General features: G+C 69.1%; 57 protein-coding genes and 2 pseudogenes. 29 read left to right on the top strand and 30 right to left on the bottom strand.

Features of this window, described 5'->3' with window-relative positions; translation table 11 throughout:
- On the top strand, positions 1–377 hold a 377-nt coding region (locus A8G15_RS23600), incomplete at its 5' end, for a MarR family winged helix-turn-helix transcriptional regulator (protein ID WP_169833932.1).
- 41 nt (positions 378–418) lie between these two features.
- Here A8G15_RS23600 and A8G15_RS31500 read toward each other — a convergent pair.
- Positions 419–709, bottom strand: a complete 291-nt coding sequence (locus A8G15_RS31500; RefSeq protein ID WP_281180750.1) for a nitroreductase family protein — start codon at positions 707–709, stop codon at positions 419–421.
- Positions 710–864: 155 nt separating this feature from the next.
- Between A8G15_RS31500 and A8G15_RS23585 the strand changes: the two genes are divergently transcribed.
- Positions 865–1,671, top strand: coding sequence for a TrmH family RNA methyltransferase (locus tag A8G15_RS23585; RefSeq protein WP_068165262.1), 807 nt, complete (start codon positions 865–867; stop codon positions 1,669–1,671).
- Positions 1,668–1,946, top strand: coding sequence for a DUF2537 domain-containing protein (locus A8G15_RS23580; RefSeq protein ID WP_068165261.1), 279 nt, complete (start codon positions 1,668–1,670; stop codon positions 1,944–1,946). Before A8G15_RS23585 ends, A8G15_RS23580 begins: the two co-directional genes overlap by 4 nt.
- Positions 1,947–1,962: 16 nt before the next feature.
- Here the strand turns inward: A8G15_RS23580 and A8G15_RS23575 are convergent, their stop codons facing one another.
- The 4 genes from A8G15_RS23575 to A8G15_RS23560 form a co-directional block, all read right to left on the bottom strand.
- Positions 1,963–2,670 carry a DUF6928 family protein gene (locus A8G15_RS23575; protein WP_156665531.1) on the bottom strand — a complete coding sequence of 236 codons (708 nt, stop codon included), beginning with the start codon at positions 2,668–2,670 and terminating at the stop codon, positions 1,963–1,965.
- Between the two features lie 12 nt (positions 2,671–2,682).
- Entirely contained in the window at positions 2,683–3,594 is a 912-nt protein-coding gene (gene sepH, locus A8G15_RS23570; RefSeq protein WP_211270228.1) for a septation protein SepH, read from the bottom strand.
- Positions 3,595–3,830: 236 nt separating this feature from the next.
- The gene (gene serC, locus A8G15_RS23565) at positions 3,831–4,952 is read right to left on the bottom strand and encodes a phosphoserine transaminase (RefSeq protein WP_068165259.1); all 1,122 of its coding nucleotides are present in this window, start codon (positions 4,950–4,952) and stop codon (positions 3,831–3,833) included.
- A gap of 139 nt (positions 4,953–5,091) precedes the next feature.
- Positions 5,092–6,219: a citrate synthase 2 gene (locus A8G15_RS23560; protein WP_068165258.1), complete on the bottom strand. Its 1,128-nt coding sequence runs from the start codon at positions 6,217–6,219 to the stop codon at positions 5,092–5,094.
- A 214-nt stretch (positions 6,220–6,433) separates the two neighbouring features.
- Here A8G15_RS23560 and pdxH point away from each other — a divergent pair, with 214 nt between their 5' ends.
- From pdxH to A8G15_RS31985, 6 genes and pseudogenes are all read left to right on the top strand, one after another.
- Positions 6,434–7,087 (top strand): pyridoxamine 5'-phosphate oxidase, encoded by a 654-nt coding sequence (gene pdxH, locus A8G15_RS23555; protein ID WP_068165257.1) that lies wholly within the window; start codon positions 6,434–6,436, stop codon positions 7,085–7,087.
- The gene (locus A8G15_RS23550; RefSeq protein WP_068165256.1) at positions 7,084–8,343 is read left to right on the top strand and encodes an MFS transporter; all 1,260 of its coding nucleotides are present in this window, start codon (positions 7,084–7,086) and stop codon (positions 8,341–8,343) included. Before pdxH ends, A8G15_RS23550 begins: the two co-directional genes overlap by 4 nt.
- Positions 8,344–8,445: 102 nt before the next feature.
- Complete coding sequence (locus tag A8G15_RS23545) at positions 8,446–9,372, top strand: aldose 1-epimerase family protein (protein WP_068165274.1); 927 nt, start codon at positions 8,446–8,448, stop codon at positions 9,370–9,372.
- 292 nt (positions 9,373–9,664) lie between these two features.
- A complete protein-coding gene (locus A8G15_RS23540; protein ID WP_082900116.1) occupies positions 9,665–10,963 on the top strand; it encodes a citrate synthase in 1,299 nt (432 codons plus the stop codon).
- A 36-nt stretch (positions 10,964–10,999) separates the two neighbouring features.
- A pseudogene (locus A8G15_RS31990) lies at positions 11,000–11,347 on the top strand (FKBP-type peptidyl-prolyl cis-trans isomerase); the annotation flags it as partial.
- 9 nt (positions 11,348–11,356) lie between these two features.
- Positions 11,357–11,722 carry an FKBP-type peptidyl-prolyl cis-trans isomerase gene (locus A8G15_RS31985; RefSeq protein ID WP_245687970.1) on the top strand — a complete coding sequence of 122 codons (366 nt, stop codon included), beginning with the start codon at positions 11,357–11,359 and terminating at the stop codon, positions 11,720–11,722.
- Positions 11,723–11,776: 54 nt separating this feature from the next.
- Here A8G15_RS31985 and A8G15_RS23530 read toward each other — a convergent pair whose 3' ends face one another.
- The 4 genes from A8G15_RS23530 to A8G15_RS23515 form a co-directional block, all read right to left on the bottom strand.
- Complete coding sequence (locus A8G15_RS23530) at positions 11,777–12,061, bottom strand: hypothetical protein (RefSeq protein ID WP_068165254.1); 285 nt, start codon at positions 12,059–12,061, stop codon at positions 11,777–11,779.
- A 90-nt stretch (positions 12,062–12,151) separates the two neighbouring features.
- Complete coding sequence (locus tag A8G15_RS23525) at positions 12,152–13,468, bottom strand: sensor histidine kinase (RefSeq protein ID WP_068165253.1); 1,317 nt, start codon at positions 13,466–13,468, stop codon at positions 12,152–12,154.
- Positions 13,468–14,154 carry a response regulator transcription factor gene (locus A8G15_RS23520; protein WP_068165252.1) on the bottom strand — a complete coding sequence of 229 codons (687 nt, stop codon included), beginning with the start codon at positions 14,152–14,154 and terminating at the stop codon, positions 13,468–13,470. The genes A8G15_RS23525 and A8G15_RS23520 overlap by 1 nt, the downstream gene beginning before the upstream one ends.
- A complete protein-coding gene (locus A8G15_RS23515; protein WP_245687969.1) occupies positions 14,151–14,834 on the bottom strand; it encodes a TetR/AcrR family transcriptional regulator in 684 nt (227 codons plus the stop codon). The genes A8G15_RS23520 and A8G15_RS23515 overlap by 4 nt, the downstream gene beginning before the upstream one ends.
- Before the next feature lie 91 nt (positions 14,835–14,925).
- On the opposite strand from A8G15_RS23515, the gene A8G15_RS23510 reads away from it, so the two are divergent.
- A complete protein-coding gene (locus tag A8G15_RS23510) occupies positions 14,926–16,725 on the top strand; it encodes an acyl-CoA dehydrogenase (RefSeq protein WP_068165248.1) in 1,800 nt (599 codons plus the stop codon).
- Positions 16,726–16,729: 4 nt separating this feature from the next.
- On the opposite strand, the gene A8G15_RS23505 is transcribed toward A8G15_RS23510, so the two are convergent.
- The 4 genes from A8G15_RS23505 to A8G15_RS23490 all read right to left on the bottom strand — a co-directional run bounded on the left by A8G15_RS23505 (position 16,730) and on the right by A8G15_RS23490 (position 19,140).
- Positions 16,730–17,218, bottom strand: coding sequence for a hypothetical protein (locus A8G15_RS23505; RefSeq protein ID WP_068165245.1), 489 nt, complete (start codon positions 17,216–17,218; stop codon positions 16,730–16,732).
- A 58-nt stretch (positions 17,219–17,276) separates the two neighbouring features.
- Positions 17,277–17,762 carry a CinA family protein gene (locus A8G15_RS23500; RefSeq protein WP_068165244.1) on the bottom strand — a complete coding sequence of 162 codons (486 nt, stop codon included), beginning with the start codon at positions 17,760–17,762 and terminating at the stop codon, positions 17,277–17,279.
- Positions 17,755–18,531, bottom strand: a complete 777-nt coding sequence (locus A8G15_RS23495; protein WP_068165242.1) for a pyrimidine reductase family protein — start codon at positions 18,529–18,531, stop codon at positions 17,755–17,757. Before A8G15_RS23495 ends, A8G15_RS23500 begins: the two co-directional genes overlap by 8 nt.
- Before the next feature lie 102 nt (positions 18,532–18,633).
- Positions 18,634–19,140, bottom strand: coding sequence for a flavin reductase family protein (locus A8G15_RS23490; RefSeq protein WP_281180749.1), 507 nt, complete (start codon positions 19,138–19,140; stop codon positions 18,634–18,636).
- 74 nt (positions 19,141–19,214) lie between these two features.
- On the opposite strand from A8G15_RS23490, the gene A8G15_RS23485 reads away from it, so the two are divergent.
- The 3 genes from A8G15_RS23485 to A8G15_RS23475 are packed head-to-tail and all read left to right on the top strand — an operon-like array spanning position 19,215 to position 20,907.
- Complete coding sequence (locus A8G15_RS23485) at positions 19,215–20,285, top strand: YihY/virulence factor BrkB family protein (RefSeq protein WP_068165240.1); 1,071 nt, start codon at positions 19,215–19,217, stop codon at positions 20,283–20,285.
- On the top strand, positions 20,282–20,701 hold the full coding sequence (locus A8G15_RS23480; protein WP_068165238.1) for a phage holin family protein: 420 nt from the start codon (positions 20,282–20,284) through the stop codon (positions 20,699–20,701). The genes A8G15_RS23485 and A8G15_RS23480 overlap by 4 nt, the downstream gene beginning before the upstream one ends.
- Positions 20,698–20,907 (top strand): DUF3618 domain-containing protein, encoded by a 210-nt coding sequence (locus A8G15_RS23475; protein WP_068165236.1) that lies wholly within the window; start codon positions 20,698–20,700, stop codon positions 20,905–20,907. Before A8G15_RS23480 ends, A8G15_RS23475 begins: the two co-directional genes overlap by 4 nt.
- Positions 20,908–20,913: 6 nt before the next feature.
- Here A8G15_RS23475 and A8G15_RS23470 read toward each other — a convergent pair whose 3' ends face one another.
- Positions 20,914–22,854, bottom strand: a complete 1,941-nt coding sequence (locus A8G15_RS23470; RefSeq protein ID WP_082900120.1) for a propionyl-CoA synthetase — start codon at positions 22,852–22,854, stop codon at positions 20,914–20,916.
- Positions 22,855–22,960: 106 nt separating this feature from the next.
- Here A8G15_RS23470 and A8G15_RS23465 point away from each other — a divergent pair, with 106 nt between their 5' ends.
- Entirely contained in the window at positions 22,961–23,635 is a 675-nt protein-coding gene (locus A8G15_RS23465; protein ID WP_068165233.1) for a GOLPH3/VPS74 family protein, read from the top strand.
- A 19-nt stretch (positions 23,636–23,654) separates the two neighbouring features.
- Here A8G15_RS23465 and A8G15_RS23460 read toward each other — a convergent pair whose 3' ends face one another.
- A complete protein-coding gene (locus A8G15_RS23460; protein ID WP_068165231.1) occupies positions 23,655–25,178 on the bottom strand; it encodes a carboxyl transferase domain-containing protein in 1,524 nt (507 codons plus the stop codon).
- A gap of 29 nt (positions 25,179–25,207) precedes the next feature.
- Complete coding sequence (locus tag A8G15_RS23455) at positions 25,208–26,269, bottom strand: AraC family transcriptional regulator (protein WP_082900114.1); 1,062 nt, start codon at positions 26,267–26,269, stop codon at positions 25,208–25,210.
- A gap of 300 nt (positions 26,270–26,569) precedes the next feature.
- Here A8G15_RS23455 and A8G15_RS23450 point away from each other — a divergent pair, with 300 nt between their 5' ends.
- From A8G15_RS23450 to A8G15_RS23430, 5 genes are read left to right on the top strand one after another with little or no spacing between them, the layout of a single operon-like run.
- Positions 26,570–27,544 (top strand): quinone oxidoreductase family protein, encoded by a 975-nt coding sequence (locus tag A8G15_RS23450; RefSeq protein ID WP_068165271.1) that lies wholly within the window; start codon positions 26,570–26,572, stop codon positions 27,542–27,544.
- Positions 27,545–27,572: 28 nt separating this feature from the next.
- Positions 27,573–28,463 carry a TauD/TfdA dioxygenase family protein gene (locus A8G15_RS23445; RefSeq protein WP_068165230.1) on the top strand — a complete coding sequence of 297 codons (891 nt, stop codon included), beginning with the start codon at positions 27,573–27,575 and terminating at the stop codon, positions 28,461–28,463.
- A gap of 49 nt (positions 28,464–28,512) precedes the next feature.
- Positions 28,513–29,565 (top strand): beta-keto acid cleavage family enzyme, encoded by a 1,053-nt coding sequence (locus A8G15_RS23440; protein ID WP_068165228.1) that lies wholly within the window; start codon positions 28,513–28,515, stop codon positions 29,563–29,565.
- A gap of 52 nt (positions 29,566–29,617) precedes the next feature.
- Complete coding sequence (locus A8G15_RS23435; protein ID WP_068165227.1) at positions 29,618–30,949, top strand: MFS transporter; 1,332 nt, start codon at positions 29,618–29,620, stop codon at positions 30,947–30,949.
- Positions 30,950–30,982: 33 nt separating this feature from the next.
- Positions 30,983–31,576, top strand: coding sequence for an RBBP9/YdeN family alpha/beta hydrolase (locus A8G15_RS23430; RefSeq protein ID WP_068165225.1), 594 nt, complete (start codon positions 30,983–30,985; stop codon positions 31,574–31,576).
- 14 nt (positions 31,577–31,590) lie between these two features.
- Here A8G15_RS23430 and A8G15_RS23425 read toward each other — a convergent pair whose 3' ends face one another.
- From A8G15_RS23425 to A8G15_RS23405, 5 genes are all read right to left on the bottom strand, one after another.
- On the bottom strand, positions 31,591–32,784 hold the full coding sequence (locus A8G15_RS23425; protein ID WP_068165224.1) for an ABC transporter permease: 1,194 nt from the start codon (positions 32,782–32,784) through the stop codon (positions 31,591–31,593).
- Complete coding sequence (locus A8G15_RS23420) at positions 32,781–33,671, bottom strand: ABC transporter ATP-binding protein (protein ID WP_068165222.1); 891 nt, start codon at positions 33,669–33,671, stop codon at positions 32,781–32,783. Before A8G15_RS23420 ends, A8G15_RS23425 begins: the two co-directional genes overlap by 4 nt.
- Positions 33,668–34,204: a hypothetical protein gene (locus A8G15_RS23415; RefSeq protein ID WP_068165220.1), complete on the bottom strand. Its 537-nt coding sequence runs from the start codon at positions 34,202–34,204 to the stop codon at positions 33,668–33,670. The genes A8G15_RS23420 and A8G15_RS23415 overlap by 4 nt, the downstream gene beginning before the upstream one ends.
- Before the next feature lies 1 nt (position 34,205).
- The gene (locus A8G15_RS23410; protein ID WP_068165218.1) at positions 34,206–34,481 is read right to left on the bottom strand and encodes a helix-turn-helix transcriptional regulator; all 276 of its coding nucleotides are present in this window, start codon (positions 34,479–34,481) and stop codon (positions 34,206–34,208) included.
- A gap of 158 nt (positions 34,482–34,639) precedes the next feature.
- A complete protein-coding gene (locus tag A8G15_RS23405) occupies positions 34,640–36,331 on the bottom strand; it encodes a SulP family inorganic anion transporter (RefSeq protein WP_068165216.1) in 1,692 nt (563 codons plus the stop codon).
- 227 nt (positions 36,332–36,558) lie between these two features.
- Here A8G15_RS23405 and A8G15_RS23400 point away from each other — a divergent pair, with 227 nt between their 5' ends.
- The gene (locus A8G15_RS23400; RefSeq protein WP_068165215.1) at positions 36,559–37,134 is read left to right on the top strand and encodes a TetR/AcrR family transcriptional regulator; all 576 of its coding nucleotides are present in this window, start codon (positions 36,559–36,561) and stop codon (positions 37,132–37,134) included.
- Between the two features lie 7 nt (positions 37,135–37,141).
- Here A8G15_RS23400 and A8G15_RS23395 read toward each other — a convergent pair whose 3' ends face one another.
- Together A8G15_RS23395 and A8G15_RS23390 are read right to left on the bottom strand one after the other, a co-directional pair.
- Positions 37,142–37,516: an RNA-binding S4 domain-containing protein gene (locus tag A8G15_RS23395; protein ID WP_068165212.1), complete on the bottom strand. Its 375-nt coding sequence runs from the start codon at positions 37,514–37,516 to the stop codon at positions 37,142–37,144.
- Entirely contained in the window at positions 37,513–39,150 is a 1,638-nt protein-coding gene (locus tag A8G15_RS23390) for an ABC-F family ATP-binding cassette domain-containing protein (protein ID WP_068165210.1), read from the bottom strand. Before A8G15_RS23390 ends, A8G15_RS23395 begins: the two co-directional genes overlap by 4 nt.
- 139 nt (positions 39,151–39,289) lie before the next feature.
- Between A8G15_RS23390 and A8G15_RS23385 the strand changes: the two genes are divergently transcribed.
- A complete protein-coding gene (locus A8G15_RS23385) occupies positions 39,290–39,793 on the top strand; it encodes a pyridoxamine 5'-phosphate oxidase family protein (RefSeq protein ID WP_068165208.1) in 504 nt (167 codons plus the stop codon).
- A gap of 105 nt (positions 39,794–39,898) precedes the next feature.
- Here A8G15_RS23385 and A8G15_RS23380 read toward each other — a convergent pair whose 3' ends face one another.
- Together A8G15_RS23380 and A8G15_RS23375 are read right to left on the bottom strand one after the other, a co-directional pair.
- On the bottom strand, positions 39,899–40,963 hold the full coding sequence (locus A8G15_RS23380) for a S1C family serine protease (protein ID WP_068165206.1): 1,065 nt from the start codon (positions 40,961–40,963) through the stop codon (positions 39,899–39,901).
- Positions 40,960–42,060 (bottom strand): NAD(P)-binding domain-containing protein, encoded by a 1,101-nt coding sequence (locus tag A8G15_RS23375; protein ID WP_068165270.1) that lies wholly within the window; start codon positions 42,058–42,060, stop codon positions 40,960–40,962. The genes A8G15_RS23380 and A8G15_RS23375 overlap by 4 nt, the downstream gene beginning before the upstream one ends.
- 145 nt (positions 42,061–42,205) lie before the next feature.
- Between A8G15_RS23375 and A8G15_RS23370 the strand changes: the two genes are divergently transcribed.
- Together A8G15_RS23370 and A8G15_RS23365 are read left to right on the top strand one after the other, a co-directional pair.
- Complete coding sequence (locus tag A8G15_RS23370) at positions 42,206–43,093, top strand: SPFH domain-containing protein (RefSeq protein ID WP_068165205.1); 888 nt, start codon at positions 42,206–42,208, stop codon at positions 43,091–43,093.
- Positions 43,094–43,108: 15 nt separating this feature from the next.
- Positions 43,109–43,318: a type II toxin-antitoxin system antitoxin gene (locus A8G15_RS23365; RefSeq protein ID WP_068165203.1), complete on the top strand. Its 210-nt coding sequence runs from the start codon at positions 43,109–43,111 to the stop codon at positions 43,316–43,318.
- 29 nt (positions 43,319–43,347) lie between these two features.
- On the opposite strand, the pseudogene A8G15_RS23360 reads toward A8G15_RS23365, so the two are convergent.
- Positions 43,348–45,732: pseudogene (locus tag A8G15_RS23360) on the bottom strand (glycoside hydrolase family 65 protein); the annotation flags it as partial.
- Positions 45,733–45,831: 99 nt separating this feature from the next.
- Positions 45,832–46,821, bottom strand: a complete 990-nt coding sequence (locus A8G15_RS23355; protein ID WP_068165202.1) for an Acg family FMN-binding oxidoreductase — start codon at positions 46,819–46,821, stop codon at positions 45,832–45,834.
- A 172-nt stretch (positions 46,822–46,993) separates the two neighbouring features.
- On the opposite strand from A8G15_RS23355, the gene A8G15_RS23350 reads away from it, so the two are divergent.
- The 3 genes from A8G15_RS23350 to A8G15_RS23340 all read left to right on the top strand — a co-directional run bounded on the left by A8G15_RS23350 (position 46,994) and on the right by A8G15_RS23340 (position 49,521).
- Positions 46,994–47,725 carry an enoyl-CoA hydratase gene (locus A8G15_RS23350; RefSeq protein ID WP_068165269.1) on the top strand — a complete coding sequence of 244 codons (732 nt, stop codon included), beginning with the start codon at positions 46,994–46,996 and terminating at the stop codon, positions 47,723–47,725.
- Between the two features lie 23 nt (positions 47,726–47,748).
- Complete coding sequence (locus A8G15_RS23345) at positions 47,749–48,867, top strand: MBL fold metallo-hydrolase (RefSeq protein WP_068165268.1); 1,119 nt, start codon at positions 47,749–47,751, stop codon at positions 48,865–48,867.
- A 153-nt stretch (positions 48,868–49,020) separates the two neighbouring features.
- Complete coding sequence (locus A8G15_RS23340) at positions 49,021–49,521, top strand: hemerythrin domain-containing protein (RefSeq protein ID WP_068165267.1); 501 nt, start codon at positions 49,021–49,023, stop codon at positions 49,519–49,521.
- Positions 49,522–49,553: 32 nt separating this feature from the next.
- Here the strand turns inward: A8G15_RS23340 and A8G15_RS23335 are convergent, their stop codons facing one another.
- Positions 49,554–50,057, bottom strand: a complete 504-nt coding sequence (locus A8G15_RS23335; RefSeq protein ID WP_068165200.1) for a DUF2029 domain-containing protein — start codon at positions 50,055–50,057, stop codon at positions 49,554–49,556.
- The gene (locus tag A8G15_RS23330; protein ID WP_068165198.1) at positions 50,054–50,275 is read right to left on the bottom strand and encodes a helix-turn-helix transcriptional regulator; all 222 of its coding nucleotides are present in this window, start codon (positions 50,273–50,275) and stop codon (positions 50,054–50,056) included. The genes A8G15_RS23335 and A8G15_RS23330 overlap by 4 nt, the downstream gene beginning before the upstream one ends.
- 99 nt (positions 50,276–50,374) lie before the next feature.
- Between A8G15_RS23330 and A8G15_RS23325 the strand changes: the two genes are divergently transcribed.
- The gene (locus A8G15_RS23325) at positions 50,375–51,760 is read left to right on the top strand and encodes a cytochrome P450 (RefSeq protein WP_068165196.1); all 1,386 of its coding nucleotides are present in this window, start codon (positions 50,375–50,377) and stop codon (positions 51,758–51,760) included.
- Positions 51,761–51,770: 10 nt separating this feature from the next.
- A complete protein-coding gene (locus tag A8G15_RS23320; RefSeq protein ID WP_068165195.1) occupies positions 51,771–51,968 on the top strand; it encodes a hypothetical protein in 198 nt (65 codons plus the stop codon).
- A 24-nt stretch (positions 51,969–51,992) separates the two neighbouring features.
- Here the strand turns inward: A8G15_RS23320 and A8G15_RS23315 are convergent, their stop codons facing one another.
- The gene (locus A8G15_RS23315; protein ID WP_068165192.1) at positions 51,993–52,604 is read right to left on the bottom strand and encodes a flavodoxin family protein; all 612 of its coding nucleotides are present in this window, start codon (positions 52,602–52,604) and stop codon (positions 51,993–51,995) included.
- Between the two features lie 95 nt (positions 52,605–52,699).
- On the opposite strand from A8G15_RS23315, the gene A8G15_RS23310 reads away from it, so the two are divergent.
- Positions 52,700–55,177 (top strand): cation-translocating P-type ATPase, encoded by a 2,478-nt coding sequence (locus A8G15_RS23310; protein ID WP_068165266.1) that lies wholly within the window; start codon positions 52,700–52,702, stop codon positions 55,175–55,177.
- The last annotated feature ends 66 nt before the right edge of the window (positions 55,178–55,243 follow it).

Here is a 55,243-nt window from a genome sequence, read left to right as displayed (position 1 = left end):
CCTGCGGCGGCATGTGCGGGGGGAGACGCACCGATTCGCGCAACGTGTCCAGACTGTGCTGTCGAGCTGTGTCAGGCGATCGGAAAGCGATGACCCCCGGGGCACTTGCAGCGCGTGAGAAGGTCCAGCCACCGTCGATGACGCGCGTCATCGCATCGCTCAACGATCTCGGTCTGGTGGAGCGGACACCGCATCCGACCGACGGCAGGCAGATCATCGTCGACCTGTCCGAGCCGGGACGGGATCTGCTGCGCGACGAGGCGCAGGCGCGGGAGGCATGGCTGACCGAACGCCTGAAACAGCTCGATCAGAACAGTCTCGACACGTTGCGCGATGCGGTGGTCATCCTCACCGCGCTGGTCACCGACGACAAGTGACGAGTCGCCCGGCGGGATCTCGCTCTCCGTGAAGGCGTGCGTCACCTCTCATTGGCCGGTTCGGACGCCGAGCACGAACGCGACCAGGGCGATGCCGATGTCGTCGAGAGCGAGCACCCGGCCAGACCGGTCGTCTCCGCCGTGAGGTAGAGGTTCTGCAGGACCGCGCCCGCCTCGACGTGCACGGTCCGGTAGTGCCGCAGCGCGTACCGGCCGAACGCGACATCCGTCCTGGCGGTCGGCACGATCACGACCGGGAACCGGTGGGCGAACTCGGGTGCAGGAACGTCGCCGCGACGTGCCCGGTGTGCACGGCCCCGAGGCGATCGCAGCCGCCCGCGCGCGGGACCGTGGCCGTCGCGTGGTGCAGAACCGTCGCGAGGGCGGCCCCGTCCGGGGCCGGCGCCGCGTACTCTTCCGTTGCCGCACGGAACGCTCGTCCGACACCCGGGTCCGGACGAAATTCTGTCCTGGCAGAATTGTCGTCGTGGTTCACGTCATCGACATCGACGATCCCGCCGATCCGCGGCTGGACGACTTCCGCGATCTCAACTCGTCGGATCGCCGCCCCGACCTGCCGGACGGCAAGGGACTGGTCGTCGCCGAGGGCGTGCTCGTCGTGCAGCGCATGCTCGACTCGCGGTTCACGCCGGACAATCTCCTCGGCGTCGATCGCCGGCTCGGGGAATTGGCCGACGACCTGCGCGATGTCGACGTGCCGTTCTACCGCGCCTCCGCCGAGGTGATGGCGGAGGTCGTCGGGTTCCATCTGAACCGGGGTGTCCTGGCCACCGCGTCGCGGCCCGAACCGCTCGATCTGGGCGACGTGCTCGAGAAGGCGATGACCGTCGCCGTGCTCGAGGGCGTCAACGACCACGAGAACATCGGCTCGATGTTCCGCAACGCCGCCGGGCTCGGCGTCGACGCGGTGCTCTTCGGGAAGGGTTGCGCCGATCCGTTGTACCGCCGCGCCGTGCGCGTGTCCATGGGACACGTGCTGCGCGTGCCGTTCGCGCACGTGCCGAACTGGCCGTACGACCTCGATCAGCTGCGCGGCCGGGGTTTCCAGCTGATCTCGCTCACCCCGAACCCGGACGCCGTCACACTGGCCGAGGCGATGACGGGGGAGAAGGTCGCCCTGCTGCTCGGCGCGGAAGGACCGGGGCTGACCGAGCACGCGATGCGTGCCACCGACGTGCGGGCGCGAATCCCGATGGCGCCGGGCACCGATTCGCTCAACGTTGCGACCGCCGCCGCGATGGCGTTCTACGAACGGGTGCGGATCCCGCGATGACCCGTCCGTCCGCTCCTTCCGCGACACCGTGGGCAACCGGTCTGGCACTCACCGCGTTCGCGCTCGTCGCCACCGTCGTGACGGTCGTCGCGTTCGGTTCGGTGCTGACGCGCGTCAGCCCCGCGCTCGCTCTCGGCGTCAACGTCGTCGCCGGGGCCGGCGTCGCCCCGACACTGTGGGTGTGGAGCCGGGTTCCCCTGTGGCGGTGGGTGGCCGTCGGTGTCGCCGCAGGCGTTCCGGTCGGATGGCTGATGCTGCTGGTGGCGTTGCTCTGACGTCCGGGGCGCGGTGTCACCGCAGCCGGTGCCACCACCGACGTCGTTGTTCCCCGGGTGTCACGGAATCCGGTGTGGCCGGCGGTGTCTCGCCGTCGCGGTAGAGCCCGAACCGCCACACCTCGATGCCGGCCGGATCCAGCCCGCCGGTGCCGGCGCCGATGTACCGGAATCCGAGCCAGGAGTCGTTGGCGGTTTCGACCAGCCGGCGGGGATGGAACGGCAGGGCCTGCGGTGGAGCGGGGAGATGGACGGGCCACCGCACGGGATGGTCACCCGCCCAGAACGGGCGCTCCCACACGAACGGCACACCGTGGTCCTCGAAGATGTCGACGGTCGTCGCGCTGAACGCCCGCCGCAGCTCCCCGTGGTGCCACTGGGCGAACGCGCCCCATGCCCGCGGTGGATCCGACCGGATCAGGTAGGTGTGTTCCGAACCCAGTGTGTGCGTCCAGGTTTCGGGGGTTTCCGACGGCTGTCGCTGGGGCAGGTCGGGACTGCACACGACCGTGACACCCGGATAGCTACCCACGTACACCCGGTCCGGCTCGGCGCACGCGGCGGCCTCCACCAGCGGAACGCGTTGCATCGGAACCGAATTCAGATTCGGGTAGAGACGTCCGACGAGTGCATGTGCGGAATCGCGGTCCGGATGCCCGGAACGCAGCACCATCGCCGGTTCGGGGGCGTCGACATACCAGAGGGTCGAGACGGACGCCGCCACCGGGGCCGTCCCTCAGGCGCGTCCGTTGCTGCGCACGCCGAGGAGCACGTCGTCCCAGGACGGGAGGGCGGGCTTGCCGCGCTTGTCCTTGCCCGGCGTGTGCTGCGGTGCCAGCTTCGGCTGCGGATCGTCGTCGTACGCCTCCTCGGCGTCCTCGACGGGCTGATCGAATGATCGGGTGTCGGCCTCGGCGGTGACCGCCTGCTCGACCCGGTCCGGCTCGGCCCGATCCAGGATGATCGGCTCCGCCGCGGCCGGAACTCGATCGCTCACGGTGTCGGTGTCGAGGGTGTCGTCGACATCCCGGGCCGAGTACACCGGCGTCAGGTACCGCAGCGGGCGTGCGCAGTCCGGGTCGACGAGCTCGCTCGCGATGTCGTCGAGGGCCACGATCGTGCCGCCGTGCGCGTCGGGCTGGTACCGCCAGTGCGCGCTGTTCGTGGAACGTCCTGCGTGCCACTGCAACTGGGCAACCCAGTGACCGTCGTCGTCGCGCCATGCGTCCCACGTGGCTACGTCGATGTTGTGTCCGCGGGCGCGGAAGGCCTGCGAGACGACCTCGAGCAGCGTTTCGACCGCGGGACCGTCGGGGCGGACGGGGTGCCCGTTCTGCGCCATCTCCGCCGCCCGGGACCGCTCGAGCAGTACGGGGTAGGCGAAACGCTCGACCTTCGCCATCGGGATGCCGGCTTCCTCGGCGACCTGCTCGACGGATGCGCCGCCGCGGATCCGTGCCTGGATCTCGCGGGGGCGGAGCTGGCTGGTGGTCTCGATCTGAATCTGGCCGAGACGTGCGAGGTCGCCGCGGGATGCGGCGCGCAGGGTGTCGTCGACCGGGATGCGGAACTTGTCGCCGGTTGCGGGATCCGCGAGCACGACGTGGGATCCGTCGGGCTCGAGGCCGACCACTCGAAGCTCTCGCACCTTGACCTCCTCGCGCCGGTTCGCGATTGACCCGCCCGACTGTAACGGAACGGCGGGGCCGGGGTGGCCGGGACACGCCGCGCCGCGCCGTGCGGATTGTCGTGCAACCTCGCTCGGGACGCGCTATGGTGCTGAGTTCGCCGAAAGTCTCGACCATTGGTCGAGAGTTGGTGTGAGGGCCCGAAAACGGGGGAGGACCGGACCCGCCGGGCCCGGTCCTCCCCCGTGACGTGAACTCAGAGCTGGCCGACGACCCAGTCGATGCTCTTGGTGAGCTGGGTGACGTCCTCGGGGTCGATCGCCGGGAACATACCCACACGCAGCTGGTTACGGCCCAGCTTGCGGTACGGCTCGGTGTCGACGATGCCGTTGGCGCGCAGGATCTTCGCGACCGCCGCGGCGTCGACCGAATCGACGAAGTCGATGGTGCCGACGACCTGCGACCGATCGGCCGGATCGGCGACGAACGGCGTCGCGAACTCCGAGGCCTCGGCCCACTCGTACAGGCGCGACGACGAATCCTTGGTGCGCGCGGTCGTCCAGTCCAGACCGCCGTTGCTGTTCATCCACTCGATCTGATCGGCGAACATCAGCAGCGTCGCGAGCGCCGGGGTGTTGTACGTCTGATCCTTGACCGAGTTGTCGATCGCGATCGGCAGGGACAGGAACTCGGGCGTGAACCGGCCCGACTCCTTGATCTCGGCGACACGCTCGAGCGCGGCCGGGCTCATCAGCGCGACCCAGAGGCCACCGTCGGCGGCGAAGCACTTCTGCGGAGCGAAGTAGTAGGCGTCGACATCGGCGATGTTCACCGGCAGGCCGCCGGCACCCGAGGTCGCGTCGATAGCGATGAGGGCCTTCTCCGAACCCGCCGGGCGAGAAACCGGCACCGCGACACCGGTCGAGGTCTCGTTGTGCGCCCAGCCGATGAGGTCGACGTCACCGTCGGCGACGATCTCCGGAGCCGAACCCGGCTCCGCCGACACGACGACCGGGTCGCCGATGAACGGGTTCTTCTTCGCCACCGACGCGAACTTCGACGAGAACTCGCCGTAGGTGAAGTGCTGCGACCGCTCACGGATCAGACCGAACGCCGCGGCGTCCCAGAACGCGGTCGACCCGCCGTTGCCGAGGACGACCTCGTAGCCCTCGGGCAGCGAGAACAGGTCGCGCAGACCGCCGCGCACCCGCGCGACGACGTCCTTGACCGGCTTCTGGCGGTGGCTGGTACCGAACACCGAGGCGCCGACGTCGACCAGCGACTGCAGCTGTTCGGGGCGAACCTTGGAGGGGCCACAGCCGAAGCGGCCGTCTGCGGGCTTGAGGTCGGCGGGAATGATCGGTGAAGCGTCAGCCATCGGAATGCGTGTCCTAAGCGTCGAGGGACATGTGCACAGGTAGTTTAGACCGCTCACACGGCGGGGCCCGACACAGCTTGTGCCGGGCCCCGATGTCACTCCTGCCGACCGCGCCCCGGGAAACGGGCGGTCGCTGCGCTCAGCGGTGCGCGATCGCGTCCCAGCCGTCGACGCTCTCGGGGGAACGCGGATCGGGGCCGGTGTAGATCGCGGCCGGCCGGACCAGCTTGCCCAGGCGCTTCTGCTCCAGGATGTGCGCGCACCAGCCCGCGGTCCGTCCGCACGTGAACATCGCGGGCATCATCGCGGCCGGGACCTCGGCGAAGTCCAGGATCACCGCCGCCCAGAACTCCACGTTCGTCTCGATGGCCCGGTCCGGACGGCGTTCACGCAACTCGGTGAGCGCGGCCTGCTCCAGGGCGGCGGCGACCTCGTAACGCGGCGCGTTCAGCCGCTTGGCGGTGTTGCGCAGCACCCGGGCCCGGGGATCCTCCGCGCGGTACACGCGGTGACCGAAGCCCATGAGCTTCTCCTTGCGGTCGAGGATGCCCTTGACCAGTGCGCGGGCGTCACCGGTGCGTTCGGTCTCCTCGATCATCGGCAGCACCCGCGCGGGCGCGCCGCCGTGCAGCGGGCCGGACATCGCGCCGACCGCGCCGGACAGGGCCGCCGCGGCGTCGGCACCGGTGGAGGCGATGACGCGAGCGGTGAACGTCGAGGCGTTCATACCGTGCTCGGCGGCCGACACCCAGTACGCGTCGATCGCGGCGGTGTGCGCCGGATCCGGATCACCCTTCCAGCGGACCATGAACCGCTCGGTGACGGTCTTCGCCTCGTCGATCCGCTTCTGCGGCACCGCAGGTTGGTAGATGCCGCGCGCGGACTGCGCCACGTAGGACAGGGCCATCACGGCGGCGCGCGCCAGGTTGTCGCGGGCGGTGTCGTCGTCGACGTCCAGCAGCGGCTGAAAGCCCCAGATCGGCGCGAGCATCGCCAGGCCGGCCTGCACGTCGACGCGGACGTCGCCGGTGTGGATGGGGAGGGGGAACGGCTCGGCCGGATGCAGTCCCTGCCCGAACTTTCCGTCCACCAGCAGCGCCCACACGTCGCCGAAGGTGACGCCGCGATCGACGAGGTCCTCGATGTCGACACCGCGGTAGCGCAGCGCGCCGCCGTCCTTGTCCGGTTCGGCGATGTCACTGGTGAAGGCAACGACGCCTTCGAGGCCGGCGACGAAATCCTCGGGTACTGCCGCGCGCGATGCCATGACGGTGGATTCTCCTTGTCTGCGTGCAGCCCGGTCCGGGCCGCACTGCCTGTGAAGCGGGGCGCCGGAATGTGATGGTCGCCCCACCCGATGTCGTCGAACAAAACTGTAGACCTCACCGCTGGAGGTCGAACCCGGAGTCTCCGGAGTAGCGTCTTCGCCCGTGTCGTCCGATCCACAGAACCGACCCCGTAGGCCCGGCGAGCTCGCCGCGATGCGCGTCGACTACGCGCACGCCCGCCCCGGAGGGGCCGCGTCCGCCGACGCAGACCTCGAACCCGAACACCTCGCCGGAGGCTGGCTGCCGCTGCTGCGGCGCTGGCTCGCCGAGGCGGTCGCCGCGGAGGTACCGGAACCGAACGCCATGGTTCTCGGCACCGTCGACGAGGACGGACGTCCGGTGACCCGCACCGTGCTGTGCAAGGACATCGACGCGGACGGCGTCACCTTCTTCACCAACTACGAGTCGAACAAGGGCCGTCAGCTCGCAGCCCGGCCGTACGCGTCGGTGACGTTCGCGTGGCTGCCCGTGCACCGGCAGGTCACCGTGCGCGGACCGGTCACCCGGGTGTCCGCGGAGGAGACCGCCGAGTACTGGCACACCCGGCCGCGCGGCTCGCGCCTCGGCGCGTGGGCGTCGCAGCAGTCGCGGCCGATCGAGTCCCGTGCCGCGCTCGAGCAGGCCATGGTCGAGGCCGGCGATCGCTACGGTCTCGACGAGGACATCCCGGTCCCGCCGTTCTGGGGTGGGTTCCGGATCAGCCCCGAATCGGTCGAGTTCTGGCAGGGCCGCCCCAACCGGCTCCACAACCGGGTGCTCACCCGGCTCGTGGACGGGCAGTGGTCCACCGTGCGGCTCCAACCGTGAGACGGCTGCTCGCCGACACCACCCCGCTCCGCAACCCCGACTACCGGCGCCTGTGGTGGGCCGGTGTCGTCACCACGATCGGTGCGCAACTGAGCGTCGTCGCGGTGCCCCAGCAGATCTACGAGATCACCCGCAGTTCCGCGTACGTCGGCCTGACCGGTGTGTTCGGGCTCGTCCCGCTCGTCGTGTTCGGGCTGTGGGGCGGGGCACTGGCCGATGTCATGGACCGGCGCCGGTTGCTCACCATCACCACGACCGGCCTGGGCGTCACGTCGCTGCTGCTGTGGGCGCAGGCCGCGGCGGGACTGGACAACGTGTGGGTGCTGCTCGGGTTGTTCGCGCTGCAACAGGCGTTCTTCGCGGTCAATCAGCCGACGCGGGCCGCGATCATTCCGCGGCTGCTCCCGGCGGGGAAGATCGCCGCGGCGACCTCACTGAACATGACGGTCGTGCAGTTCGGGGCGATCGCCGGGCCGCTGCTCGCCGGGGTCCTCATCCCGGTGCTGGGGCTGGCCGCGATGTATCTGCTCGACACGATCGCGCTGCTCGCGACGCTGTGGGCGGTGGTGCGGCTGCCGGCGATCCCGCCGCTCGGGGAGACCACCAAGGCCGGGCTGCGCGCGGTGATCGACGGATTCCGGTACCTGTCGACGCAGAAGATCCTGCTCGCCTCGTTCGTCGTCGACATCGTCGCCATGGTCTTCGGCATGGCCCGCGCCCTGTTTCCGCAGATCGCGCACGAGTCGTTCGGTGACCCCGTGACCGGTGGATTCGCCCTCGGCCTGCTGTTCGCCGCGATGTCCGTCGGCGCGGTGCTCGGCGGCGTGTTCTCCGGCTGGCTGCCGAGGGTGCGCCGACAGGGTCTGGCGGTGATGGTGTGCATCGCCCTGTGGGGTGTCGCGATGATCGGTTTCGGTGTCACCGTGGCCTTCGCCGAACCCGGTGACAGCGCCCTGCTGTTGTGGATTGCGTTGGCGTTCCTGGCATTCGGTGGTGCGGCCGACATGGTGTCGGCCGCGTTCCGCTCCACGATGCTGCAGACCGTCGCGACCGACGAGATGCGCGGCCGGCTGCAGGGCGTGTTCATCGTGGTCGTCGCCGGTGGACCCCGCATCGGCGACGTCGCGCACGGTATCGCCGCGGCGGCGGTCGGCACTGCGATCGCGGCGGCCGGCGGCGGTGTGCTCGTCGTGATCGGCACGGTGATCTGTGTGCTCGCGTTCCCCGCGTTCGTGCGGTTCCGGACGGCGGCGTAGCCGCCGGTGTGCCTTTGTGGCGGTCAGGGCCGCCACAACGGCACACCGGAGCGAAGCTCCGATTCGGTGGTGGGGAGCGGCACAGCCGTGGAAACTGTGGACATGTCCGATCCGAGGGATTTCGGTATCCAGAGGGACGGGTACCGGGCGGAGGTGTCCAATGCCGGCGGTGCGTTGCGGCTGCTCGAGCACGACGCGCCCGACGGTGCCTACCGGCTGACGGAGAGCTGGCCCGCCGGCGAGCGTCCGCCGCTGTACTCAGGTGTTGTCCTCGCCCCGTGGCCCGGCAGGGTCCGCGACGGTCACTTCTTCTTCGACGGCATCGAGCACCAGCTCGCCCTGACCGATCCGCAGCACGGCGCGGCGCTGCACGGATTCGCGTGGTCCATGAACTGGGAAGTGTTGTCGCACAGCGAGACCAAGGTCGTGCAGGCGCTCGAGGTGGGGTTGCACAAGGGCTGGCCGTACCAGTTGCGGCTCACCGTCACCCACGAACTGGGGCCGGGCGGGCTGACCGTCACCCACACCACGACCAACATCGGCGGCTATCACGCCCCGTTCGGGCTGGGCGCGCACCCGTACCTGCGTGCCGGTGCCTCCGACCTCGACGACTGCACCCTGCAGATCGCCGCCGGCACCCGGCTGCCCGTCGATCCGGAGCGGTCCCTGCCGAACGCGTATTCGCAGCCCGTCGTCGACAGCGACTACGACTTCACCACGCCGCGGTCGTTGCGCGGGGTCACGCTCGACACCCCGTTCAGCGCCCTCGACGAGGACGTCGACGGCCGGGTACGCCACGACCTGCTCGGCCCGGACGGTCGAGGGGTGCGGTTGTGGACCGGCCCGGGTCTCGGGTGGGTGCACGCGTCGATCACCGATCCGGATCCCGGTTATCCGGGCCGTGGACGCGCCCTCGCGCTCGCACCGTCGACGTGCCCGCCGGACGCGTTCAATCTCGGTATCGACATCGTCGTGTTGCAGGCCGGTGAATCGTGGACCGGGCAGTGGGGGCTCAGCGCGCTGGTGTGAGCGGCGGGCCGGGCCGGGCGACGTTCCGAAAGGACACGCCGGGGGTGCCTCACCGGTGGCGATCCGGTATCGTGATATCGATTTGCGTGGAGTGTTGTCGCAGGTGAGCGGCATGCACGTCCGTAGGTGCGCGCCGATCGCCCGGCCCGACGAGGGTTCGCCTCCGCTACGCGTGGGTAGCCGTTCCGGGACTTTCGACCGACCCTCCCTGGGCACCGTCCCCGGCCAGCGGCTAGGTTCTACGTGAATGTTCGGAATTTTTTCGTAGGTCTGAGCTTGAGAGGGATCCTTCGTGCCCGCTGAGAATGACACCAACTCCACCCTCAGCTACCCCGGTGGCGAGCACACGATGTCGATCGCCAAGGCGACGGAAGGCAATGACGGTATCGAGCTGGGCAAGCTCCTTGCTGCAACCGGGTACACCACCCTTGACCCCGGTTTCGTCAACACCGCCTCCACCACCTCCGCGATCACATACATCGACGGTGAGAAGGGCATCCTGCGTTACCGCGGGTACCCGATCGAGCAGCTCGCGGAACGGTCGACGTTCATCGAGGTCAGCTACCTGCTGATCTACGGTGAGCTCCCGACCGCGGAGCAGCTCGAGGTCTTCACCGACAAGATCCGCCGCCACACGCTGCTGCACGAGGATCTCAAGCGCTTCTTCGACGGCTTCCCGCGCAACGCGCATCCGATGCCGGTCGTCTCGAGCGCCGTCAACGCCCTGTCGGCGTACTACCAGGACGCTCTCGACCCGGACGATCCGGAGCAGGTCGAGCTCTCGACGATCCGCCTCATGGCGAAGCTCCCGACGATCGCCGCCTACGCCTACAAGAAGTCCGTGGGCCAGCCGTTCCTGTACCCGGACAACTCGCTGTCGCTGGTCGAGAACTTCCTGCGCATGACGTTCGGTTTCCCGGCCGAGCCGTACGAGATCGATCCCGAGATCGCTCAGGCGCTCGACATGCTGCTGATCCTGCACGCCGACCACGAGCAGAACTGTTCCACGTCGACGGTGCGCCTGGTCGGTTCGTCCGACGCCAACCTGTTCACGTCGATCTCCGGCGGCATCAACGCACTGTGGGGCCCGCTGCACGGTGGCGCCAACCAGGCCGTGCTCGAGATGCTCGACACCATCAAGGGGTCCGGTGGCGACGTCGGCGAGTTCGTGCGCAAGGTCAAGAACAAGGAAGACGGCGTGAAGCTCATGGGCTTCGGTCACCGCGTCTACCGCAACTACGACCCGCGTGCCGCGATCGTGAAGAAGACCGCCGACTCTATCCTCACCAAGCTCGGTGCCGGCGACGAACTGCTCGAGATCGCCATGAAGCTCGAGGAAGCCGCGCTCACCGACGAGTACTTCATCGAGCGCAAGCTGTACCCGAACGTCGACTTCTACACCGGTCTCATCTACCGGGCGATGGGCTTCCCGGATCGCATGTTCACCGTGCTGTTCGCGCTCGGCCGCCTGCCCGGCTGGATCGCGCACTGGCGTGAGATGCACTCGGATCCGACCCTGAAGATCGGCCGCCCGCGCCAGATCTACACCGGGTACACCGAGCGCGACTACGCCGCCATCGACGCGCGCTGACCCGCGCCCGACGCAACCTCGACTAGGAGGACACGCATGAGCAAGCCCGAGATCGAGTTCCAGGAGGGTCCCGCACCCACCGAGCTCGTCATCAAGGACCTGGTGGTCGGCGACGGTGCCGAGGCCACGCCCGGCGCGAAGGTCGAGGTGCACTACGTCGGCGTCGAGTTCGACACCGGCGAGGAGTTCGATTCGTCGTGGAACCGCGGTGAGTCCATCACGTTCCCGCTGGCCGGTCTGATCGCCGGGTGGCAGGAGGGCATCCCGGGCATGAAGGTGGGTGGTCGTCGTCAGCTGACGATCCCGCCGGAGCTCGCGTACGGCCCGGCCGGGTCGGGTCACCAGCTGTCCGGCAAGACGCTGGTCTTCGTCATCGACCTGCTCGACGTGAAGGTGCCGCCGGCGGTCCCGGTCGTCGAACCGGCCACCGGTCCGGCGCCGGCCGAGCTCGTCGTCGAGGACATCACCGTCGGAGACGGCGCAGAGGCGCAGCCCGGCGCGGTCGTGGACGTGCACTACCACGGCGTCGAATACGACACGAACGACGTGTTCGACTCGTCGTTCACCCGCGGCGAGTCCGTGAAGTTCCCGCTCGGGCGCCTGATCCCGGGGTGGCAGGAAGGCATCCCGGGCATGAAGGTCGGGGGCCGCCGCAAGCTCACGGTTCCGCCGGAGCTCGCCTACGGTCCCGCCGGATCCGGGCATCCGCTCGGCGGCAAGACCCTGGTGTTCATCATCGACCTGCTGGGCACCAACTAGATCGATCCCACGACGCCCCGCATCGCAACTCGCGATGCGGGGCGTCGTGCGTGTTCAGCGTTCCCGGACCAGCGTGCCCGTGGCGATGTCGCCGCGCCGGTGGCCGTCACCGTCGGTGGTGAAGAGCCACAGGCCGTCGTCGCACCGCAATCCGTCGAGCCGAGAGCCCGGCGACTTCTCGTCGATGCGGATGACGCTGCCGTGGTCGTCGACGATCGCGACATCGCAACGACCGTCGTCGCTGCGGTGCGGTGGGTCGGCGGTGGCGGTGCCGGCGACCCCGAGGAACGACAGTGCGCCCAGGGTCGTGACGGCAAACAACCTGCGGCTCTTCGGCATTCGGTCCTCCTGGGGCGATCGGTGATCCGGTACGTCCCATGCTGCTCGCCGGCGGCGCCGCCGCGAACCCACCCGAGGTGTGGGTCCGGCTCACCTTGCCGGGCCGGCGATACGCACCGACAGGCGCGCCCCGCCGAGAGGCGAGTCGTCCAGCCGTGCGGTGCCGCCGTGCAGCGCCGCTTGCTGTGCGACGAGGGCGAGCCCCAGCCCCGACCCGGTGCGGGACGCGCCCGCGCCGCGCCGGAACCGCTCGAAGACGGCCTCGCGCTCGCCGGCGGGAACACCCGCACCGTCGTCGTCGACGGTGAAGACCGTGTCCGGACCGTCCGCGGCGACCGTCAGGCGGACGCGCCGGGCGCCGCCGTGCCGGACCGCGTTGGCGATCGCGTTGTCGACGACGAGCCGCAGGCCCCCGGGCAACGCCGGCACGAGCCGACCGGGTTCACCGTCGACATCCACCGTCAGCCCCGGATGCCGGCGCCGGGCATCGGCGGCCGCCGCGTCGCAGATCTCCACCGGATCGGTGTCCACGAAATCGTCCGCGCTCGACAGGTCGCCGCGGGCGAGACGTTCGAGGTCGTCGAGGGTCGATTCGACGCGGCCCTGGGCGCGGCTCAGATCGTCGAGGATCTCGCGGCGGTCGCCGGCGGTGAGGTCGTGGGTCGAGAGCACCTCCAGGTCCGTACGCATCGCCGTCAACGGTGTCCGTAGTTCGTGGGCAGCGGCGGCCGCGAAATCCCGTGCGGTCGCGAGCGCCGCATCGGTCGTGGCCTGGGCCTCCGCCACGTCGGCGAGCATCGATCCGGCGGCGGAGGCGAGTTCGTCGGCTTCGCGGATGCCGGACCTGCGGGGTGTGAGATCCGGGTCTCGCGCGGCGATCCGGCGGGTGAGGTCCACGAGAGGTCGTACCGCGCGGCCTCCGAAGATCCAGCCGAGCCCGGTGGCGACGGCGATTGCGCACAGCCCTGCGACGGCCAGCTGCCGATGCTGGGTGGTGGTGATGTCCTGGGCTTCTGCGTACGGGACGGCGACCGACATGCGGGCACGGGTCGCCTCGACCGGTGCGGTGACCGCGCGGTAGCGGACATCGCCCACCGTGACGGTGTGAGCGCCCAGGTCGAGCTCGGGGAGCTGTGTCGGTGTGCTGGTGCGCACCTCACCGTCCTTGTCGGAGCGGATCGTCACGGCGAACGCACCGGCGTCACCGAGTGCGGGCAGGAACAACCCGGCGGTCCCGGCGTTGGCGACGAGTACCTGTGCGGCGGTGTCGAGGCGGCGGTCGAGCTGGGCGAGGTTGTTGCGGGTGATCTCGAACGCGACGAGCGCCCCGAGCACTCCGACGACGACGGTCGTGCCCAGCGCCGTCGCCGCCGCCACCCGCGAGCGCAGGGAGAAGCGCCGGTCCATCACGATTCCCGCATCACGAAGCCGACCCCGCGCACCGTGTGCACGAGGCGGGGTGCGCCGCCGGCCTCCAGCTTGCGGCGCAGGTAGCCGACGAACACGTCCACCACGTTGGTGTCGGAGTCGAAGTCGTAGCCCCACACCAGCGACAGCCGCCGATCGCGGGAGAGCACGATCCCCGCGTTGCGTGCCAGCACCTCGAGCAGTTCGAACTCGCGCTTGGTCAATTCGATCGGGTTCCCGCGGAGGTGCACGCGGCGACCGGCGGGATCGAGCTCGAGATCGCCGACCCGCACGGTCGCCGACGGCGCACCGCCGGGGCGGCGCCGCAGCATCGCCTTGACCCGGGCGACCAACTCGGCCAGCACGAACGGTTTGGTGAGGTAGTCGTCGGCGCCGGATTCGAGTCCGGCGATGCGGTCGTCGACGGCGCTGCGGGCGCTGAGTACACAGATCGGGATGTCGTCGCCGGCCTCGCGCAGCGCGGTCACCACGCCGGTGCCGTCGAGAACCGGCATGTTCATGTCGAGGACCATCGCGTCGGGCCGGTGCTGTTCGACGACGTCGAGCGCGTCGCGGCCGTCGGTCGCGGTGAGGACCGTGAATCCGGACAGGCGCAGTCCGCGGCGCAGCGACGCGAGCACGTCCTCGTCGTCGTCGACGACCAGGACGGTGGCGGGGGCGGTCATGTGGGCATTCTGCCTCGTGGGGCCGTGCCCTGCGGGACGCCGAGCATGGACAGCACGAGCTCGACGTAGTTGCCCGCCAGCGCGTCGACGTCCATCCGGCCGGGCTGGTACCAGCGGGAGACGTCGATGCCGAGCGAGAGCATCGCCAGCGCGGCCGTGGGGACGTCACCGACGGTGAACACACCCGCGTCGACACCGCGCTGGATCTCGTCGCGGATCACCGCGTCGGTGGCCCGCCGGATCTCGGCGATCATCCGGTAGTGCTCGTCGGTGAGGGCGTGCAGTTCGTATTGGGCGACACGGCACATCGTGTGGTGCTCGGCGTGGATGCGCACGAACCGGTCGACGATCGCGCGGACCCGGTCGACGGGTGTCCCGGCGCCGTCGGCGGCCGCGGTGATCGTGTCGAGGACGAACCGGTGCCCGATACGGCTCGCCTCGAACAGCACCTCCTCCTTGGAAGGGAAGTGCACATAGAGCGCGGCGGGGCTCAGCCCCGCGCCGACCGAGATGTCGCGGGTGGTGGTGGCGTGGTAGCCGCGTCGGGCGAACGAGTCCACCGCCGAGAGCACGAGGCGCCGGGCCACGTCGGACGTGACACCGGTCAGCTCCAGCGGGACGGTCGAGGGATCTGCCGCGACTGTGTCGCCGGGTCCGGCGGGTGCGTTGCTGTCGGTCATAGGGTCCGTCCTGGTCCATCGGGTGCTCGTTGACATCATGCACCGCCGCCGGTTTACTAAGTGAGCGCTTAGTCGTCCTGAAAGGATAGCCATGCCCGCTCCCGTCCTGTCCCGGCGCGACCTCGACTTCCTGCTGTACGACTGGCTCGACGTCGTGTCGCTGACCGACCGCCCCTACTTCGCCGAGCACTCCCGCGAGACGTTCGACGGCATCCTCGACCTCAGCGCCGACCTCGCCACCAAGCATTTCGCCACGCACAACAAGAAGGCCGACGCGAACGAGCCGCGCATCGGCGAGGACGGGCGCGTCGAGATCATCCCCGAGGTCAAGGAGGCTCTCGACCAGTTCGCGAAAGCAGGCCTGATCTCGGCGAGCTTCGACGAATCGCTCGGCGGCATGCAGCTGCCCGTGTCCGTGCTGCGCGCGGCGATGGCGTGGTTCCAGGCAGCGAACGCAGGCACCTCGTCGTACCCGTTCCTCACCGTCGGCAACGCCAACGTCATCGCCACCCACGGCACCGAGGAGCAGGTCGCGATGTTCGTTCCGTCGCTTCTCGAGGGCCGCTTCTTCGGCACCATGTGCCTGTCCGAGCCGCAGGCCGGCTCCTCGCTCGCCGACATCACCACCAAGGCGATCCCGCAGGACGACGGCTCCTACCGCCTGACCGGTACCAAGATGTGGATCTCCGGCGGCGACCACGAGCTCACCGAGAACATCGTGCACCTCGTGCTCGCGAAGATCCCCGGCGGCCCCGCGGGGGTGAAGGGCATCTCGCTGTTCATCGTCCCGAAGTTCCTCGTGAACGCCGACGGCACGCTCGGCGAACGCAACGACGTCGCGCTCGTGGGCCTGAACCACAAGATGGGCAACCGCGGCACCACCAACACCCTGCTCAACTTCGGCGACGGGTCCTTCTCCCCGGGCGGTCGCGAGGGCGCGGTCGGCTATCTGCTCGGCGAGGCGAACAAGGGCCTGTCGTACATGTTCCTGCTGATGAACGAGGCGCGGATCGGCGTCGGATTCCTCGCGACCTCCCTCGGCTACGCCGGGTACCTGCAGTCGCTCGACTACGCGCGCACCCGCACCCAAGGGCGTCCGCTCGCCGCCAAGGATCCCGCCTCCCCGCAGGTCCCGCTCATCGAGCACGCCGACGTCCGGCGCATGCTGCTCGCACAGAAGGCGTACGTCGAGGGCGCCCTCGCGCTCGGGCTGTACTGCTCCAAACTCGTCGACGAGGAGCGCAGCGCCGCCGACCCCGACGCCCGCGACCGCGCCGGCCTGCTGCTCGACGTGCTCACCCCGATCGCGAAGTCGTGGCCGTCGCAATGGTGTCTCGAAGCCAACAGCCTCGCCATCCAGGTGCACGGCGGCTACGGCTACACCCGCGAGTTCGACGTCGAGCAGTTCTACCGCGACAACCGGCTCAATCCGATCCACGAGGGCACCCACGGCATCCAGGGCATGGATCTGCTGGGGCGCAAAGTGATCATGAAGGGCGGCGCCGGTCTGGCGCTGCTCGGCGAGACCGTCGCCGCAACCGTCGCGAGAGCGCGGGCGGCCGGGGGCGACGCCGCCGAGTACGCGCAGCAGCTCGAAGCGGCCGTCACACGTGTCGGTGCCACCACCGCGACGCTGTGGGCAGGTATGGATCCGGAACTGGCGCTGGCGAATTCGTCGGTCTATCTCGAAGCGGTCGGGCACGTGGTGGTCGCGTGGATCTGGCTCGAACAGCTGCTCGCCGCCGGCGACCGCGAGGGTGCGTTCTTCGACGGCAAGCGCGCCGCCGCCAGGTTCTTCTACCGTTTCGAACTGCCGAAGACCGGACCCCAGTTCGATCTGTTGGACAGTCTCGATCGCACGACGCTCGACATCTCGACCGACGCGTTCTGACGTATCACCATGTCACGGTGAGCGATTCGCCGACCGGGAGCGCATGCCACCGGTCGGCGTAGTCGTCGAAGTAGACCACGATCCGCTCGACCACGGGCGGGATCGGATTGCGGATGACGTACGCGGGCAGTGATTTCGCGAATCCGCGCCGCACCTCCCACACCGGAACCGCGATGCCGGCCAGCTCCTCCGACCGTGCCATGTCCGACTTCGCCCGGTCGGAGGACTTGACGCCCTTGGACTTCCGACGACGAGCGGCTTTCGTTCGTTCGGCGGGATCGGCCGGCCAGAACAGGCCGTTGTCGCCGGCCGCGAGTTGCCCGAACACCCCGAGCTCGATCCCGGCCTCCCGTTCGACGAGCAGGTGCACCAGATCGTGCGGCAGATACGGATGGCCACCGGGTCCGTTGCGCGGAGCCAGCGCGGCACCGGCCTCCCGGCGCACGGCGATGTCGTAGCTCGTGCCGGGACCCTTCGTGAACACAACGCGCATGGTCGTACGGTAGACGGGGCACGGGACCGTACGCATCCGGTTTTCCCGTGCCGCCCGGTCAGGCAGAGGCCCGCTCGACCAGCAACTCCAAGGCGTGCCGCACCGTCTGTGCCAGTACATCCTCCGGGTCGCCGTCGTAGTGCTTCTCCTCGTAGCGGGTGCCGTCCGCACCGGTCGTCGCGAAACACACCGTGCCCGGCGGCCGTCCGTCCTGGGGATCGGGACCACCGGCCCCGGTCACCGCGACGACCAGATCCGCCTCCAGCAGTCGCGCGGTCGTTTCGGCCATCGCGCGTGCCGCCGCCTCACACACCACCGGACCCTCGGGTACCTCCAGCAGACCGTGTTTGACGGACCGGGAGTACGCGACGATGCCGCCGCGGAACCATTCCGAGCTGTTCGGTCCGGCGCCGAGCCGCGCCGCGATCGACCCGGATGTCAACGACTCCGCGCACGCCACCGTGGATCCACGGTCGGCCGTGAGGTCGGCGAGCCGTTCGATCAGTTCGTCGGACCGGCGCGTGCCGTCGGACACATCACTCATTCGAGTCCCCTTTCCCGTTGCCGGACCGGACCCACCGGCCCAGCAGTGTCCCGTCGTCGTCGGCCAGCAGGTGCTCGCGCCGCATCGACGTCGGTACCGACACCGGGGCGGTCGCGATCCGGCCCGCCGCACCGGCCGCCAGCATCGGCGCGAGCGTCAGGCACAGTTCGTCGACCGACCCGTCTGCGATCAGGGTGCCGAACAACCTCGGTCCGCCCTCACACAGCACCCGCCGCCAGCCAGCGCCGTCGAGCGCCGCGACGAGGGCGGCACCGTCGATCTCGTGCTCGGCGACGACCCGCACATCCGCACCGGCGTCGATCAGCGCGCGCCGCTTCGAGTCGGATACCCGGGCGCTGGTGAACACAACCGGAGGCACGAAGGTGTCGGTGAACAACCGCATCCGTGGATCGAGGTCGCCGGTCGCGGTCACCACGACGATCGGCGCGATCTCGGGCAGACCGGCCGCCGCGCGGCGCTCGCGCAGTGCCGCACTCGTGCGCGCACCCCCGTAGTTCTCACCGCGGGCCGTGCCCGCGCCGACAACGATGACCTCGGCGAGCTCGCGCAGCATCCCGAAGACCTTCTTGTCGGCTGGGGTGCCGAGACCGCCGGACCGGCCGTCCACCGCGACGGCACCGTCGAGCGACGACACGAAGTTGACGCGGATCCACGGCCGATCCGATTCGGGGGGATAGGCATAGAGGGCGCGCAGACCGGCGTCGTCGAGGGTGCGGCTGGGGTCGGTCGGGTCGTCGAGGCGGCGCATCTTCCGATCAGACCACGGGTATCCGCGGTGCCGCCAGTCAACCGCGGTGACGATCGCGGGGGAGGACGACCGGCGAGCGAGCGGATGCCCGGAGAACAGGTCTCACGCGTCGTGGCCGGCGTCGATGTCGCGGACGTCGCGGAACGTGACGAGATCGGTGAGGTCGCCGCGGAGTTCACCGAGATCGGGGGCGAGCAGGAAGCCCACGTGGTCGCCGAGTTCGAACCGGCCGAGGATCTCACCGGTGAACCACGCGGCGGTATCGTCCAGGATCGGCAGCCCGTGCGGACCTTCGCTCCACCGGCATCGCGCGAACTTGTCCACTTCGTCGCCCGTCTCCCCGCCGAACAGCGTCGCCAGGGGCAGATGCCGCCGGTCGAGGACGTGCACGGCGAGATGATCGGCCGCGGTGGCCACCCGGAAGGTGCGGTTCTTGTCGGACAGGCCGACCAGGAACCGCGGCGGATCGATCCCCGCCTGTGTGGCGAACCCGACCAGGCACCCGCTGCGCTCGTTTCCCGCACGGGTGGTCACCACGAACATCGGATAGTCGAGCCGGTCCACGACCGAGGAGAACCCGTCGCTCGAACCGCTGATGGCATCGGACACGACCGAATCGTACGTGGCATGCCCCGGAGGCGCGCGAGTTTGATTTGCGGGCGGCAGCGGGTACTCGTCCGGCCATGACGGTCGACGAAGGTTCGGGACGCGCCGATGGGACGGTGGCGCCCGACGATCCCAGCAAACCGGACTCCCCGACGGATCTGACGAAACCGTCGTGGAAGTACGTGCTCCGCAGGACCGTTCGCGAGTTCGGTCGTGACCAGTGCACGGACCTCGCCGCCGCCCTCACCTATTACGCGGTGCTGTCGCTGTTTCCCGCCCTGCTCGTGGTGGTGTCGCTGCTCGGTGTGGTGGGGCAGGGACGATCCACGGTCGACGGCATGCTGCAGATGGTCGAAGATCTCGGTCCCGCCTCGGCGGTCGACACCCTGCGTGACCCCGTCGAACAGCTGGTGAACGCTCCGGCCGCGGGATTCGCGCTGATCGTCGGTGTGCTCGGCGCCCTCTGGACCGCATCGGGATACGTCGGTGCGTTCGGACGCGCGATGAACCGGATCTACGAGATCGACGAGGGCCGGCCGGTGTGGAAGCTGCGACCGCTGATGCTGCTCGTCACCGCGCTGGCGCTCGTCGCGGCCGGTGCGACCGCGGCGATGCTCGTGATCAGCGGCCCGGTCGCACGTGCCCTCGGCGACGCCGTCGGGCTCGGCGACACCGCGGTCACCGTCTGGAACATCGCAAAATGGCCGGTGATGCTCGTACTCGTTGTCGTGATCGTGGCGGTGCTCTACTACGCGACACCGAATGTGGCACAGCCGAAGTTCCGGTGGCTGAGCCTGGGAGCGGTCATCGCGATCGCCACCTGGATCGCCGCGTCCGTGATTCTGGCCTTCTACGTCTCCAACTTCGGCAGTTACGACCGCACGTACGGTTCGCTCGCCGGCGCGGTGATCTTCCTGCTCTGGCTGTGGATCACGAATCTCGCCCTGCTGTTCGGGGCCGAGTTCGATGCCGAACTCGAGCGGGGCCGCCAGCTCCAGGCGGGGATCGCCGCGGAGAAGTCGCTGCAACTGCCCGAACGCGACACCCGGGCGAGCGAGAAGAACGACGCGAAACTCGAGGAACTCGTCGAATACGGACGACGACTGCGCACCGGCGCCGACGACAACACGGAAGGAACCCGACGATGACGAACCCCGGCGACCGCCCCGTGGCGGAACAACCCGCCGACCTGTCGACCGCGGAACTCGTCGAGCGGCTCACCACCCAGGTGTCCACGCTCGTGCGCACCGAGGTCGCCCACGGACTCGACGAGGTGAAGGCGAAGGGCACACGGATCGGGATCGGAGCGGGAATCTCCGGTGCCGGAGCGCTGGTGCTGTATCTGGGGCTCGCGACGCTCGTCGCGGCCGGTGTGCTGGGACTGGCGACGGCGCTCGACCCTTGGCTGGCGGCGCTGATCGTCGCCGTCGTGGTGCTCGCGATCGGCGGTGTCCTCGCCGCGATCGGTGCGTCGAAGGCGAAGAGCGCCGCGCCACCCGTGCCGGACCGCACCGTCGACAGTGTGCGCGCAGACGTCGCCGCCGCGAAGGGAGCAACCCGATGACCGAGCCCGATCTCGAACGGCAGCGCGCCGAACTGGCCGCGACCGTCGGCGAACTCACCGACCGCCTCGACGTGCCCACCCGGGTGCGGACAGCTGCGGAACGTCGCGTCGCCGCCGTCCGCGACCGTCCCGGAGTCGTCGCAGCGATCGGGGGTGCGGTCGCGGTGGCCGGCGCCGCCGTGCTGATGTGGCGACGGCGGCGCTGAGCCGGATCAGCCGCCGAGCTGCTGTTCCAGTGCCTCGAGGACCGCAGGGTCCTCGATGGTCGACGGCACGGTGTACTGCTCGTGGTCGGCGATCTGCCGCATCGTCTTCCGCAGGATCTTGCCGGACCGGGTCTTCGGGAGCGCCTGCACGACCGTCACGTCCCGGAAGGTCGCGACAGCACCGATCTGGTCGCGGACCATCGCGATCAGCTCCTGCCGCAGCGTCTCCGGCTCGATGTCGGCGCCGGCTTTGAGAACGACGTAGCCGCTGGGTCGCTGGCCCTTGAGCTCGTCGCGGATCCCGATGACCGCGCATTCGGCGACCGCGGGATGCGACGCCACGACCGCCTCCATGCTTCCGGTCGAAAGGCGATGTCCCGCAACGTTGATCACGTCGTCGGAACGACCGAGGACGAACACGTAGCCGTCCTCGTCGATGTACCCGGAGTCGCCGGTGAGGTAGTAGCCGGGGAACGTGTCCAGGTAGGAGCGCCGGTAGCGGTCCTCGTCCTGCCACAGGCCGGTGAGGGTGCCCGGCGGCAACGGCAACGCGATGACGATGTTGCCCTCGGTGCCCGCTTCCACGGCTCTGCCCTCACCGTCGACGATCTCGACGCGGTAGCCGGGAACGGGGACGGTGGGGGAGCCGGCCTTGAGCGGCATCGGGTCGAGACCGCGCAGGTTCGCTGCGATGGCCCAGCCGGTCTCGGTCTGCCACCAGTGATCGACGACCGGACGGTCGAGGACCCGGGTCGCCCACTCGTAGGTGTCGGGATCGAGGCGCTCACCGGCGGCGAACAGCGTCTGCAGCGACGAGATGTCGTACTTGGCGAGTTCGGCGGCCTCGGGATCGGCCTTGCGGACGGCGCGGATCGCGGTCGGGGCCGTGAACAGAGCGCGCACACCGTTTTCGGAGATGATCCGCCAGAACGCACCCGCGTCCGGGGTACCGACCGGTTTGCCCTCGTACATCACCGTCGTCGCACCGACAAGCAGCGGTCCGTACACGATGTACGAGTGGCCCACCACCCAGCCGACGTCCGAGGCGGTCCACCACACGTCGCCGGCGGAGATGTCGTAGATGGCCCGCATGGACCAGGTCAGCGCGACCGCGTGCCCGCCGTTGTCGCGCACCACGCCCTTCGGTTTCCCGGTGGTTCCCGAGGTGTACAGGATGTACAGCGGGTCGGTGGCCGCGACGGTGACCGGGTCGGCAGGGGACGCGTCGGCCACCAGTTCGTCCCAGTCGAACCACGCCGCCGAGGAGGTCTTGTAGTCCGCTGCGGCCCCGGGAATCGAGTCGCGATTCTTCACGATCACCGTGTGCGGCGGCGTCTGCGACAGGGTGACGGCCTGCTCGACCATCGGGAGGTACTCGATGGTGCGGCCCGGCTCGAGACCACCGGACGCGGTCACCAGCAGCACCGGCCGGGCGTCGTCGATGCGGGTGGCGAGTTCCTTCGCGGCGAACCCGCCGAAGACGACCGAGTGGACGGCGCCGATACGGGCGCACGCGAGCATCGCGACCGCCGCTTCCGGGATCATCGGCATGTAGACGATGACCCGGTCGCCGGCGACGACGCCCTGGTCGCGCAACACTCCGGCGAAGGTGGCGACCTCGGCGAGCAGCTCGGAATAGGTGTAGGTGCGCTTGGCCGGGACCATCGCCGAATCCCAGATCAGCGCGGTGCGGTCGCCGTGACCCGCCTGCACGTGCCGGTCCAGGGCGTTGACGCTCGTGTTGAGCGTGCCGTCCGGGAACCACCGGAAGGTGGGCGCGTCGGAACCGTCGAGAGCCCGGGTCGGCGCGTCCACCCAGTCCACGCCGCGCGCGGCGTCGAGCCAGAACGTCTCCGGGTCGTCCACACTCTGCCGGAACGCCTCCGCGTACGAGCTCATCGAATCGTGTCCTTCCTCCGCACTGCACTGTGACGCCGAACACCCTATGTGACCCGGGGCGGCGCAGCGTGTGTTACCGGGGTGCCGCGTCCGTACCGTGCGCCGGACGGTGCGGATCGGGCGACGAGCGGGGGACCGCCGGTAACGTGGACGCATGATGCTGCTGGCCGAAGACCTGTTGCTGGTGCTGCTGGACGACGAGTCGGGCAAGGCGATCGTCGACGGTAGTGCGTTGCCCCGTGTGCTGGCCGGAGCGGTGCTGCTCGAGCTCGCGTTGTCCGGCACGGTCGCGCCCGACACCGACGGCACCGTGGTCCGGAAGGGCAGGCTCGTGGTGCGCCGGGATCCCGCGCCGGCCGATCCGGTGCTCGCGGACGCCGCCCGCAGGCTCGCCGATGCGAACCCGATGAAACCGGCCGCGGCGATCGAGAAACTCACCAAGGGTCTGCAGGACACGCTGCTCGAGCGGATCGTGCACCGCGGCTGGGTGCGCGAGGACCGTGGGCGGATCCTCGGTCTGTTCCCGACGCGCCGCTGGCCCGCGGTCGACGAGAGCCACGAACGTGGGGTGCGCGCCGAACTCCGCGCCGCGCTGGTCGACGGGCTCACTCCGTCCCCGCGGACCGCGGCACTGATTTCGCTGCTGTCGGCCGTCTCCGCGGCGCCGAAGATCTTCCCCGACGCGGACAAGAGGGTCGTGAAGCAGCGTGCGAAGGAGATCGCCGACGGCGAGTGGGCCGGGGCCGCGGTCCGTCGGGCGGTCGACGCGGTGAACGCCGCGATGATCGCCGCCGTCACCGCGGGCGCCGTCGCGGCCTCCGGCGGGTGAGAGGCGGGTCTCGCCGCGTCTACCGGTCGGCGGATCCGTGTTCGGGGAGGCCGAGCCGACGGTAACGCTCGAGTCGCCGGGCGTACCTCGCATCGGCGGATTCGCGTGCCAGCCCGCCGAGTTCGACGGCGACGGCCGCGCCGATCCGCTTCACGAACTCGGTGGGTTCTTCTGCAGCGTCCGGGAATTCGGGAACGACACCGTCGACGATGCCGTGGCGCAACAGATCCCGCGAACGCACCCCCTGCGCAGCGGCCATCTGCGGGGCATGAGTGGTGTCGCGGTGCACGATCGCGCTCGCACCCTCCGGCGGCAGCGGCGCCAGCCATCCGTTCTGCGCGCACAGCACACGGTCGGCGGGCAGCAGTGCCAGCGCTCCGCCGCCGGTGCCCTGGCCGAGCAGCACCGACACGGTCGGCGTCGGCAGCGTCACCAGATCGGCGATGCACCGGGCGATCTCCGGTGCGAGGCCCTTCTCCTCGGCTTCCCGCGACAGTGACGCGCCGAGGGTGTCGATGACCAGCACCAGCGGCAGCCGCAACTCGTCGGCGAGCCGCATCGCACGACGCGCTTCGCGCAGCGCACCCGGTCCCATCGTCAGCGCGGCGGACTGGCCGCTGCGGTCCTGACCGAACAGCACGCACGACACGCCGCGGAATCGGGCGAGTGACAGCAGCACAGTCTTGTCGGCCTCACCCTGCCCGGTGCCGGACAGCGGTACCTGCGCCGACGCGGCGTGCCGCAGCAGTTGCCGGATGCCGGGCCGTTCGGGCCGGCGCGACAGGATCACCGACTGCCATGCCGGCACGTCCGGCACCTGATCGATGTCGGTGACGGCGGACGCGGCGCCTTCGTCCGGGTTGCTCGGCTCGACCAGGACCCGCAGGGTGCGGTGCACGAGCCGGCGGACCGCCTCGAGCGGCACCACTCCGTCGATCACGCCTTTCGCGGACAGATTCTCGGCGGTCTGCACGCCCGCCGGGAATTCCTCGTGGTAGAGCGCCTGATAGACGCGCGGACCGAGAAACCCCACGAGCGCACCGGGTTCGGCGGCGGTGATGTGACCGAGCGAACCCCACGACGCGAACACTCCGCCGGTCGTCGGATTGCGCAGATACACGAGGTAACCCAGATGTGCGGCCTTGTGCGCGGCGACCGCCGCGGCGATCTTGACCATCTGCACGAACGCGAGCGTGCCCTCCTGCATGCGGGTGCCGCCGGAGGTGGGGGACGCGAGCAGCGGTACCCCTTCGGCCGTGGCGCGTTCGATCGCCGAGACGATGCGCTCGGAGGCCGCCACGCCGATCGAGCCGGCCAGGAACGCGAACTCGCACGCGATGATCGCGATGGGGCGGCCGTGCACGGTGCCGATGCCGGTGATCACCGATTCGTCGACGCCGGAGCGTTCGGCGGCCCGCTCCAGCTCGGCGCGGTACGCCGCGTCGGCCCCGACGTCGACGGGAGTTGTGTCCCAGGAGACGAAACTGCCGTCGTCGAGGACGCTGTCGATGAACTCCTGCGCGGAGATCCTGCTGCCGGCCACGTCGCCTCCACCTGTCGTCGTTCTTTGCGTCAACCTATACCGGACTCCGGCGCAGGCCCGAACGACGACGCGGCGGGCTCGGGGGGCCCGAGGCCGCCGGCTGCGGCGCGCCATCGACTCGGGCTGTGGCCGAACTGATTTCGGAACCAGCGCGAGAAGTTCGCGGGGGAGGAGAATCCGAGCAGCTCGGAGACCTCGGTCAGCGAGTGCCGCGTGTTTCCCACCATGTGCGAGGCCAGGTCGGCGCGGGTGGACTCGAGCACCGAGGAGAACGTGTGGCCCTCCGCGGCGAGTTTGCGGTGCACGGTCCGGCGATCGACCCCCAGGCTCCGGGCGACCTGCTCGGCCGAGCATCGCCCGGTGGGCAGGAGCAGTTCGATCAGGTCACGGACCCTGCTCGCGGTGGTCACGTCCCGGCGGGCGTCGATTCCCTCGAGGAACTTCTGGGTGTACGGGCGCAGCAGCGGATCCGACATGACGTTCGGCGCGTCGAGATCCTTGCTGTAGAGCGAAATCCCGTCGAACCGTTCACCGAAGAACACGTCGGTCCGGAACATCCGGCGATAGGGAGCGGGATCGCGGGGTGCGGGACGGGTGAACGAGACCGACACCGGCCGCCAGGTCCGGCCGAGGAACCCCAGCAGCAGTTGGTACAGCACCCCGACCGCGAGGTCGATCGATTGGGGGAAGTCGCCGGGAACACCCACGTCGAGTCCGACGCGCAGGGTCGTGATCCCGGCGTTCTCGCTGATCCGGGTTTTCAGGGCCTCGTTGTACATGTGCTCGTAGTGAACGAGCATCTTCACGGCGCTGCGGACGTCGGGTTCCTCGCGGACGACCAGGCTCAACGGGCCGAGGTTCGAGAAGCGCCGCAGTTCGGCGAGCGCGATACCGAAGTCCTCGCGCCCCGATGCCGCCGCCGAATTCTCCAGGAGTCCCGCGATCGCCGATGCCGGTACCCACCGGTCCTGGAGGCTCAGGCCGGCGGGATCGAGTCCTGCGTCACGGACCATGCGCGCGGGGTCGAGCCCGACCGAATGCGCGAGGTCGACGTAGTCGTTGAGCGCCGCATGGCGGGCGAGTGGTTTCACGTGGTCACTCCGATGTCCCGAGATGAACAGGACCATGTCCCGTAGGGATAAGCATAGAGAGCGTGCGGCTTCTAGTGTTAGTCACATCACACAAATCGCCGGGAGGAGGCGCGATGCACGGTTCGCACCGCGACATCGTCCCTCCTGTCCCCGGCACACCCCACAGGGCGTGAATCCGCGCCGGTGAGTGCCGCGATCGCGCACGGGGCCGATCCCGCACGCGACCGGATCGAACACACCCGAATTCGGCCCGCCGATCGCAGCCCGGCTGCGAGCAGGTGCGTCCGCGAAGGAGATACCGTGGCGAAAGCAGTCCGCTTCTACGAAATCGGTGGCCCCGAGGTTCTGACCTGGGAAGCCGTCGAGGTCGGTGACCCCGGGCCGGGCGAGGTCCGAATCCGCCACGAGGCCGTGGGGATGAACTTCGCCGACACCTACTTCCGCACGGGCCTGTATCCGGCCCCTCTTCCTGCGGGAATGGGCGTCGAGGCGGCCGGCGTGGTCGAGGCGGTCGGCCAGGGCGTCGACGGTTTCACGCCCGGCGACCGCGTCACCTACACCGGCAGCCCGCTCGGCGCCTACAGCACCGAACGCGTGATGCCGGCCGGGCACCTCATCCGCCTGCCCGACGCGATCTCGTTCGAGACCGCCGCGGCGATGACGATGCGCGGCCTCACCACCGCGTATCTGCTGCGGCGGATCCGGCCGCTCGCGGAAGGCGAGACGGTCCTGCTCCATGCCGCCGCCGGAGGTGTCGGCCTGATCTTCACCCAGTGGGCGAAGCTGTTGGGTATCAAGGTCATCGGCACCGTCTCCACGGAGGAGAAGGCGGAAGTGGCCCGGGCGCACGGGTGCGACGAGGTGATCCTGTACACCCGCGAGGACGTGACCCGCCGCGTCCGCGAACTCACCGACGGCAAGGGTGTTCCGGTGGTGTTCGACAGCATCGGCGCCACCACCTACGAGACGTCACTGGACTCGCTCGCCCGCCGGGGTCTGCTGGTCTGCTTCGGCACGGCGTCCGGTCCGATCCCGCCGATCGACGCCATGCAGCTCGCGATCAAGGGCTCGCTGTACGTGACCCGCCCCGCGCTGGCGGACTACATCGCCGACCCGGTCGAGCGAGCCGCTCTCGCGGGCGAGCTTTTCTCGCACGTCGCCGCGGGTGACATCACCATCGAGATCAACCAGCGGTACGGCCTCGAGGACGCCGTCCGCGCCCACCGCGACATCGAATCCGGCCGCAGCATCGGCTCGTCGGTCTTCACCCTCTGACCCCCGTACGAACCCGAAGGACACTCCCATGACCGCACTGCTTCCTCAGACGGGCGACACCCGCACCGACTTCCGGGTCGAGCGGCTCACCGCCACGATCGGCGCCGAACTGTCCGGTGTGGATCTCGGCGAGGTCGCCCGCGACGGAGAACTGTTCGCCCGGCTGCGCGCGCTGCTCCTCGAACACAAGGTGCTCTTCTTCCGCGACCAGGACATCAGCTGCGCCGAACATGTGGCTCTCGCAGAACGATTCGGCACTCTCGAGGACCATCCCGTCCTCGGTAGCCACCCCGATCATCCCGGCCTGGTGCGGATCTACAAGGATCTCGACAGCGGACCCGAGCACTACGAGAACGCCTACCACTGCGACGCCACGTGGCGGGAGAACCCGCCGATGGGCTGCGTGCTCCGATGCGTGGAGACGCCTCCCGTGGGCGGCGACACCATCTGGGTCAACATGGCCGAGGCCTACCGCAGGCTGCCGGTCCCGGTGAAGGAGAAGATCGGCCGACTGCGTGCCCGGCACAGCATCGAGTCGAGTTTCGGTGCGGCACTGTCGACGGAGGAGCGACACGCCCTGCACGCCCGGTTCCCCGACGCCGAGCATCCGGTGGTCCGCACCCACCCCGAGACCGGCGAGAAGATCCTGTTCGTCAACTCGTTCACGACGCACCTGGTCAACTACCACACCCCCGAGAACGTCCGTTTCGGCAGCGACTACGCGCCCGGATCCGGAGACCTGTTGCGGTATCTGACATCCCAGGCGGCGATCCCCGAGTACCAGGTGCGCTGGCGCTGGACCCGGAACAGCGTCGCAATCTGGGACAACCGCTCCACGCAGCACTACGCCGTCCAGGACTACTGGCCGGCGGTACGCAAGATGGAACGCGCCGGCATCGTCGGCGACCGGCCCTTCTGACCTCTCGTCCCCCTCTCACCGATACCCAGACCGAAAATGGAGACCTCCCATGCATTTCCACGACGATGCCCTGTTCCCCGAGTGCCAGGACAAGCTGGTCGTCACCGCCGCGCCCTACGGTCCCGAATGGGAACCGGCCGACTTCCCCGAAGACCTGCCGCTGACCATGGACCAGCACATCCAGCAGGCCGTGGACTGCTACGAAGCCGGGGCCACGGTGCTGCACATCCACGTCCGGGAACTCGACGGCAAGGGCTCCAAGCGCCTGTCGAAGTTCAACGAGCTGCTCGCCGGACTGCGCGAGGCCGTGCCGGACATGATCCTGCAGGTCGGCGGTTCCATCTCGTTCGCACCGGAAGGTGAAGGTGCCGAGGCGAAATGGCTGTCCGACGATGTGAGGCACATGCTCGCCGAACTCGACCCGAAGCCGGACCAGGTGACCATCGCGATCAACACCTCGCAGATGAACATCATGGAGCTGATGACCGCGGACGACATCGCGGGCACCTCCATGGAACGTCCCGAGCTCGCGTCGACCTACCGTGAGATGACCGTGCCGGCCGGGCCCGAGTGGGTCGAGGAGCACCTGCGCCGTCTCCAGGCGGCAGGAATCCAGCCGCACTTCCAGCTGTCGAGTATCCCGCAGCTCGAGACCGTCGAGCGACTCGTCCGCCGTGGCGTCTACACCGGCCCGCTGAACCTCACCTGGGTGGGTATCGGCGGCGGCTTCGACGGCCCCAACCCGTACAACATCATGAACTTCATCCAGCGCGTCCCCGACGGCGCGTGCCTGACCCTTGAAACCCTCATGCGATCGGTGCTTCCCGTCAATGCGATGGCCATCGCGATGGGCCTGCACACCCGATGCGGCAACGAGGACACGATCTGGGGACGCAAGGGCGAGAAGATGACGTCTGTCCAGCAGATCCGGCAACTCGTCCGCATTGCCGATGAACTCGGCCGCGAGGTCGCCACCGGGAAGGAAGCCCGCGACATCTACCGCATCGGCGAGACCTACCGGGACGCCGACGAAACTCTCGCCAGGCTCGGTTACGCGCCGAACCGCCGTCCCGGCCAGGTCGGCTTCACCGGGCGCTCCTGAGCGACCCTCGTCCCGAGTCCCCACCCACCGACACGTCTCCCCAGGAGCACCCATGGGACTGCACACCACCTCATTCGCCGTTCCCGACGTCCCCGCCGTCGGAACGAGCACCCGGTCACGGCTCTACCCGTGGATCGTCTTCGCCCTCACCTTCGGACTGCTGCTCTCCGACTACATGTCGCGGCAGGTCCTCAGCGCCGTCTTCCCGTTTCTCAAATCCGAATGGAGCCTGGCGGATTCGCAGCTCGCATCGCTGACGAGCATCGTCGCGCTGATGGTCGGGTTGCTCACCCTCCCGCTGTCGCTGCTCGCCGACCGGTGGGGCCGTGTCAGGAGCCTGGTGCTCATGGCCGTGCTGTGGTCCGTCGCGACGCTGCTGTGTGCGGTGGCGAGCAACTACGAGCAGATGCTCGGCGCCCGGTTCCTGGTCGGAGTCGGTGAGGCCGCTTACGGCAGTGTCGGTATCGCCCTGGTACTGAGCGTGTTCGCTCCGCGGCTCCACGCGACCCTCAGCGGGGCCTTCATGGCCGGGGGCTCGTTCGGTTCGGTCGTCGGTGTCGCGCTCGGCGGTGTGATCGCGGTGAATCTGAGCTGGCGGTGGTCGTTCGCCGCGATGGCGGTGTTCGGTCTCATCCTCGTGGCGTTGTTCCGTTGCCTGGTCAGCGAACGGAAGCTGGCACGGTACTCGGTCGACGACGCTGCCGACACGAACGTCGCGGCGGCACCGGACGGCTTCCGCGCTCCCGTGTCGAGCCTGTTCACCAATCCCGCGGTGCTGTGCGCCTACGCCGGGGGTGGCTTGCAGATGTTCACCGCGGCGGTCCTGCTCTCGTGGACGCCGAGCTTCTTCAACCGGTACTACGGCCTCGCTCCCGGCAAGGCGGCCGTGGCCGCGGCGATCGTCGTCCTGCTCGTCGGCAGCGGCATGGTCGTCTGCGGCGTGATCACCGACCGCGTCGGACGTCTCGACATCGCCCGGAAGTGGACCACCGCCATCGTCTACTGCGCGATCTCCCTGGTGTCGCTGACCGCGGCGTTCCGTCTCGACGCGGGCACCGCCCAGTTGGTGCTCCTCGGCATCGGTGCCTTCTTCTCCGCGGGATCGTCCGGTCCGACGGCCGCGATGGTCGCCAACCTCACCCATTCGTCGGTTCGCGCCTCGGCTATGGGGACGCTCACCGTCGCGAACAATCTGCTCGGACTCGCGCTGGGCCCCTTCGTCATCGGGATTCTCGCGGATCGGCTCGGCCTGCTCGGCGCGCTTCAGCTGTCGCCACTCGTCTATGTCGTCGCGGTTGTCGCGTTGATCGCCGGCAAGCGGTTGTATCCGGCGGGTCTGCGCCGGTTCGCCGAGCTGGGTGCCCGGACCGTCCCGGTCCACTGACCCATATCGTTCCCGACAATCCCGGAGCCCATCGTGAACTCGTCCCCGTCCCCGACCGTGGTCATCGTGCCCGGCCTGCGCGACCATGTCGCCGATCACTGGCAGACCCTCCTCGCCGAACGACTCGACGACACCCGCATCGTGCCGCCCCTCGATCACGACAAACTCGACCGCGCGGCCCGCGTCGCCGCCCTCGACGCCGTGCTTGCCGACGTCACCGGCCCGGTGGTGCTCGTCGCGCACAGCGCCGGCGTCGTCACCACCGTCCACTGGGCGCAGAATCCGACCCGCCCGGTCCGAGGGGCACTGCTCGCGACTCCGGCGGACGTGGAAGTTCCACTCCCGCCCGGATATCCGACGACTGCCGAACTCGAACGAGGAGGATGGCTTCCCGTGCCCCGCCGTCGGCTGCCGTTCCCGAGCATCGTCGCGGCGAGTCGCACCGACCCGCTCGCCGCCTTCCGCCGGGTGGCCGGAATGGCGGAGTCGTGGGGGAGTCGCCTCGTCGATCTCGGTGACGTCGGACATCTGAATCCCGCGGCCGGGTACGGGCGGTGGCCCCGGTCCGAGGAACTGGTGCGGGAACTGATCGGCGACCCCGGCCCGGTGTACTCGCACGCGACGTGAACGCCGCTACGGACTCACCGTCCGAGCGCCTCCTTCCACGTGACCGTGCGGCCGATGCGCAGGATCGAACGCTGGTAGATCTTCGCGGCCACGACACCGAGCAGTGCGGTGACGACGATCATGAGCACGACCGTGCCGACGATCTGGACGGGCGATGCCACCCCGGCCGCGATCCGCAGCGGCATGAGAATCGCGGAGAACGGCGGGATCCAGCTCAGGACCGTGCTCCACGTGGCGTCGGGATCGTCGATGGACGAGAACGCGGCGAAGAACATCGCGAGGATGATCATCATCAGCGGACCCGAGGTGGAGTTGACGTCCTCCTGCCGCGACACCATCGACCCGGCGGCGGCGTACAGCACCGCGAAGAACGCGAAGCCGAGCACGAACCAGCCGAGCGTGCTCGCGAACACCCCGAGCGCGGTGCCGGTGATGGTGAGGGTATCGGTGGCGAGGGCAGCTCCGACCCCCACCACACCGTACGCGGCGAGCTGCAGCAGGCCGACGGCGCCGATACCGATGATCTTGCCCCACAACAACTGCAGCGGACGCAGCGTCGACAACAGCAGTTCGACGACGCGCGACGACTTCTCCTCGACGACCCCCATGGCGACATACATGCCGAACAGCAGGATCTGCATGTACAGCAACACCACGGCGACGATCGACAGAATGACCCGCTCGCCCTGCTCGGGATCGGGGGGATCGAGCGCTTCTACCACGACGGCCGACCGTGCGGTCGCGTTCGCGATCTCGGCGGGATCGACGCCTCGCTCGGTCAGCGCGGCGGATTGCGCTTCCTGCGCGACAGCGGCGTCGACGAGGGTCTTCAGCCCGGTGTCGATCTCCGATTCGGTGACGGCGGTGACGCTCGCCGTCTCGTCCGGGATCAGGGCGACGTCGAGTTCGCCGGCGGCGACCTGTGCGCGGGCGGATTCGGCGTCCGGCGGATCGGAGATGTCCAGCGGCATGCCGGTGGAGTCGCCGATCGCAGAGAGGGTCGCGCTCAGTCCCGGCGCGGCGACGACTCCGACGGTGGGCCGGTCGTCGTCGGATCCGGAGAGGATCGACATCGCGACGATGCCCACCACGATCGCAACGAGCACGATCGCGTTGCTGATGACGAAACTCTTCTTCCGGACCTGGGTGGAGAATTCGCGGCGGGCGACGAGCCCGATCGCGCGGGTCGCGGTCAACGGTGCGCTCATGCGGACACCACCTCTCGGAACAGATCGGTCAACGACGGCCGGTGCAGCGAGAACTCGTGGACGGGACCTGTTTCGAGCGCGGTCTTCAGGACCTGCTGGTCGTCCACGCCCGCGGCCACGGACAACACCGTCCGGCCGTCCGTGTGCTCGACCGTGCCCACACCGGGCAGCCCGTCTGCCCAGCCCTCCGGTGCCTGCGGTGCGTGCACGACGAGACGGGCGTCGCCGCCGGAGCGCAGTTCGTCGACGGTGCCGACGGCGCGCATCCGTCCCTTGGCGATGATGCCGACCCGGTGGCACAGGCGCTGGACGAGATCGAGCTGGTGGCTCGAGAAGACCACGGGAACACCGCTGTTCGCCTTCTCCACGAGGACGTCGCTCATCACGTCCACGGCGACGGGGTCGAGGCCGGAGAACGGTTCGTCGAGTACGAGCACCTTCGGGTCGTGGACGAGCGCGGCGGCCAGCTGAACCCGCTGCTGGTTGCCGAGGGACAGCGAATCGACGGTGTCCCCGACCCGTTCGGCGATGCCCAGTCTCTCGGTCCACCGCCGCACCGCGGCGTCCGCATCGGAGCGGGACAGGCCGTGCAGCTGGGCGAGATAGGACAGTTGCTGCCCGACCTTCATCTTCGGATACAGTCCGCGTTCCTCAGGCATGTATCCGATGGTGCGGCGCACGTCGAGGTCCACCGGGTTTCCGTCGAGCAGTACCTCGCCCGAGTCGGCGGCGAGCACGCCGAGAGTGATGCGCATGGTGGTGGTCTTGCCGGCGCCGTTGCTGCCGACGAACCCGAACAGCTCGCCGGGCCGGACTTCGAAGCTCAGATCATCGAGGGCGACGGTGTCGCCGTAGCGCTTGGTGAGATGGCTCAGGGTCAGGGTCACAGGGCGTCCTCCGGGTCGTCGTCGGGGCGGATCCAGGCCAGGATCATTGCGGGCAGGCAGCCGGCGAACAGAATCGACGTGAGCGCGAAACCGCCTGCGGCGTAGCACAGGTCCTGGTGATCGAGGCTGTCGATGCTGGATCCGAACACGAGCGCCAGGACCGGGATCATCACGAGGGACTGGGCGACGGTGAGTCCGATCGACCGCGCGCTGTTGCGTTCGGCGATCTCCCGTTCGTCGAGGGCGTGCCGGGGTGCGTCGGACAACCGGCTGGACACGATCTGCAGGGACGTCCAGGTGACGAGGAATACGAGTGTCAGAGGTAGCCAGGCGATCGCGGCGACCAAGGTGAAATAGGTGGCGGTGGTGGTCACGAACATCGCGGCGAACACGACAGCGAGGATCACCGTGAGGAGCCGGCGGCGTGATCGGGTGCGCCAGGACGGGAGCCACCGTGAGGTTTGCTCCTGATTCTTCAGGAATCTGCGGGTGCGGTGCGCCTCGTACCGCTCGAGCAGGTTCTGCGCGGGCATCTCAATCCTCCTTCGGTGCGGGGCGGTGCAGGCCGGCGGACAGCGGGGCGAATTCCGTGCGTGCGAACACGGCCTCGACCGGCAGGCCGAACACGTCGCAGATGCGGAAGGCGAGGTCGAGGCTGGGGTAGTGGTCGCCGCGTTCGAGGGCACCGATGGTCTGGGGATTGACCTCGACCAGTTCGGCGAGCTGGTTGCGGCTCAATCCGCGGTCAGCGCGGAGCACACGGATCCGATTGAAGATGGGGAGGGTTTCCCCACGACGTACCGGGCTCATGCAACAAAGTGTTGTAAAAACACAACGATATGTCAAGCTGGCCAGTCCGAGCGAGCGGTACACTCGCCAGGCCTGAGGAGATGAGCGATACATTCGCTCGGGCAAGCCGGACCCGGGGACGCGTGTCGGCGGTGCTCGGCCGGATCACGAGCCGATTGTCAGGCGCGGTCGGCGAGCCAGGCCCGGGCGCGGGCCAGTGCGGTGTCCAGCGCGCCGAGCAGTTCGTCGGTCGACTCGATGATGTTGTCGCGTCCGATCGTGTCGGTCAGGCCGCTGTGTCCGAAGATGCGGGCCAGGTCCGGTGTGACGCCTGCGATCACGAGGAGGCTGCCGTTGCCGGCGAGGGTCCGCGCGTGGCGGGTCAGATCCCGGATCACCGTGGCCGACGGCACGTCCGGCATCGTCCGCACACTCAGGACGACGACACCGTTGCGGGTGTTCCGTATCGACGGCCACGACTCGTCGATACGGGGGACCTCGGCGAACAGGCCGACTCCGGCATAGTGCAGCACGGTGACCTGCCCGCTGGGGCATTCGCGAGGCAGGTCGACGACGCGCCAGCGATGATCGTCGCCCGGTTCGAGTGCGACCAGTTTCGCAGCGCGGGACGCCTGCCCGCAGTACAGCAACAGCGACAGCACCGCACCGAGAAGAATCGCGTACTGGAGCGGTATCTGCGTCGTGGCGAAGAACGTGACCAGCATCGCCACCGCCGACCACGGCGCCGTGCGGAAGACCAGGCGGATGTCGGGCCAGCGACCGGTCACGAGTTCGACACCGATGACCAGGACCAGGCCACCGATCACTGCCATGGGGATGATCTCCGCCACCGAACCCGCGACGAGGACCAGTCCGATCAGCCAGAGACCGGCGAAGATTCCCGACCAGCGGGTCTGCGCGCCGGCGGACACCGCGACACCGGTGCGCGACAGCGATCCACCGGTGGGCAGGGCACCGAAGAATCCACCGGCGAGATTCGCCGCGCCCTGGGCGGCGAAGTCGCCGGATGCGTTCGGCCGGCTGCCGTCCGGATTGGGGACGGCCCCAGAGATCCCGGCGGCCTGCGCAAGCGCCACCAGTGCGACGGCGAACGCGCCGAGCAGTAGGTCGGGGGCCGCGCCCGGATCGGGAAGGACCGGCATCGGAAGCGAGTTCGGAATCGCCGCGATGTCTCCCACGGTGTCGATCTCGAGTCCGAGCGCCGCGACGACGGCGGTGACGGCCACCAGCGCGATGAGCGTGGCCAGCGACGCCACCCGTTTCACGGCACGGAACACAGCCCACACCGCGACCGTCGCCGCCGTGACCGCGACCGTCGTGCCGTCCCACGAACCGACGTGGACGATCGAATCGACGATCTTGGCGATCGTGTTGTGCCGGTCCGGGTCGTACCCGGTCGCATCGCCCAGCACACCGGCGATGATCTGCACGGCGATGCCTGTGGTGAATCCGGTCATCACCGCGCTCGACACGAAGTTCATGATCGATCCGGCGCGGAGCAGGCCGAGGAGGGCCATGACGGCACCGACGAGGATCGCCAGCGTCGCGACGTTCGCCGGGTCGGTGGGGTCCAGTCCGGCCGAGGAGAGCACGCTCTGCGACGACAGCGCGATCGCGCTGGTCAGGGTGGTCACCATGAGAACCGTGCGGGTGAAGAACGACCCGACGAGGGTCGGGACCATTCCGGAATAGAGTCCGGTGACGGGGTTGAACCCGCCGATGGAGGCGTAGGCCATTCCTTCCGGGATCGAGAACAGGCCGGTGACCAGACCCGACACCACGTCGCGGGGGGTCGGGCGCCCGAGTCTGTCCGCGGCGGACCGTCTCGTGTGTCCCGGCAGGTGCGCCATCGGGTCAGCGTCTCACCGCGCCCGCCGGCCGGACCTCACCCGTTTCGGGTGGAATCCGGCGGGGCCGCGTGCGGTACCGGCAAACCCGGGGTGAAAACGTGCGGAACAGCGCGAAACGCTGCGTTTGCGCACGTTTCATCCTTCGTGACCGGTCGAAGTGTAAGTACGGTTACTCTTTTGTGCAAGGGATCACATTGTTGGGTCCGCGAGGCGAGGATGGAGGAGACATGGCTTCCGACGGCGCAAAGAGGAAGGTGCCCACGCGCGGCGCCCAGTTGCGGTATCTTGAGGCCGGCCTCGACGTGCTCGGCAGGCAGGGGCATGCCGGGTTGAAACTGGCGACGGTGTGCGAGGCGGTCGGAGCGACCACCGGATCCTTCTACCACGCGTTCCCCAACTGGCCCGAATACACGTCCGCGCTCATCCGCTACTGGCGCGAAGCCAAGAGCGACCGGCTCATCAGCAGTGCCCGGGAGGTCGCCGACCCCGTCGAACGGCTCGAATTCCTCATCGACATCGCCCTGAACCTGCCCCACGATTCGGAGGCGGCGATCCGCGTGTGGGCCGCCCACGATCCCGCCGTCCGGGCGATCCAGGTCGAGGCCGACGAGGAACGCCGGCAGTTCATCGCCGACGCCTACTTCGACGCGACCGGCAACCGCGAGCTGTCCGAACGGCACGCGACCGTGGCGATGTACATGCTTGTCGGCTACGAGAGCGGAACCCAACGATCCCGGGACGACCTCGCCTGGGCCTTCCGTACCTTCGTGGAACACGGGCTCTCACCCGCCCGGGAGGAGTGAGGGCGCGTCAGTCCTCGTTGAACCCGCGGATGCGGTCCAGTTCGCGGCGGTCCTTCTTCGTCGGACGTCCGGCGCCGCGGTCGCGTTGCGGGATCGACGCGAGGATCTCCTTCGGTGGGGGCGGGGGACTGTGGTCGATGTAGGCGGTCGCCGCGATCGGGGCGCCGACTCGCTTGTTCACGAGCTGCGTGACCTCGACGATCTTCTCGAGGCCGTGGGCGCGTACCCGGACCTCCGCGCCGATCGTCACCGGCGTCGACGGCTTCGCGGTCACCCCGTCGACGCGCACGTGCCCCGCCCGGCACGCGGCCGCAGCGGCCGAACGGGTCTTGAACAACCGCACCGACCACGTCCAGCTGTCCACCCGGACACTGCCGCTCATACGTTCTCCTCGCTCAGCGTGCCGTCGTCGAGCCGCCAGCGCCGGGTGCTGCGGGTGGTGTCGAGCATCCGGCGGTCGTGCGTGACGAGCAGCAGCGTCCCGTCGAAGCTGTCGATGGCCTGTTCGAGCTGCTCGATCGCCGGGAGATCCAGATGGTTCGTCGGTTCGTCGAGCACCAGCAGGTTCACCCCGCGGGCCTGCAACAGCGCGAGTCCGGCCCGGGTGCGTTCACCGGGGGAGAGCGACGACGCCGGCCGCAGCACGTGATGGCCCCTGAGCCCGAACTTCGCGAGCAGCGTCCGCACCTCGGCATCGGGCAGGTCCGGCACCTGCCTGCCGAACGCCTCGACCAGGGGTTCGTCCCCCTCGAACAAGCCACGCGCCTGGTCGATTTCGCCCACCTCGACCCCGGAACCGAGCGACACACTGCCCGCGTCGGGAGTCAGCGTGCCCAGCAGCAGTCCGAGCAGCGTCGTCTTCCCGGCGCCGTTGGGTCCGGTCACCAGGATTCGGTCACCCCAGTCGACCTCGGTCGTCACGGGACCGAAACGGAAAGCGCCGCGGCACATCTCGGCACCGTTCAGCGTCGCGACCACCGCGCCGCTGCGAGGCGCTGCCGCGATCGACATTCGCAGTTCCCACTCCTTGCGGGGCTCCTCGACGACGTCGAGCCGTTCGATGCGGCGCTGCGTCTGGCGTGCCTTCGCCGCCTGTTTCTCGGTGGATTCGGCGCGGAACTTCTTGCCGATCTTGTCGTTGTCCTTCGACTTGCGGCGCGCGTTGCGGACGCCGTGTTCGAGCCAGTTGCGTTGCATCCGAGCGCGATCCTCGAGCTGCTGCTTCGTGTCGGAGTACTCCTCGTAGGCCTCGCGTGCGTGCCGCCGGGCAACCTCGCGTTCGACGAGATACGCCTCGTACCCGCCGTCGTACACGGCGATCTGCTGCTGCGCCAGATCCAGTTCGACGATGCCGGTGACGGTCCGCGCCAGGAACTCCCGGTCGTGGCTGACCACCACGAGCGCGGTGCGGGTCTCGGCGACGAACCGCTCGAGCTGTTCGAGCCCGGCCAGGTCCAGGTCGTTGGTCGGTTCGTCGAGCAGCAGTACGTCGTAGCGCGACAACAGCAGCGCCGCGAGCCCGGTGCGGGCCGCCTGCCCACCGGACAGCCCGGTCATGGGAGCGTCGAGCCCGACGTCGAGACCGAGGTCCGCGACGGTCTTCTCGGCGCGCTCCGCGAGGTCGGCGCCGCCGAGCGCGAGCCACCGTTCGAGCGCGGGGGTGTATTCGTCGACGTCGGATTCGCCGAGTGCTTCCGCCGCGGCATTCATGACCCGTTCGGCCTCGGCAACCCCGGTGCGGCGTTCGAGGAACCCGAGGATCGTCTCCCCGGGAATACGCTCGGGTTCCTGCGCGAGATAGCCGACGGTCGCATCGGGCGGGCTGAGTGAGACCGTGCCGGTCACGTCGGCGGTGCCGACACCGGCGAGGGTGGTGAGCAGCGTCGACTTCCCGGCTCCGTTCGCGCCTACCAGGCCGATCACGTCGCCGGGCGCGACCGTCAGGTCCAGGCCGCTGAACAGGGTTCGCTCGCCCCGGGACGCGGACAGACCGTCGATACGCAGTGTTGCACTCACCCGGCGATTATCCCGCTCCGGGTGAACGGTCCCTTCACCCGGTCAGGCCGGATGAAGGTTCCCGTCACCCGGGATGCTGAGTTTCGGCGGCCGGGGAGGTCGGTATCGGTGGACAATCGAGCAAACGAGGGAGGCTGGCATGAGCACACCGGTGACCACGATCGACACCCGATTCGGTGATGCGGACGCGCAGCCGATGGCGTGGAGCGACACCGAACACCTTCTGACGGACGCGGAACTGTACTGGCTGAGCACCACCGGCAGCGGTGGCGGCCCGCACGTCACGCCCCTGATCGGGCTCTGGCGCGACGGCGCATTCTGGTTCTGCACCGGACCGGGTGAGCAGAAGGCCCGGAACCTGGAGCACGAAACGCAGGTCGCGGTGACGACCGGAACGAACACCTGGGCCGACGGCACCGATGTGGTCGTCGAAGGAAACGCACACCGGGTCACGGATCGGGCGCGGTTGCAGGAACTCGCAGACGCCTATCTCGCCAAGTACGGAGAGCAGTGGCGTTTCGAGGTGGTCGACGGCGGATTCGGCGGCGACGAGTTCACCGCCGGGGTCTTCCGGGTCGACCCGCGCAAGGTGCTCGTGTTCGCGAAGCATCCGCACGGGCAGACCACGCACCGGTTGCGCTGAGGTTCGGGCAGTAAATCCGGCGGCCGCGTTTTCCGCGCCGACTGTGCACAACTTGTCGCGATTTTCGACGGAAGGCGACAAGATCTGCACACTCGACCTCGGGTGTCAGCGCGCCGGACCGGCCTCGACCGTCACGGACGCGGTCTGCGGCGCGCCGGTCCTGTCGTGCCAGCCGATGCGGACACTGTCGCCGGGGGCGTGCGCCATCAGGAGGGTTTCGAGGTCGCCGTGGGAGCCGACGGGCTTGCCGTCGAACGAGGTGATGACATCGCCGATGTCGAGCCCCGCGGCGTCGGCCGGTGAATCGAACGACACCCACAGCACCTCGGCGCCGCGGTTCTCACCGTCCTCGCGGACCGTGGTGACGGTGACTCCGAGCAGCGGTGTCGCGCCGACGTGCACGGTGCCGCCGCTCGTGCCCGAGCGGATCTGATCGACGACCCGCATCGCCGCGGAGATCGGCACCGCGTAGGCCTCGGGGGCAGTGGCGGTGTCGGCAGGGTCCTCGCCGACCGCGCCCGCCGTGTTCACCCCCACCACCGCACCGAACTCGTCGACGAGCGGACCACCGGAATCACCCGGCCGGATCGCCGCATCCGACTGCAGCATTCCGGTGAGCCGGTGCCGTGACCCGTCGGCCGAATCCCGCACCACCACGTTCCGGCCGGTCGCGACGATCGTGCCGGGAGCCGCGACCACCACGCCGCCGCCGTCGGCGTTGCCGAACGCGGTGACGGCGGTACCCACCAGGAGTGGGTTCGTGTCGGCCAGGGTCGCGACCGGCAGATCCTGGGCGCTGCCGAGTTGCACGACCGCGATGTCGTGGGCGCGGTCGTATCCGTTGACGGCGACGTCGTAGCTCAGGCCGGTCGCGGCGCTGACGGCGGTGATCTCGTCGGCCCCGCTGACGACGTGATGGTTGGTGAGCACGAGCCCGTCGGGGGTCAGGACGATCCCGGTGCCGGCGACCCCCGTCCAGCCGTCGGTGGCCGTGAGCGTGACGACCGCGGGCACGATCCTGGCGGCCAGTTCCTCGGCGGTGGGCGGTTCCGCCGCCACCGGCGGCGGTGGGGGAGGTACGACCGTCTCGACGACGGCGGGGGCGGACAGGGCCAGGCTCGCCGCGGTGGCGAATCCGAGCACCAGCGTCGCCGCCCAGCGCGCGCTCACCTCGCGCGCGCCTGTTCGTCGAGGTGGTCGACGAGTTCACGGGCCGCGGCCCGTCCGGCGCGGTTCGCGCCGATCGTCGACGACGAGGGGCCGTATCCGACCAGGTGGATCCGCGGGTCGGCGGCCACCTGCGTCGCGAGCCGGCCGGTCATGGTGATCCCGCCCCCGGGGTTGCGCAGTCCGAGCGGCGCCAGATGGTCGAGGGAACTGCGGAAGCCGGTGCACCACAGGATCACGTCGACGTCCAGCTGTCGTCCGTCGGGCCAGCGGACGCCGTCCTCGGTGATCTCGGAGAACATCGGAAAGCGTTCGAGCACACCGCGTTCGCGGGCCGCGCGGATGGCCGGGGTGACCGGCAGGCCGGTCACCGACACCACTGATCCCGGTGGCAGTCCCTGCCGGACCCGGTCCTCGACGATCGCGACCGCGGCCCGCCCGATGCCGGAGTCGAATTTCTCGTCCCGCCAAGCGGGTTCGCGCCGGGTGACCCAGGTGGTGTCGGTGACGCGGGAGATCTCGTCGAGCAACTGCACCGCGGAGATGCCACCGCCGACGACGAGGACGTGCTTGCCGGCGAATTCGTCGGCGGTCCGGTAGTCCTTGGTGTGCAGCTGCCGTCCGCGGAATCGTGCGGCGCCGGGGTACCACGGTACGAACGGGTGTTCCCAGGTTCCGGTCGCGTTGATGATGCCGCGCGCGGCGTACACGCCGTGATCGGTTTCCACGCGCAGGTATTCGCCTCGATCGCACACGACGACGACCTGGACGGGCCGGCGTACCGGAAGGTGGAACCGTTGTTCGTAGGCTCCGTAGTACTCGGGGACCGCGGACGCGGCGGCGACCGTCCCGTCGGCGGTGTCGACGGCCGCGGCGAACGACGATCCGGGCAGGTCGTGGAGTCCGTTGACGGTGTCCAGGGTCAGCGACGGCCAGCGGTGCTGCCAGGCGCCGCCGGGACCGAACGACCGGTCCAGCACCACGAACCCGGTGTCCGGGGCCTTGCCGAACTTCTGCAGATAGTAGGCGGCGGACAGTCCGGCCTGGCCTGCGCCGATCACAACGATGTCCACGGACATGTCGGAGTCGCCGGTCGGCATCGTGTCCGCCCCCTCTGTCGTGGCCTCGTCTGTGGAACCCATGATGCCCGGTGCGGGGGCGGTCCACCGAGCTATACGCGCTGCGGCAAATAATGTGATATCACTTTAATATCGCATTACCGGAGTACGACGAGGAGAGCGCGCCATGGCCGCCACACAATCGACGATCACCGAACGCCAGGGGCGTTCCCGGAACGGATGGCTGGTGCTCGGCATCGGGATCGTCGCCGAACTGGCCGGAATCGGACTGATCGTGCTGGGCGCGACCCAGACCAACGTTCCGCTCATCGTTGCCGGAGTTGTCCCGGTGGTGCTCGCGACCGTCGCTCTGGCCGGTCTCGTGCTGGTCGAGCCGAACCAGGCGCGTGTACTGCAGCTGCTCGGCGGCTCCTACTCGGGCACCCTCCGCGAACCGGGCCTGCGCTGGATGAACCCGCTCAACACCCGCCGCAAGATCTCGACCCGCATCCGCAACCTCGAGACCGGCAAGGCGAAGGTCAACGACGCGGACGGCAACCCCATCGAGATCTCCGCGGTCATCGTCTGGCAGGTCGAGGACACTGCCCGGGCCGTGTTCGACGTCGACGACTTCGAGGAGTTCGTCGCCGTCCAGACCGAAGCCGCCGTCCGCCACATCGCCGGCAGCTACCCCTACGACTCCGGTGCCGACGAGATGTCGTTGCGCCAGAACGCCGACGAGATCACCACCAAGCTGTCCGAGGAGGTCGCCGACCGGGTCCGGTCCGCCGGCGTCCACGTCGTCGAGTCGCGCATCAACCAGCTCGCCTACGCGCCGGAGATCGCACAGGCCATGCTGCGCCGCCAGCAGGCCGGGGCCGTCATCGCCGCGCGGGAACAGATCGTCCTGGGCGCGGTCGGAATGGTCGGCACCGCACTCGAACAGCTCGAACGCGAGCACACCGTCGAGCTCGACGAGGAACGCAAGGCCGCGATGGTCAGCAACCTGCTGGTCGTACTCTGTGGGGACCAGGGTGCCCAGCCGGTCGTCAACACCGGTTCGCTCTACCAGTAGTCAGGATCGATCGGCATGGCCGAACGCAAGAAGCTGCTGCTGCGGCTCGATCCGGCCGTCCACGACGCGCTGGCGAGGTGGGCGGGCGACGAGCTGCGCAGCACCAACGCACAGATCGAGTTCCTGCTGCGGCGCGCGCTGACCGAAGCCGGCCGGATGCCGGGCCACGTGGAGAAGATCCGCCGGCCCGGCCGTCCCGCGAAAGGCGACGGCGACGCGGGGTGAGGCCCGGTCCGCCCGGGACACCGTCGGGGTCAGGTGAGACGGACGGTGTCGCCGGGACGGAGCAGCGCCGTCGTCCCGCGGCACTCGACGACGATGGGCGCCTGCGTGCCGGCGTTGGCACTCACCTCCACCGCCCTGCCGGCGATACGGATCTGCAGCCGATGCCCGCGATAGAAGACGGGGAACTCGAGCGCGCCGAGCCGCTCGGGCCACTCCGGGGTGAACACCAGCCGGTCACCGCGGGTTTCGAGACCGGAGAAGCATCGCTGCAGCAGGTCGATGCTGCCCGACATGGCTGCGAGGTGAATACCCTCGGAGGTTGTGCCGCCCTGGATGTCGGTGACGTCGGAGGCGAGCACCGTGGTGAAGAACTTCATCGCCTCGTGCCGGTTCCGGCGGGTCAGTACCCACGCGTGGACGACGGCGCTGAGCGTCGAGCCGTGCGAGGTACGGGACAGGTAGTAGTCGATGGTGCGCGGAATGGTGTCGCCGTCGAGCCGGTGGCCGAGATGCCCGAGCAGTTCCCCGAGTTCGTCGGCGGAGAGCAGATAGAACAGCATGAGTACGTCGGCCTGCTTCGACGCGCGGTAGCGGTTCACGTCGTCGCCTTCGGCCTCGAGGATCCGGTCCAGCCGTTGGATGTCACCGTACCTGCGCCGGTATCCGTCCCAATCCAGTTCGGCGAGAGCCGCATAACCCTCGAACTGGCTGAGGACCCCGTCGTGGAACGGCACGAACATGCGGCGGGTGACGTCCTCCCAGCGCGCCGTCTCCGAATCGGTCAACCGGAGCGAGGCGGTCAGCTCCACGCGGATCTGCTCCGGCAGCGCCGCGAGCGCGTCGGCCGCGCGCAGGATCACCCACACCGCCATGACATTGGTGTAGGCGTTGTTGTCGATACCCTCGTACGGTGCGTCGGGATATCCCGAATGGAACTCGTCCGGACCGATCACCCCGCGGATGACGTAGCGGTCGCGGGACCGATCGTAGGTGGCCAGGCCCGCGAAGAACCGGGCGATCTCGACGAGGAGTTCGGCGCCGAACTCGCCGAGGAATTCGAGATCGCCCGTCGCCTGGTAGTAGTTCCACGTGTTGTAGGCGACCGCGATGCCGATGTGGTGCTGCCGCCAGCTCGCATCCGGATTCCAATGTCCCGAACGGGGATTGAGGTGCATCTGCTGGCTTTCCTCCCGGCCGTCGCTACCCGACTGCCACGGGAACATCGCTCCCGTGTACCCGGCGTCGAGTGCCGCCTGCCGGGCCTCGGGCAGGCGCCGGAACCGGTAGCGCAGCATCGCCCGGCTCAGTCCCGGCAACGTCAGGTTCAGCACCGGCAGCACGAAGAGCTCGTCCCAGAAGATGTGCCCGCGGTAGGCCTCGCCGTGCAGACCCCGCGCGGGGACGCCCACGTCGAGTTCGGCGGTGTTCGGTGAGAGGGTCTGCAGCAGATGCAGCAGGTGCAGCCGCACGATCCGCAGGCTGGTCGTGTCGCGTCCGACGTCGACGGCCACGCGATCCCACAGGTGCCGCCACGCCAGGACGTGGCCGTCGAGAACCTCCTCGAAGCGGCCGGTGCGGGCCAGCCGCCGGGCCGCGGCCTCGGCGGGTTCGGAGACGGCGAGATCGCGGCCGGTGAAGACAGTGACCATCTTCTCCAGCGCCGCGTGCCGGCCGGGCGTCAGCTCCACCGCGATGAGGTGGCCGATCCGCCCGGCCCGGTCGACCGTGCGGCAGTCGGCGGCGAGCGGCGCGCCGTCGTTCCACAAGGTGTGGCGGGCCGCGACCGCGATCGGGATGCGGGACTGATTGGTCTGCATGCTCAGCAGAACCGAATCGTCGGACAGCGTCGTGGCGGCCGTCGCCTCGAGGTGGACGCTGTCGAGGTTGCGGTACCGCTCGACGAGCTCGTTGGTGACCGCGCCGTCGAGTTCGGAACGGATCTCCAGCCGGCCCGACCAGTCCTCCGCGGTGATCGTCGTTTCGAGACCGGCGACGTGCGGCAGGTGCATCGCGACGAAGCGCCGCTGCACCACCGAGGTGGTGCGGCCCGCCGTGTCGCGGACCCGGAACCGCCGGGTCATCACCGCGCGCCGCAGGTCGAGATACTGGCAGTAGTCCAGGATCCCGGTGTCGTCGATGTCGAACCAGGCACCGTCGTCGATCCGGAACGTCACCGGCAGCCAGTTCGGCAGATTCACCATGGACTCGTTGGTGACCATCCGCCCCGCGACCTCGTCTTCGCGCCGGTTGAAGATGCCCGCCGCGTAGGTGCCGGGATAGTGGTGGGTTCCGGCGTCCGCCTCGGGTGCGCAGCCGCGCGTCGCGAAACAACCGTTGCCGACCGTGCACAGCGCCTCACGGAGCTTCTCGGTCGGCGGATCGTAGCCTTCGAAGTACAACATCCACGTGTCGGCGGGGTCGGGCATCGACCTGCTCCCTTGCGACGTAACGGAATTCCACTATCGCACGGGGAGCCGCCGGGTCGGGGCCGGACGGAAATGTCCGTGGCGCGGTCACCGCACCGGACGTCGTGCGGTGACCGTCAGTACCGAATCGGTAGGCAGCCTGGGGGTCGGCTTCGGCCGGTCCTCCGGCGCGGTCGTGCCGATCCGGACCAGCGCCTGCGGGCATCCGTCGTCGGGAAGCAACGTACGGATCATCTCCCGGCTCCGGCCGAACTCGGTCACGTGGGTGAGCGGGCACGTGGCGAGCCGGACTGCGGTCGCTTCGAGCAGCACCGCCGACAGTGCTTCGCCCGCGCGCAGCCAGTCCGCTCGCCCGTCGGCTTCGGTGCTGACCAACACAACGGTGGAACGGTCGGCGCCCGGGGTGTCGGCCGAGGTGCGGGTGCCGGGCGGGAATCGGCGGCCGATCTCGACGTGCGCGCTCTGTTCCGCCGTGGCGAGCGCTTCCGGCGGGATTCCGACCGTGTCGACGGTATGTCCGGTCCACCAATGTATTTCGGTTTGATATGCGCTGTCGTAGCGCCGCACGGCGGCGGTCAGTTCGGTGGCGGCACCGAGGACTGTACGAGCGCCCTGATCCAGCACCGTCACTCGTGTTCCGGGCCGGAGCATCTCGTGGAGCGGGGCGGGGAAGCCGGTGTCGGCCGACGGCGGCGCGAACGGCCTGCGGTCGGAATGGCGCCTGCGAATCGCCGCGACGAGATCGAAATCGTGCGAGGCCGGACGCGCTCCGTGACTGAACCGGATGCTGGCCAGGTGATTGGAATGTTCACCCATCGGCAGCCGGTCGATCTCGGTGGACCACTTCAACGCGGTGGCCGCGACCTGCAGGTGATGCAGGGCGGCCCCGCAGCTCAGGACGAGTTGCCGGGCCGACGGATCCGCCGACTCCAACAGCCGGCTGCGGTCGCTGAACAGATCGAGGCGTCCGTCCGAGTACGTCCACTGCCAGGGTTGACTGTTGTGCACCGACGGCGCACGGCAGGCAAGGTCCACTGCCATCCTGACCGTGTTCAGATCGGGAATCCGTGGGTCCATGACCACTCCTGGGAATGCACCCCGTCGTGCCGGCGACGAGCTGTGTCGATCCGCTGCCCCTCATTGTTCGCCGCCCCCGATCCTACCGCCACCGCCGCGCCCGACCGCGTGGAACGCGCAGCCCGGGCGGATGGGATGATGCCTGCGCCAGGATCGGAAGGTGGGCACGAACATGATCGGGATCAGCCGCGAGGGCGACGTCGTCACCATGCAACTGCAGCGCACCGAGCGGAGGAATGCGCTCAACACCGAGATGTGCGTGCAGCTCCGCGAAGGCATCGAGCAGGCCGTCGAGGACGACGCCCGCGTCGTGGTGCTCACCGGTGAAGGATCGGTGTTCTGCGCCGGTGCCGACCTGTCCGGCGACGTCTACGCCGAAGGGTTCCTCGACAGTCTCACCGGCATGCTCTCGACGATCGAGGCCGCGCCGGTCCCGGTGATCGCCGCCGTCAACGGTCCCGCGATCGGGGCCGGCACCCAGCTGGCACTCGCCTCGGACCTGCGGGTGGTCGCGCCCGAGGCCCGGTTCGCGGTGCCCGCAGCGCGGCTCGGGATCTCGGTCGACCGCTGGACGGTGCGCCGGCTGGCCACGCTCATCGGTGGCGGCGCGGCCGGGGCGGTGTTCCTCGCCGCCGAGTCGATCCATTCCGACGAAGCGCTCGCGCGGGGCCTGGCCAACCGGATCGGCGACCTCGGTGCCGCGCAGGCATGGGCGCAGGAGATCGCCACGCTGGCACCGCTGTCGCTGCGCGCGATGAAGCTGTTCCTCAACGACGACCGCACCCGCGACGAACCGTCACCGGAACAGATGTCGGCGCTCGCTGCGGCGTGGCTGAGCGACGACGCGCAGGAAGCGCGAGCGGCGCGTGCTGAGAAGCGCGACCCGGCGTTCCGCGGAAAGTAGCCGACCGCACCTAGAGTGGTGTGGTGAGCGTCAAACAGGCTGCCTCGTCCGCCCTCGCCGGAGCCGGACTGCTGTGGGTGGCGCGTGCCGCCCGTGGTCTCCCCACATCGATCGGCGCGTCCGTCGCCGACATCCGGCCGTATGCGGCGGGCTCGCCCCGGTACCGCGACGGCCGGTTCCACAACTCGGAACCGAGCAGCGCACTCGGCCCGGAAGCGGGCGGGGGTTTCCTCAAGGACATCCTGACCCGCGGGTCCGTCGGAACACCCCGGACAGTCGTGCCGCTCGCGGCGCCGCTCGCGCCCGTGGAGGCCGCCGACCTGGCGGTCACGTGGTACGGGCATTCCAGCGTGCTCGTCGAGGTCGACGGGCACCGCATCCTCGCGGACCCGGTGTGGAGCGACCGGGTGTCGCCGTCGCTGACGGTCGGGCCGTCCCGGCTGCATCCGGTTCCGGTGCAGCTCGCCGAGCTGCCCCGCATCGACGCCGTCGTGATCTCCCACGATCACTACGACCACCTCGACCGGCACACCGTGGAGGTCCTGGCCGCGACACAACGCGACATCCGGTTCCTGGTGCCGCTCGGCGTCGGAGCGCACCTGCGCCGGTGGCGGATCCCCGAGGACCGGATCGTCGAACTCGACTGGGATCAGCACGCGGAGGTCGGGGAACTCACGATCACGTGCACCGAGGCCCGGCACTTCTCCGGCCGCGGATTCGCACGGGACATCACGCTGTGGTCGTCGTGGGTGATCGCCGGCCCGACCCGTCGCGTGTTCTTCGGTGGCGACAGCGGCTACACCCGGCGATTCGCCGACGTCGGGGATCGATACGGTCCGTTCGACCTGACGCTGCTGCCGGTCGGCGCCTACGACCGGCGTTGGCCCGACATCCACATGAACCCCGAGGAGGCGGTGCGCACGCACACCGACCTCGGCTGCGCCGACCGTCCCGGCAGCCTCCTGGTGCCCGTGCACTGGGGCACCTTCAACCTCGCGTTCCACTCGTGGTCCGAACCGATCGCGCGGCTGCTGCCCGCCGCCCGGGACGCGGGCGTGGCGACGGCCGTTCCGATGCCGGGGCAGCGCGTCGACGTCCTGCGCCCGGGCGACCAACAGCCGTGGTGGGTGACTCTGGGGTGAGAGGGCGGTGTGTCGTTTCGGCGGTCCTGGCCGCCATAAAGACACACGGGTTCGACCGGGTCTCGTTTGCCCGGCTCCTGCCGCGGGTATCAGCGGTCCACACGGATCCCGCGTCCGGCCGCAGGTGCCGGACCCCGGCTCGAGGAGGTTCTGATGTCGACGGACGCCATCGTGATTCTGAAGGACGATCACAAGGAGATCCGGCGGTTGTTCCGCGCCTTCCGGAGTGCAGGCGACAACGCGCAGAAGCAGAAGGGGCAACTCGTCGACAAGATCATCGAGGCCCTGACGGTGCACACCTACATCGAGAACGAATGCATGTACCCGCAGGTTCGTGACCTCCTCCCGGACCTCGAGGACGACGTCCTCGAGTCCTACGAGGAACATCATGTCGCCGACGTACTCGTGACCGAGCTGGCTGCCATGTCGCCGTCCGACGAACGATTCGACGCCAAGACGACGGTGCTCATCGAGAACGTCGAACACCACATCGAAGAGGAAGAGGACGAGTGGTTCCCGCAGGTGCGTGAACATCTCGGCCGGAAGAAGCTGCAGGAGATCGGAGCCGAGATGCTGGAGCTGAAGAAGAAGGCGCCCAGGTCACCGGCGCAGCCGTCGGCGTTGAAGAAGACGATCGACGCCGTACTGGCCTAGGGCATGACGGTCCGGATCGTGACCGGACGTCCTCACAGGTCTTCGGCGTCGCGCGCTTCCTCTTCCGCGAGGCGCCGGGCGTCGCGCCGCTTCCGCCAGGCGATGAGGGCGAATACCGCTGAGGCACCGCATATTCCGCCGACGACCGCACCGAACCATGTTGCTGGGTCTTGGTCCAGTGGGGTGGACAGGCGCGCGTAGATTCCGAGGACTCCGACGATGTACAGGGCGGCGGCGAGAATCGCGCGGGGGCGCCACTTCTTCGCCGACGCGTACACGTCGACGTCCTGGCTGCGTGCGTAGCCGGTGGTGGCGATCGAGACGACCATCCACGCGACGATGATGCCGAGGGAGACCCACGCGCCGACGCGCCCGGCCGCCCACGGAAGCACGGCCGCGGCGGCAAGGGCGATCCACTGGGTCAGCTGGAAACCCACCGCGGACGCCTCGTTCCAGACGTCGCGTTGACGTTCGTCGCGGTAGAAGTCGTCGTCGAGATCTCCGATCACGCGGGCGGCCTTGATGAACGCGGTCATGCGGGATCCTCCTCGGTGAGCGGAAACAGGTCTTCGACGGTGGTGCCCAGGGCGCGAGCGAGCCGGAGTGCGAGATAGACGCTCGGCGCGTAGTCGCCCTTCTCGGTGGACACGATGCTCTGGCGGCTGACGCCGACCTGCGCGCCGAGTTCGGCCTGGGTGATTCGCATCTGCTTGCGGAACTCGCGAACCCGGTTGTCTCTCCGTGTCCCTGTCACGCACTGAAGTCAAGCATCCTTGTCATTTTGTGTCAAGCATGCTTGTCTTTTCGCGGGGATGGGCGTTTCACCCGGAAGGGCAAGGGGTACCAGTCCGTCATGTCGCCAACCGCAGGTACCGCACACTCGACGTCCACGACCGGCCCGACGGTGAGCGGTCTCAGGGCACTGCGCCTGACCACGACGCTCGGCTTCCCGTCCGTCGCGGCCGGCGTCATCGCCCGCAGGCCCAGATCGATGGCGCTGCTGGAACGGTTCGGAGCGGATGCCTCCGCCGTGCACGCCCTGCGGCAGCTGCGTGCGGAACACGGCACCGGCCCGTTGCAGGTCGAATTGCCGGGCAGGCGCCTGGCGGTCGTCCTCGACCCCGCCGACGTGAGTCGGGTCCTGGAGGATTCTCCCGACCCGTTCGATCCCGCCACCCGGGAGAAGAAGGGAGCGCTCTCGCCGTTCCAGCCGCACGGTGTCCTCATCTCGCAGGGGCACATCCGCGCCGAACGTCGCAAACTCAACGAGGAGGCGCTGGACACCCCACGCACCCTCCACCACCTCGCCGAACCCATCGTCGAGATCGTCGACCGGGAGGTGGGCGCCCTCGTCGAGTCGGCGCTGCGCTCCGGGTCGCTCGGCAGCGACGAATTCACCCGCGCGTGGTGGCGAATCGTCCGCCAGGTCGTGCTGGGCCCCTCCGCAGCCGACGACACCGGCATCACCGACAGATTGAAAAAGCTTCGCGCCAACGGCAACTGGTCCTACTTCATCCCCGAACGAAACCGTCTGCGCGATCGATTCATCGAAGATCTGTATCGCTGCGTGGACCGGGCCGAACCTGGTTCGCTCGCCGGTGCGCTCGCGGCGCTGCCAGCCGGCGGCGCGACCGATCCGGTCGGCCAGATACCGCACTGGCTCTTCGCTTTCGACGCCGCAGGCATCGCCTCGATACGTGCACTCGCGCTGTTTGCCGGCCACCCCGGCCAACGCGAGGCGGCGCGCGCCGAGATCGCCGGCAGCGACTCCGGGACGCCGCAGCCGTACCCCTACCTGAGAGCGGCCGTGCTCGAATCGCTGCGCCTGTGGCCGACCACGCCGATGATCCTGCGCGACTCCACCCGGGACACTGTGTGGGGCCCGGAAGGGGAACGGTTCACCATCCCAGCCGGAACGGGATTCGCGATCCTGACGGCCGGGTTCCACCGCGACAGCGACCGGGTCCCGTTCGCGAACGAGTTCGTGCCCGAGGCGTGGCTGGACGGGCGCGCCGAGTCCTATCCCGCGCTGGTGCCGTTCAGCGCCGGCCCCGCGGTGTGCCCCGGCCGCAACCTGGTGCTGCTGGTGACCAGCACCGTCCTGGCGCGGCTGCTCGACGCCGCCGATTTCCGGGTCGTCTCCGATCCGGCGCCGGCACCGGACGGTCCGCTGCCCAACACGTTCGACAACTTCGGAGTGCAGTTCGAGGTCGCGCGCACCACCGGCGCGCCCCGGTGAGGAGAAGAAGATGAATGCGTCCGGCAAGAACGACGGCGGCTTCCACAAGGTGACCCCGGACCCCGAGGAAACCCCGCAGGACGAAGACGTCCGGTCCGAGGGATCCGGCGACGGCACCGACGGCGACTACGACGCGACGGGCCCGGCGCACCGGGCAGGCGAGGAGGGCGGGCGTGCCGAGCGGAGCGGGGGCACCGAGGAGACGTGAGACCCGCCTCGCCCGGCGCCGCTCTCACTCGGCAGGCGGATACGGTCCCTCCCGCAGAGCACGGGCGAGATGCGCGGCGTTGCGGGCCAGGGTCGCCGTCGCCGACGCGACCGCGTCCGGCACCGAGTCGAGGTCGTTGTAGTCACCGGGTGTCATGGCCTCACCGTTCCAGTAGGTGCAACCCTGCGCGGGGATCGTGTACCCGCAGTCGTTGAGCCCCTGGAACAGGCTGGCGACGATGGCGTGGGCGCCGTCCTCGTTGCCGACCACCGCCGCGACCGCGACCTTCCCGAACAGGATCGGACGACCTTCGTCGTCGGTCTCGGACAGTTCCGCGTCGAGCCGCTCGAGCGCGCGCTTGGCGACACTCGACATCTGGCCCAGCCAGGTGGGGGTGGCGACGAGCAGGATGTCGGCGTCGAGGATGCGCCGCCGGACGTCGGGCCATCGGTCGCCGTTACCCATGTCGGCCTCGACGCCGGGATGGATGTCGAGGTCGACGAGCCGGACCGTCTCCCCGGTCACGTCGTGTTTGCCGAGCTCGGCCAGGACCTGCTCGGTGATCAGGTCACTGCTCGACGCGGCCGGGGACGGTTTGAGCGTGCAGACCAGGGCGAGTGCCTTCAGAGATGTCATGCCGTCGCGGGTACCCGTGCCGGTTCCCGGTCGAAACGCGATCTTGCAGGTCGGTGCACGATCGCGACTTCGACCCCTGGCATAGCCTGTTCTCCATGTCAGCTGAAGAGCCCACCGCGGTGGCGGGGGCCGGTGAAACGGTGGTGACCGATCCGGACCACGTCGTCGGCGGCCTGACCACCGAGCAGGTCGCCGAGCGTGTGGCACGGGGGGAGACGAACGACGTCCCCGACCGCGCGTCCCGGTCCGTCAAGGACATCGTCCGCGCGAACGTGTTCACCCGGATCAACGCGATCCTCGGTGTGCTGTTCCTCATTGTGCTCGCCACCGGCTCGATCATCGACGGCATGTTCGGCCTGCTGATCGTCGCGAACAGCGGGATCGGCATCATCCAGGAGGTCCGCGCCAAGCGGACCCTGGACAAGCTCGCGATCGTCAGCCAGACCAAGCCGGTCGTGCGGCGCGACGGCAGGTCCGCCGAGCTCGCCCCGCGCGAGGTGGTGCTCGACGACATCATCGAACTCGGCCCCGGCGACCAGCTCGTCGTGGACGGTGTGGTGGTCGAATCGGAGGGGCTCGAGCTCGACGAGTCGCTGCTCACCGGCGAATCCGACAACGTCGACAAGGCGCCGGGCACGACCGTGATGTCGGGCAGTTTCGTCGCGTCGGGCAGCGGTGCCTACCGCGCGACGAAGGTGGGCCGAGACGCCTACGCGGCGCGGCTGGCCGAGGAGGCCAGCAAGTTCACGCTGGTGCAGTCGGAACTGATGTCCGGCATCAACAAGATCCTGAAGTTCATCACGTACCTGATGATCCCGGCGGGTCTGCTCATCATCTACAACCAGCTGTTCTCCAGCGGCGAGTCGCTGGGACCCGCACTGAGCGGCATGGTCGCCGCGCTGGTGCCGATGGTTCCCGAGGGTCTCGTCCTGATGACGTCGATCGCGTTCGCGGTCGGGGTGATCCGGCTCGGGCAGCGCCAGTGCCTCGTGCAGGAGTTGCCTGCTATCGAGGGGCTGGCCCGTGTCGATGTGGTGTGCGCGGACAAGACCGGAACACTGACCGAGAACGGTATGCGCCTGGCCGAGATCGTTCCCGTGGACGGCGCGGACGAGGACGTCGCCCGCGCCGCGCTCGCCGCGATGGCCGGGGACGATCCGCGTCCGAACGCGAGTGTCGCCGCGATCCGGGAAGCGCTGCCCGGCGACCCGGGCTGGGGCGCTGCGACCGCGGTCGCGCCGTTCTCGTCGGCGAAGAAGTGGAGCGGCCAGTCGTACGGCGAACACGGCAACTGGCTGCTCGGCGCTCCCGACGTGCTGCTCGATCCGTCGTCCGGCACCGCCCGCAAGGCCGAGGAGATCGGCTCGCAGGGGCTGCGGGTGCTGCTGCTCGCCCGCAGCGACCGTCCCGTCGACGACGCGGCCGCGCCGGGCATCGTCGCCCCGCAGGCGCTGGTCGTGCTCGAGCAGCGAGTTCGGCCCGACGCGAAGGACACCCTCGAGTACTTTGCCGACCAGAAGGTCGACGTCAAGATCATCTCCGGCGACAACGCGGTGTCGGTGGGGGCCGTCGCGTCGTCGCTGGGCCTGGCCAGCGGTGAGCGGCCCGTCGATGCGCGCACCCTGCCCGAGGACCGGGAACAGCTCGCCGACACCGTCGCGTCGTCGACCACGTTCGGCCGGGTCCGCCCCGACCAGAAACGTGCGATGGTCGGGGCGCTGCAGTCCCGCGGCCATACCGTCGCGATGACCGGTGACGGCGTCAACGACGTGCTGGCGCTCAAGGACGCCGACATCGGAGTGGCGATGGGTTCGGGCAGTCCCGCTACCCGGGCGGTCGCGCAGATCGTGCTGCTGGACAACAAGTTCGCGACGTTGCCGCACGTGGTCGGCGAAGGTCGCCGGGTGATCGGCAACATCGAACGTGTCTCGAACCTGTTCCTGACCAAGACCGTGTACTCGGTGCTCCTGGCGTTCTTCGTCGGTGTGTCCGGGGTGCTGTCGCAGCTGTTCGATTTCGATCCGATGCCGTATCCGTTCCTGCCGCGGCACGTGACGATCGCCGCGTGGTTCACCATCGGCATACCGGCGTTCCTGTTGTCGCTGGCTCCCAACAACGAGCGGGCCCGGCCCGGGTTCGTGCCCCGTGTGATGCGGCTGGCGATCCCGTCGGGTGTGATCATCGGTGTCGCGACGTTCGTCTGCTACGTCCTGGTGTACGGGGGACCCGAGCAGACCGAGGAGCAGAAGATCCAGGCCGGCACATCCGCGTTGATCACTCTGATCATGATCGCCCTGTGGGTGCTCGCGGTGGTCGCGCGGCCCTATCAGTTGTGGAAGATCGTGCTGCTGATCGCATCGGTGCTGGGCTACGTCGTCCTGTTCACCGTCCCGTTCTGCCGCGAGTTCTTCGCGCTGGATCCGTCGGATGTCGGATACACGACGATTGCGTTCGTGTGCGGTGCCGTCGGGGTGTTCCTGGTGGAGGTCTCGTGGTGGGTCACCGGGCGCCTGCACGGGGAACACCGCCGTCTGTTCGCGGCCCCGGACGATCTGCTCCCGGGAGTACACTGACCGGCGTATTGCGAGATCCGATCGTGCGCATCGGAGATCGATGCGCGCCCACCCTCGGCGAGAACC

It is taken from the genome of Rhodococcus phenolicus (assembly GCF_001646785.1).
Classification (GTDB): domain Bacteria; phylum Actinomycetota; class Actinomycetes; order Mycobacteriales; family Mycobacteriaceae; genus Rhodococcus; species Rhodococcus phenolicus.
This window is presented reverse-complemented; position numbering and strand designations above follow the sequence as displayed.

Bases quoted from the DNA above. Each gene is read 5' to 3' on its own strand.
- A8G15_RS23580 (WP_068165261.1), top strand. From the start codon at position 1,668: ATGACCCGTCCGTCCGCTCCTTCCGCGACACCGTGGGCAACCGGTCTG.
- serC (WP_068165259.1), bottom strand. From the start codon at position 4,952: ATGGCTGACGCTTCACCGATCATTCCCGCCGACCTCAAGCCCGCAGAC.
- A8G15_RS23560 (WP_068165258.1), bottom strand. From the start codon at position 6,219: ATGGCATCGCGCGCGGCAGTACCCGAGGATTTCGTCGCCGGCCTCGAA.
- pdxH (WP_068165257.1), top strand. From the start codon at position 6,434: ATGCGCGTCGACTACGCGCACGCCCGCCCCGGAGGGGCCGCGTCCGCC.
- A8G15_RS23545 (WP_068165274.1), top strand. From the start codon at position 8,446: ATGTCCGATCCGAGGGATTTCGGTATCCAGAGGGACGGGTACCGGGCG.
- A8G15_RS23530 (WP_068165254.1), bottom strand. From the start codon at position 12,061: ATGCCGAAGAGCCGCAGGTTGTTTGCCGTCACGACCCTGGGCGCACTG.
- A8G15_RS23525 (WP_068165253.1), bottom strand. From the start codon at position 13,468: ATGGACCGGCGCTTCTCCCTGCGCTCGCGGGTGGCGGCGGCGACGGCG.
- A8G15_RS23520 (WP_068165252.1), bottom strand. From the start codon at position 14,154: ATGACCGCCCCCGCCACCGTCCTGGTCGTCGACGACGACGAGGACGTG.
- A8G15_RS23515 (WP_245687969.1), bottom strand. From the start codon at position 14,834: ATGACCGACAGCAACGCACCCGCCGGACCCGGCGACACAGTCGCGGCA.
- A8G15_RS23510 (WP_068165248.1), top strand. From the start codon at position 14,926: ATGCCCGCTCCCGTCCTGTCCCGGCGCGACCTCGACTTCCTGCTGTAC.
- A8G15_RS23505 (WP_068165245.1), bottom strand. From the start codon at position 17,218: ATGCGCGTTGTGTTCACGAAGGGTCCCGGCACGAGCTACGACATCGCC.
- A8G15_RS23500 (WP_068165244.1), bottom strand. From the start codon at position 17,762: ATGAGTGATGTGTCCGACGGCACGCGCCGGTCCGACGAACTGATCGAA.
- A8G15_RS23495 (WP_068165242.1), bottom strand. From the start codon at position 18,531: ATGCGCCGCCTCGACGACCCGACCGACCCCAGCCGCACCCTCGACGAC.
- A8G15_RS23485 (WP_068165240.1), top strand. From the start codon at position 19,215: ATGACGGTCGACGAAGGTTCGGGACGCGCCGATGGGACGGTGGCGCCC.
- A8G15_RS23480 (WP_068165238.1), top strand. From the start codon at position 20,282: ATGACGAACCCCGGCGACCGCCCCGTGGCGGAACAACCCGCCGACCTG.
- A8G15_RS23475 (WP_068165236.1), top strand. From the start codon at position 20,698: ATGACCGAGCCCGATCTCGAACGGCAGCGCGCCGAACTGGCCGCGACC.
- A8G15_RS23465 (WP_068165233.1), top strand. From the start codon at position 22,961: ATGATGCTGCTGGCCGAAGACCTGTTGCTGGTGCTGCTGGACGACGAG.
- A8G15_RS23445 (WP_068165230.1), top strand. From the start codon at position 27,573: ATGACCGCACTGCTTCCTCAGACGGGCGACACCCGCACCGACTTCCGG.
- A8G15_RS23440 (WP_068165228.1), top strand. From the start codon at position 28,513: ATGCATTTCCACGACGATGCCCTGTTCCCCGAGTGCCAGGACAAGCTG.
- A8G15_RS23435 (WP_068165227.1), top strand. From the start codon at position 29,618: ATGGGACTGCACACCACCTCATTCGCCGTTCCCGACGTCCCCGCCGTC.
- A8G15_RS23425 (WP_068165224.1), bottom strand. From the start codon at position 32,784: ATGAGCGCACCGTTGACCGCGACCCGCGCGATCGGGCTCGTCGCCCGC.
- A8G15_RS23415 (WP_068165220.1), bottom strand. From the start codon at position 34,204: ATGCCCGCGCAGAACCTGCTCGAGCGGTACGAGGCGCACCGCACCCGC.
- A8G15_RS23410 (WP_068165218.1), bottom strand. From the start codon at position 34,481: ATGAGCCCGGTACGTCGTGGGGAAACCCTCCCCATCTTCAATCGGATC.
- A8G15_RS23405 (WP_068165216.1), bottom strand. From the start codon at position 36,331: ATGGCGCACCTGCCGGGACACACGAGACGGTCCGCCGCGGACAGACTC.
- A8G15_RS23400 (WP_068165215.1), top strand. From the start codon at position 36,559: ATGGCTTCCGACGGCGCAAAGAGGAAGGTGCCCACGCGCGGCGCCCAG.
- A8G15_RS23395 (WP_068165212.1), bottom strand. From the start codon at position 37,516: ATGAGCGGCAGTGTCCGGGTGGACAGCTGGACGTGGTCGGTGCGGTTG.
- A8G15_RS23385 (WP_068165208.1), top strand. From the start codon at position 39,290: ATGAGCACACCGGTGACCACGATCGACACCCGATTCGGTGATGCGGAC.
- A8G15_RS23375 (WP_068165270.1), bottom strand. From the start codon at position 42,060: ATGCCGACCGGCGACTCCGACATGTCCGTGGACATCGTTGTGATCGGC.
- A8G15_RS23370 (WP_068165205.1), top strand. From the start codon at position 42,206: ATGGCCGCCACACAATCGACGATCACCGAACGCCAGGGGCGTTCCCGG.
- A8G15_RS23365 (WP_068165203.1), top strand. From the start codon at position 43,109: ATGGCCGAACGCAAGAAGCTGCTGCTGCGGCTCGATCCGGCCGTCCAC.
- A8G15_RS23355 (WP_068165202.1), bottom strand. From the start codon at position 46,821: ATGGACCCACGGATTCCCGATCTGAACACGGTCAGGATGGCAGTGGAC.
- A8G15_RS23350 (WP_068165269.1), top strand. From the start codon at position 46,994: ATGATCGGGATCAGCCGCGAGGGCGACGTCGTCACCATGCAACTGCAG.
- A8G15_RS23340 (WP_068165267.1), top strand. From the start codon at position 49,021: ATGTCGACGGACGCCATCGTGATTCTGAAGGACGATCACAAGGAGATC.
- A8G15_RS23335 (WP_068165200.1), bottom strand. From the start codon at position 50,057: ATGACCGCGTTCATCAAGGCCGCCCGCGTGATCGGAGATCTCGACGAC.
- A8G15_RS23325 (WP_068165196.1), top strand. From the start codon at position 50,375: ATGTCGCCAACCGCAGGTACCGCACACTCGACGTCCACGACCGGCCCG.
- A8G15_RS23320 (WP_068165195.1), top strand. From the start codon at position 51,771: ATGAATGCGTCCGGCAAGAACGACGGCGGCTTCCACAAGGTGACCCCG.
- A8G15_RS23315 (WP_068165192.1), bottom strand. From the start codon at position 52,604: ATGACATCTCTGAAGGCACTCGCCCTGGTCTGCACGCTCAAACCGTCC.
- A8G15_RS23310 (WP_068165266.1), top strand. From the start codon at position 52,700: ATGTCAGCTGAAGAGCCCACCGCGGTGGCGGGGGCCGGTGAAACGGTG.